The sequence below is a fragment of the Microcoleus sp. S13_B4 genome (assembly GCF_036700885.1).
Lineage (GTDB): Bacteria > Cyanobacteriota > Cyanobacteriia > Cyanobacteriales > Microcoleaceae > Microcoleus.
This window is the reverse complement of record NZ_JAUBPU010000003.1, coordinates 115,344-173,014: the sequence shown is the minus strand read 5'-3', so window position 1 is coordinate 173,014 and position 57,671 is coordinate 115,344. Positions and strand designations below refer to the sequence as shown.

The following is a 57,671-nucleotide window of genomic DNA, read 5'->3' as shown; positions in this document are numbered from 1 at the left end:
TCATCGTAATTTCGCAGCCTAGGGCCGTGTAAATATCCGAAAACTCCAAACCGATATAACCGCTGCCAATAATTGCGATCCACTTCGGCAGCGATTCCAACCTGACAGCATCATCGCTGGTAAATACAGTTTTGCCGTCAATTTCTATCCCGGGGGGGACGAAGGGAATAGAACCGGGAGCGAGAATAATATCCTTGGCGGTAATAGTTTTCTCGCCTTTATCGGTTTCGACGGTAATTTTTTGAGCACTGGCAATTTTGCCCCAACCTTGGATGACATCGACGTTCAAACGTTTGAGGCTGTTGGTCAAGTCGCCACGAAGTTTGCTAACAATAGTGTTAGCGTGATTGGCGATCGCCCCGCGATCGAAATCCACACTGCCCAATTGAATTCCCAAAGTCTTTAGGTGGTGGGCATTCCGCAAATCTCGCACCCGCCCGGAAGCCGCCAACAGCGCCTTCGAGGGAATGCAGCCGCGGTTGACGCAAGTCCCCCCCATGTCCCCTGCTTCGATAATTGCCACTTTCAGCCCGCAGCTAACCGCGTGTATGGCCGCCCCGTGTCCGCCCACGCCAGCGCCGATAATTGCTAAATCGTAATCAAATCCCTGAGTCACCTTAAAATCTCCTAATGCCTTTGAAATCTTAGGACTCAAGCAAAAAACACCGTCTCTCCGTCCTTTCGAGGTGGCGCGTTGCCATCGCAACCTTTGAACAGCGGTAATAGTTGCATAAGTCCTGTCTCCTTATTCTCGACTAGACTAGGGTTAATTAGACAACGAAAGAGCCGTAACTGAGATTTTTTCAGGGTCAATGATTTTGAGCTGGGTCTGCACCAAGTCTCAAATCACTCAGTAGGCGGGTGTACAGTTAAATATAGTTTGAAGGCTGACAATGCCCGCTGCAGGTTTTATATGGGGCAGCAAGTTCAGCCACAGGCATTCCCATCGCCCGGTTAAATTCTGTCCTTCTGCTTGTTTTAGTCGGTTTTCATCTCAAATATCTGCACGCGCCGGGGCGGACAGACTTTGTTGGCAAATTTTAGACCCTATGGAGTGGCTTATGACGGATGACGACGACCAGAAAGATTTACGCCGGGCCTCGGCTCAATCATTTTTTGAGTCCCTGGATGAATTGTTCGATTCTATAGAATCGAACAGCACTCAAGCTGCACAACCTAAATCTCCACCGCCTCCGGCTAAGTCTTCGAGTCAGTCTTCGAGTTTGCCGAAGAAGACTAGACCTGCGAAAATTAATTTGTCGGATTTTGAAGATGCGATCGCCGATTTGGAACAGTTCATCCAGAGCAAACACCAGAAACGCCCGGAATCCAATCAATAGTGCGATGACACATTTTCCAGTAATGACTGTTGACGGTTGACTGTTGACGGTTGACAAGCGAAAAACTTTACACCTAATTTCCAGCTCCCAGATTCATCTGTGGAGTCAATTTTTCAATCTAAAATCTAAAATCTAAAATCTAAAATCGACTGGCTGTTGACTGTTGAAATCGCCCAAAAACTAATACTTGCTTGAAGACAGGAGTCGCCCCGATCGCAAAATTTTAGACCCAAGTTCCGCCTCCCAGATTCATCTGTGGAGTCGATTCTAAAATCTAAAATCTAAAATCTAAAATCGACTGACTGTTACCGGTGCTTTCTGCAGAAGCTGCTTAGGTTGCAACCTACAATATATTCATATTTCGTTGAGGATTGCTTTACAGAATCAAGCCAGATAAATTATCTCAATTTACTATTAATAGCCTTATTTTTAGGCTTTGACTGCTGCGGTAATTCCCTCGATCGCACTTCGATCGCCCGATCGCCGATCGCACTCAAAGGCAACTCCAATTCATCAAGATCATTGCGGAACTTGACCGGAATGTCAGCACCGTTAATAATCGCTCCCAATAGCCGCGGCCCGGATTTATGCGACTCCTCATCCTCAGATTCCAGCAACTGATCTGCCGCCTCAGACAACATACTAGACAAAGTGTAACCAGGCCGCGCCACCAAAATCATACCGTCCGTGTACGGTTCCAGCGTCAGCGCGTCGTTGCACTCGCTCAAAGCCGGAGAATCCACCACCACAAAATCAAAGCGGTTGCGAACATCCTCAAACAACCTCCGCATTTCGCTTGATTCGAGTACGGCGGAAGCCTGCCGCAAAAAGCCGGGACTCGGCACGACGTATAGGTTCTCTACCTCTGCAACCAAAAGGACGCACTCGCTAATATTGCCGTAATAGTGCAAAGGTTCCACAGTCGCCAGAGGATCAGGAGCAATTTTCAAAGATTCAACGTTAGAAGGCGATCGCAAATCTGCTTCAATTAGCAAAGTCCGTTTACCCGATCGAGCCGACGCAATTGCCAAATTATAAGCACTAAAACTTTTCCCCTCCAAAGGCGCCGCCGAAGTCAGCAACACCACCTTCACAGGTTTGCTCCCGATCCGGCGCAAATTAGTACGCAACCGCTCATAAAATTCCAAATAGGGAGAATTTACCTCTAGGGCGAGCGGCATTTCATCGCCGTAAGAATCAAACACCGTCACTTCAGGCAAAACTGCCAGTATCGGCACCTCTTTTTCCACCAAAGCCGCCCGCACTTCTTCCCAACTGTAAAACTTGCCGTTGAGCATCCCCAACAAAAATATCAATCCGCCGCCCAGCAGCAATCCCACAAATCCCCCCACCGCCAGCATCACCGGCAAACCTCTCTTGTTTGACTCAACGTCATCAGTTTGCGGCCATTGGGCGATTCTCAAACTCCCCGTTGTCTCAGCTACCGCCGCCTCAGCATCTACCAAAGCCGACTGCATCTTGTCGTAGAGAGCTTTTTTGAACGCCACTTGCTGGGCCAAACGGGCTTGTTCTAACTGCTTGTTGGGGATTGTGGCGTGTTCCCGACGCAATTCTTTTTCAGTTTTCTCGATTCCTTGGAGTTGCTGTTGCGCCGCATCCCGCTGCGTTTGCAAAGCAATCAAAGTTTGAGCTAACTGCTGTCTGGCCGGATCTAAAGAAGAGTCTACCCGAATTCGATCGGCACTTCTGAGCGGAGCAGCCACCCCGTTACCGCCGAGCACCTCAGATTGCCGCTGCTGCAACTGCTGCTCAAAAGCTTGTTTTTGTTTGAGCAATTCTACAATTTTCGGGTGTTCCTCCTGCAAGTCGCTGCGGAGAATTTTGAGCTGAGATTCGATCGAAAACAATTGCACTCGCAGTTGGGCAATAATTGGATCGGCAGAGAGTGCTTGAGCGACGTAAGCTTGCTCCACATTCAATCCCAAGCGATCCTGCAAACTATTAATTTGAGCTTCAATTCCTCCCAACTGCACGCGGAGTTGCCGCTGCTGCTGTTGGCTGGTGGTAATCGCTTGCGGCAAAGCACCGCTCTGAGCTGCTAAAATTGAAGTTCCTTCTCGTTTTTCGTAGGATTCAAGTTTTGCTTCCGTCTCTCGGAGTTCCTCAGTTACTTTCGGCAAACGCTTGTTAATTTGGGCGATCGTGTCACGCAGTCTAGAAGTATTAAGAGTTTCGCTGCGAGCCACCATTTCGAGCATCAGCGTCTCTACTACCTTTACTGCTTTTTGGCGATCGGCATTTTTGTACAATACTTGAATCAAAGCACTGGGGTCATTATTCTTACTGGGCATCTTTACTTGCACATCTTTTGCTAACTTTTTAGCCAAAGCTTGTACTTTTTTTGCCAATTCTTCTTGGTTTAATTTTTGTTCGGGTTTGATGAGTTTTTCTGCGGCTGGTTTAATCACCCTTGTATCCAGCAGCATATCTTTAGTTATTTCTTGTCCTTCCTGTTGAATTTTAGTAGTAGTCGATGAAAAAATCACGCTCGGTCTGTCGTAAGCCAGCGTACCTATTGCAACGTAAACTGGCGCCGCCTTTGGCTGCACAGCCACTACTCCCGACACGCCCACAGTCACCGCGAGAGTAGCCAGTCCCACCCACTTGTATTGGTCGAAAGCAATTAAATAACGTTTAACAACGGATAAAGTCATAAGGATTTTAGATTTTAGATTTTAGATTGCTAATTGTTAACGATAACTAATGATTGCTGACAAATGATACCCATTTCTCAAAAAGCTGCAACTGTAGGTAAGTTGTAAACGCATATCGCATAAGTCATTCCCCATCGAAAATCACAAATCGAAAATAGTATGACTACCTATTTATTATTACGTGAGGGACCGAACAAATCTGTTACCCCATTTCTCAACTGCTCAAAGAACAGAATAAATCCCAAAGTATCGCGGAATGGTCGAGTAAAAGTATTGATTACATAACCAATGCGCTCTATCAAATTCCTACCAATCACAATCACATCATTATCTTCGAGCATCGGGTTCTGAGAAGCATTGCCCTCCAAAGCAGCTTTAGCATCTATCGAACGGTTGATTGCTCTACCTTGCTTTTCGTCGAACCGAATCAGGGCTATTTTCCGCAAGTCAGCAAGATTAACAGGCAAGTTGTTGAGAGCATCCAAAAACCTGCTGCCATTTTCTACGTAGAACGAGGTCAAACCACCACTAGCGTAACTCAAAACTCGAACGTAGATCCTGGGTTTAATCAGAGTAGACCGCGAAACCAGAGCTTTGTCGTAGTCTAGGTTTTTGGTACTAGCGTCCAATTCCGGGATGACAATCACATCTCCCGATGCCAAAGGAAAATCGAACAAATCGTTACCGTTTGCTAGGGGAGTGTAGAGGTCGATTGGTTCCTCCACCGAGGAGCCGTCTACCGTAGTCCGTCGCACTCGCACAGCCCGTAAATCGGCTTTTCCCGTGACTCCCCCCGCAACCAGCAAAGCAGCCGAAATTCGACCAGAACCCGCCGGAAGCGTGTAAAAACCCGGTTTGCTGACTTCTCCGGTGACAGTGATTTGGACGGGAACAGCAGCAGCAGCGAGGCTGTACCTGGATGCTAAATCTTGATCGGATTTGCGATCGGGCGTAACCTGTTTATACGGTACGACGATCGCATCTCCATCTTCCAAACGCAAATCCGGCGGAGCAATACCAGTTTGCAACGGTGTCAAAATATCAACAACTTGCTCCACGACAGCACCTCCCGGTAGAGTCCGCCGCACCCGCACCCCTCGCAGTTCCGCCGTAGGATTAGTCCCAGCAGCAGCCGCCAGAGCCGCAGGAAGCTGGGGGGTTTGCAGTGGATAAAAACCCGGTCTGGCCACTTCCCCCGTCACCGTCACCACTACCGGGCGCTGAATCAGCAAAGCAGCAGAGACTTGAGGATTTTTGATAAATTGGCCAAAGCGCTCCCGGAGGCGCTGCTGTGATTCTTCGACGGTAAGACCACGCACATTTACTGTTCCGATTAGCGGCAGTACAATTACCCCTTCAGGGCTGATTGCACCCGTAAAACCTAGCTCTGGGAAGCGCTGAACTTGAACAGAAATCTGGTCTCCCGGGCCCAGGCGGTAGGGCCGATTGCGAAAAGCTGGGTTAATATCCCGGTTAAAGTTGGCAGGTGGCGGTGGCGGGACCCGCAAGGGCGGTGGCGCCACGAGTTTCTCGTCTCTTGGAACAACAGATTGAGCTAAAGCCGTTTCCGAAAAATTTTTGCTATTAAAACCCCAGAATACAGCAGCAAAAGATAGAGTCCAAGCAGTTGAATACAGACCTGCCAAGGAAAAAGCGAGGCGATTTTTAATTGTGGATTTTTCCCGCATTTTGAGAGGATTTAAAAAAGTAATATTTTGAATAATGACCTGATGTGTAAGTTTCATCTAACATATAGCGAGGAGAAAAAACAATAAGATATTTGAGGGGCGAGTTGAATCCGGATATTTACTAGGAAGCAGTTGATTTTGGCAAAACCGGCCCACGCCCTAGGCTGATTTATTTGCACCTACCTGCTTACTGAAACCGAAAAGTTTCTGTAATTAATTTAGCCTGAACAATTTTGCCCAGAGATTCCATCAATGGTTGAGCTATCTTAATCTCACCCTGCGGTTGAATGGGAAGGATGATACTGACAGCAACCCAAGACGCGCGGCGGTTCGAGAGTCTAGCAATGCTGTCTTCCCAAAACCAACGGCTGGTTGCTGGAGAACCACCGTTAGGCCAAGCGTACCACTGCACGACAGCAAAAGTTTGTTGGGGAGTCCAGCTTCGGAAAAACCTCGCCTCGACAGTAGGCGGTGGCTGGCCGGGTATTGGTGTTAATTTAACTGTAAACCTCAAAGTGCGATGAGAATCGGTTTGCCATCGGTGAAATCCATCGATATCTAGCCATTCCACTTGGGGCTGGTTTTTGGGGTAATTTTGAGGCAACAGCAATAAAATGGCAATTGTGCGATCATTTTTAATTTCTTCAACTAACCATCTGTGACCGCCAATTTGGACGTTATTCTGAACGGCTATAACCTGCCACCCAGGAATTTTTATCCCGTTTTGGCGCAAACTTCTTAATTGCTTAAGGTTGGCAAGGGTTGGTGGGTTTGTCCAAGGCCACCTTCCCGTCGCGTAGCCGGGAATTGCTACTGCTCCAACTAATACCAGCAAAAACACCAGTACCATAATTTTAGATAATTGATACCGTCGCAGTAGTTTCTGTGCTGAAATCATCTGTTTTATTAATTGCCAGACTGACTTGGGAAATACTTTTCCATCCCGTTGAGGAGAAGTACCAATAACCCTAGTATACAAGCAGAATACAAATCTCCTCCCCATCCGGCGTGCAGCCAAGTAAAAAGCGCCTCTCTGTGGGTTCCGTGAAAGTAAGTTAGTACAGTGTTGCGGAAAATGTTGGAAGTGATGCTAATAATGGATGTACTAACTAAAAACAAAAGGCTTTTTTTGCGAGAGTTCCAAACTCCAGTCCAATCCAGCAGAATTAAGCTGACATAAAGACTGGTAAACAGCATTTTTAAGCCTGCACAGTGCGGAGCAACTTCTACAATGCGCTCGTTTACGTACAGATAAATTTCTTCCACTCTCACGTTGATACCAATCTTAATTAATATCCAGCCTGATGTTTCAGCAATGAATTGCTGTAAGGGCAAGGCGTAGGGTTCTATGAGGTAAGGAATGTGGTTCGGCGAGGCCAGAAATACGAATAAAAGGGGCCTCGCCTGCAATTGTAAGCCGGGAATTCCTTTTAAAGATAAGCAAATGCTTGCCAGCATTACGGGGAGGGATAAATTTACTAAATCGCTCAAGCGACTCAGATAAAAAAGCGTCGCTAGTACCAGCAAAAAGCCTCCCAAAGGATGCGGTGAGTTGGGCAAGCTGCGCCAGCACTTTCGGTTCATCCAAGCAATATAAGCTGCGTAGGGCAAACCAATTAGTCCGTGGCTGAAATATTCGTGTTCGATGCTGATGCTTTTGTTGAGCCAGCCGTCGTACCAGTGTACTAGCAGGGGGGCGTACAGCAGCACTAGCAGCACCGTGATACCTTCCCCCAGGAGGTATCGCTTGAAAACAATGCGAATTCTGCGCTGGATGTGCATGGTTTGAGAAGTTTTAAGATTGCCGCGCTGGATTCGCAACGCTTTCGGGTTTTAAACTGTGAGTTAAAGATTTGTTAATTCCCCACCAAAACGCTTGGAGAACCGCACCCTACTACTTGAAACACCTCCAGCATAAGTTTTATAAAAAATTAGCAATTCAATGATATAGCAATCCTTGCAGGAGTCGTAAATTTTTTACCCCACCCCAACCCTCCCCTTACTAAGGGGAGGGAGTAAGAAATTCAAAAATGATTTAGGATTGCTATAGTTCGATCGCCCGAACAACTTGCTCGATCTGAGTATTGCTCAATCCGGGATACATTGGCAATGATAAAATTTGTTGGCACAGGGTTTCTGCGTGGGGGAAGTCGCCCCGATTGCCTAAGTTTTGGTAGGCGGGTTGCAGGTGACAAGGTACGGGATAGTGTATACCTGTTTGAATGCCCTGTTGGGCGAGTTTTTCCTGAAGAATGTTGCGGTCGATCGAGCTTTCCTCAGTAATTTTGATAACATAGAGGTGATAAATGTGACCGCTGCTGCTGTGGTTGGCGATCGGTACAATGCCTTTGTGTTTCAATGGTGCTAGTAGAGTATTGTAGTGTTGAGCAGCGGCGGTGCGATCGCGATTCCATTTTTCTAAATAAGGCAATTTAACATTGAGCACGGCGGCTTGCAAATTGTCGAGGCGGCTGTTGCTGCCGATTTCTGTGTGCAAATATTTACTGGGTGCTCCGTAATTGCGGAGAGTTCGCATTTTTTCTGCGAGTTGTGCATCATTAGTAATTAACATCCCGCCGTCGCCAAAAGAACCGAGATTTTTGCTGGGATAAAAGCTGAATGCTGCTGCTTTACCAATGGAACCCGCGCGGTATCCTTCTCTCTCGGCTAAGTGCGCTTGGGCGGCATCTTCAAATATGATTAAATCGTGGCGGTTAGCAAAATCTAAAAGCTGCCCAGGCGATACCATTTGACCGTAAAGGTGCACGGGGATAATTGCTTTAGTTTTCGAGGTAACTGCTGTTTCGGCTGCTGTGAGGTCAATCAGGGCGGTTTCCGGGTCACAATCTACAAGAATAGGTATAGCTTTGGCTTGGAGGACGGCGATCGCGGTGGCGATAAAAGTGTTAGCGGGTATGATAATTTCGTCGCCCGGATTAATGCCGCAAGCTTGGAGCCCCAGTGCGATCGCATCAGTTCCGCAAGCCACTCCTACGCCGTATTGTACTCCAGAAGCTGCTGCAAATGCTGTTTCAAATTCCGCGACTGCTTGGCCTAAAATAAAGTCTCCTTGCTCGATAATTTTTCTAATTGCTTCTGCTATTTGGGATTGGATTGGTTGGTGTTGCAAGGAGAGATTTACAAACGGAACTTTGGGCTGGCGGTTACTCATAAACTATCAGGACGTAATTATTTATATTAACATTTAAGGGCAAATAGCTTTTCAAATATTTTAACCGCCGAGGGCGCAGAGTAGCATAGAGAAAATGGATCTTTTTTACAGAATAGCTGCGCCTCATGTCGTTTTTTTTGAGTGAGCAACTAAATTCAACTTTTTCGGTAATATAGAAGCAGAGAATTTTGCAGGAAGTAATCGCAATCATGGAATACAAAAAACTCGGCGACAGCGACTTATCAGTATCTAAAATTTGTTTGGGTACGATGACTTACGGCCAGCAGAACACCGTTGCAGAAGCGGCCCAACAGCTCGATTTGGCGATCGATAGAGGAATCAACTTTATCGATACGGCAGAAATGTATCCCGTCCCTGGAAAGGCGGAAACTCAGGGAAAAACCGAGGAATATATCGGGGAATGGTTGACGAAACAGCAGCGGGATAAAGTCATTATAGCGACTAAAGTAGCGGGCAGAAGCACTCGCTTAAAGTGGATTCGGGAAGGGAAAAATCAGATCGATCGCCAAAATGTCGAAAAAGCCCTGAATGACAGCCTGAAGCGCTTGCAAACTGACTACATCGACCTCTATCAGATCCACTGGCCCGATCGCTACGTGCCGCTATTTGGTGCCCCGGATTACGACATCGCCCAAGAGCACGAAACTGTACCGATTTTGGAACAGTTAGAGGTATTTGCTGACTTGATTAAAGCTGGAAAAATCCGCTATTTAGGTTTGAGCAACGAGACGCCTTGGGGAGTTTGCGAGTTTTGCACGTTGGCGGAAAAACACAGTTTGCCGAAAGTTGTTTCGATTCAGAATGCTTTCAGTTTGAGCAATCGGACATTTCACCTAAATTTAGCAGAAACTTGCCGTTTTAAAAATGTGGGATTGATGGCTTACAGTCCTTTGGGGTTTGGACTGTTAACGGGTAAATACTTGAATGGAATTCCCGAAAATTCTAGGTTGGCTTTATTTGCGGGATTTGGTCAGCGTTACGATAAAACTAATCTGAACGATGCGGTGAAAGCGTATGTTGAGATTGCGGGGAAACATGGGATAAGTCCAGCGCAGATGGCTTTGGCGTATGTGCGATCGCGCTGGTTTGTAACTAGCACAATTATCGGTGCAACAAGTCTCGAACAGTTGCAGGAAAATATCGGTAGTTTGGAGGTGAAGTTGGATCGGGAGATTATAGCGGAAATCGATGCGGTACACGCTAAATATCCTAATCCGACACCGTAAGTTTATTAGTAGGTTGGGTTGAGGTAACAAAACCCAACTTACCACTTTAATATGCGAAAATTACATAAACAGAACTTACGCACTCCGCCAAAAAAATCGGGTTTTTTTTAGTGAATCTGCCGGCTGTAACGAAGTTTTATCGCAAAAAACCCAGTTTCTGAGTTCCCCTGCGTAAGTTTTAGTTGAGGAAGTTTGCAACTTCTGGTTGGGAAAAGGTTTTTGAATGCGATCGCACTCAAGTATTAGATGCGCTGAGAGGTTTTCTTCAGGAAGTGATGCAGCTAGCTGTAGATAAGGGTTACATCACGCTTGAAGAGAAGGAGGAATTTATTCGTCCGGGTTTTGGTAGCAGTACGGATGCTGTGGTATTGAGCAAGTAGTTGGTTTTGTGGGTGTTTTGGGCGCTCGGCTACTATCGACTATAATCCTAATAGGATTATTATCAATTAAGCTTAAAATGAACACGAGAATCAGCAAGATCAAAATAGCCCTAGAACAGTTGAGCGAAGATTTGCTGGCTTTGTCTGATGATATTTGGCTGAGTATTGACCATAACGACTCCGAAGCACTGGATTGGGGCTACTGCTTAAAGAAGGAGTATAACGAGCAAATCGATACTTTTAGTCAAGTCGTTCAAAATATAGGTTCTACTCTTGTACAGTTTGAAAAGATCAGTCTCTTGAATGACTCTAGCACGCCGATTCACGATACTATAAATCAGGGGCGAGACAACAAAAATTTTGAGTATAACGAGAACCAAGCCCACAGTATCAATGAGGATTTTTGCTATAAGCGACCCTGCGGAATGAAACTGGAAAATCAAATATATCCAGGGGATACATGGAAGGCAATATACAGGAAAACGATCAAACATCTATCGGATAAATCTCCCGATATTTTTAACCAACTGCCCGAAAGTGGGTTTGCCAAAGGTCGCCGGAAAGATAAAGTTTATGTTGCTCTTACCCCGGATTCGATGAAATGCCCTGAAAATATTGCTGGCGGGCTCTACTTTGAAACAAATTTGTCAGCTAACTCGATTCGTGACAGTATCCACAAGTTATTGAGAGTGTTTTCTATCCCGGATAGCGAGATAGTTTTCTATCTACGCGAAGACAAAGAGGTAGAGGAACTTGGGGAGCCGATATCCGCACAAAATAAGACATGACATTAATAAATTTAACAATCTTCCCTCGCTTGCCCTTTTCCTCCCTAAAAATAGGAAAATGGTAAAAGGCGATCGCACTTGACCCTAAAATCTTTCTCAACTAAACCCATGAGTACAATTCGCTTACAACTAGCCGAATACTTGAAATGTCGAGGTTTCACCCCCGAAAACTTAGTCGAAGCTGTCGGCGAAACACTCAATCCTAAAACCGTATACCAACTGATCGAAAAAGCCGAAAACCTCAGCCACCTAGACTTATCCGTCTTAGCCGCCATTATAGATGGCTTGAGCAAACTCAATGGTTTTCCAGTTGGCATCCCAGAAGTGCTAATATTTTTTCCTGACATTTCCGAGGAAGCATTGGCAAAATCGCCTTGGCGTCAACTTTACCTCGTCGATAATGAAATTCCTCCCTATGATTGGGGAGATGTAGACCCCATGAAACTTGGTCAACCCGTGCGCTATATACCGGGAGTAGGTGCTGTTATTCTTGAAGACGAAAGGGTATAGCAATAAGCGTGGCTAATAGATTCACCATTCGCGATATTTTACTGGTTGATTTCCCTCCTCAAACGCCTACACTTCACGAACAGCAAGGAATACGCCCTGCTGTAGTAGTGGGGAGGCCAAGCAACACAGGTATGATACGTTTTGAGCTTGTGATTGTTGTGCCGATTACCAGACAATCAGGAGATTGGACTGCACAAAATCCAATTTTATACCCAAGTCTTCAGGCTGGAGTGGGAAATCTAACCGCCGACTCGATAGTATTGCTCGATCAAGTACGCGCTGTAGATATCCGGCGAGTATTGCGGTATCTTGGCAGTTTAACCGCAGAAGAGTATCAGCCGATCGCCAATGGACTAAAAGCCATGTTTGGCTTTTGAATTATCCCTTCATCAGCGTTTATCTGCGTGCATCTGCTGTTAAAAATCCCCCTCAATTCCCTGACAACAAGCTTAATGTCCCAATAGCTTATCCCGCAAATGCTTAATACGATCGCGCAATTTACCCGCCTCCTCAAACTCCAACTTCTTAGCCGCCGCCTTCATCTGCGCTTCCAACCGCCCAATTAACTGAGGAATCTCATCCAAAGATAACTCGTTTACCTGTTCGTAAACCTCCTCCAACTGTTGAGAATTCAGCTTGCGCGACACGTCCAAAAATGCCAAAATCGCATTACTCGATCGCTTTTTCGCGATCGGCTGCGGCGTAATCCCGTGCATCTTATTGTACGCTAGCTGAATCCCCCGGCGTCGATCCGTTTCGTCGATCGCCTTAACCATACTATCCGTCAAATTATCCGCGTACAAAATAGCCTGTCCCTGAACGTGCCGCGCCGCCCTTCCAATCGTTTGAATCAACGAACGTCCCGATCGCAAAAACCCCTCTTTATCCGCATCCAAAATTACCACCAGCGAAACTTCCGGCAAATCCAAACCTTCCCGCAGCAAGTTAACACCAATCAATACATCAAACTTACCATCCTGCAAATCTTGGATAATTTCGATGCGTTGAATCGACTGAATTTCCGAGTGCAAATACCGGACTTTAATAGCCCTCTCCTGCAAATATTCGGTTAAATCTTCCGCCATCCGCTTGGTTAAAGTCGTCACCAAAACTCGCTCGTCCCGACTTACTCTCTCCTTGATTTCCCCCAACAAATCATCAATTTGTCCTTCCGTCGGGCGCACGAAAATTGTCGGATCTATTACTCCTGTAGGGCGAATTACTTGCTCTGCAACTCTGCCTTCCGATATTTCCATTTCCCAATCCCCAGGCGTAGCAGAAACAAAGATGCACTGATTTTCTTTTGCCCAAAATTCCTCAGCTTTTAAAGGGCGGTTATCTGCCGCGCTGGGCAAACGAAAACCGTGTTCGATCAATACTTTCTTGCGCGCTTGGTCGCCGTTGTACATCCCCCGAATTTGCGGCACTGTGACGTGAGATTCATCTATCACCAACATCCAATCTTTCGGGAAATAATCAATCAAACATTCTGGCGGTTCCCCCGCATTTCTCCCTGCTAAATGCCGCGAATAATTCTCGACTCCGTTGCAGTAACCTACCTCGCGCAGCATTTCCAAATCGTAGCGGGTGCGCTGTTCCAACCGCTGAGCTTCTAATAGTTTACCCTGTTTTTCAAATTCTGCCAGTCGGTCTTCTAATTCGAGTTCTATTCCTTGGCAAGCTGCCTCTAATTTATCTTCTGCAGTGACAAAGTGGCGAGCTGGATAAATATTTAAAGCGGTTGAACTTTGCAGGATTTTACCTGTTACGGGGTCAACGTAGCGAATGGCATCGATTTCGTCGCCGAAGAATTCAACGCGAATAATTCTATCTTCGTAAGCGGGGCCAATTTCCAAAACATCGCCTTTGACGCGAAATTTGCCTCTGCCTAAATCTATGTCATTGCGGCTGTATTGGACGTTCACTAAATCTCGCAAAACTTGCCGCTGGTTGACTTCCATTCCTACTCGCAAAGGAATAGCAGCTTTCAGGTATTCTGCGGGCATTCCCAAACCGTAGATGCAGCTAATTGAAGCAACTACAATTACGTCACGACGTTCAAAGAGCGATCGCGTGGCTGAGTGCCGCAGCATATCGATCTCGTCGTTAATTGCTGCCGTTTTCTCAATGAAAGTATCGGTGACGGCGATGTATGCTTCAGGTTGGTAGTAGTCGTAATAACTGACAAAGTATTCGACTGCATTGTTGGGGAAAAAATTACGCAGTTCGTTGCACAGTTGAGCTGCTAGGGTTTTGTTGTGTGCTAGGACTAAGGTGGGTCTGCCGACTTTTTCAATCACCGAGGCAATGGAGAAGGTTTTGCCCGTACCTGTGGCACCGAGTAAGGTTTGAAATCGATCGCCCGCTTCGATGCCTTTGACAAGTTGCTTGATCGCTAGCGGTTGGTCGCCTGTGGGCTGGAAGGGCGCTTGCAATTGAAAAGATGCTGCCGCAGTTACCATAGGAAAATGTAGCTATTACCCATAAATCTTAACAAAAATGCAGAGATTCTGCCATTTCGTTAAAAAAATAGTTAGACTTTGTAATATTATTTTAATCATCGGCCGAAATAGAAAGCAGAAAGCCCACAAAAGCAGTTGTCCGCACCCAGGAATCAACGCCCAAAAATAAGCGAGGAAAAGAATTATGGATACGAGCAGTACAGGTACAAGCAAAAGCAAAGCGATCGCCCGCCGCGGCAAAGGCAGTTCCAAAAGCCAACCAACAGAACCCACGGATGCCAAAGCAACAGGAATCCAACTTTATCGGCCGCAACACCTGCATGACAATCGCCCCGTCGGCCCAGACGATTTTACCATCAGCGAGACCGTCTCGATGTCGGGGAATCGCCCGATCGGCGCTAGCACCCTGCACATCAGCGAAACCTACGGCATTGTAGGCAATCGCCCGGTCGAATCCAGCGAGTTGGAAGTGGTGGGGACAGTGGGGAGACGCCCCATCGGTTCCAGCGCCATGCAAGTCAGCGAGATGTTCAGTATGTCCGGTGCCCGCCCTATTGGCATCAGCACTCTGCACATTGATGAAGTTTACTCCACAATGGGAGGAAACCGCCCCATTGCCTCAAACGAAATTGACGATAGCTCGACATTAATGGGCTTTTTAGATTAATTAGTCAGTTGTTAGTTGTTAGTTGTTAGTTGTCATCTGCTACCAATAACTAATAACTAATAACTAATAACTAATAACCACTGCTAACAGTCAACTAACTACTTCTCGATACCCTGATATTTGCTCAATAAAGCAGCAAAGCGCTTGTAATCCACAGGCTTCCTCACATACTCAGCCGCTCCCAATTCCAAACCCTGATTTTGGTCGTCCAAAAAAGTTATCATAATCACTGGAATATCAACCAAATCCTGATCGGCTTTCAATGCCGACAGCACCGCCCAGCCGTCCATACTTGGCATCATCACGTCCAGAATAATCGCGTCCGGCAGCAACTCCTTAGCCAAGAGAAGCCCCCCTTGACCGCTAGCCGACGATCGCACCCGAAATCCCTGTTTCGACAAGCAGCGAGTCATCAAATCCCGCGCGTCCGGATCGTCGTCAATCACCAGCACAGTAGCAGCATCCGGCAGATCCAGCGGTTGCGATCGCACTGCTTTTTGCTTCGCTTCTGTCGCTTCTGCACTCGTGTCTAAATCCTGGGAAGGCTCGGCCTCAATTTCTGGGATTTCTAGATCGTCCTGCGCTTCTTTCGGGCTTGTAATCGCAATCGGCAACCGGATCGTAAAACTAGAACCGCAATTAAATTCGCTCTCAACGGTAATGTCTCCGCCCATCATCTGGCAAAATCTCCGGCTAATTGTCAGCCCCAAACCGGTGCCGCCGTATTTGCGGGTAGTAGAATCGTCCGCTTGAGTGAAAGCTCCGAACAGCCTCGACACCTGATCGTCAGTCATGCCGATGCCGGTATCGGTTACTTGAAAGACGATGGAAGGCTGTTGACACCGAGAAGGATCTGCCGAGAGTTCTTCGGAATTGCCGATCGGCAAAACCTCCCCTTCTTCTTTCCAAACATTAATCGTAATTTTGCCTCGATCGGTAAACTTAGCAGCATTGGTCACCAAATTCAACAGCGCTTGCCGCAGCTTTGACACATCAGAGTATATCGTGCCAATATTGCGATCGCAATTGACAATCAAAGTATTGCCATTTTTCCCTAGCTGGGGTTGAACAGTAGTGACAACCTGCTCGAGCAAATTCAACACATCAAAAGTCTCCAAGAAAAGAGTCATCTTTCCTGCTTCAATTTTAGAAATATCCAGGATGTCACTAATAATGGTGAGCAACTGCTTGCCTGCCATATTAATGCTTGCCAAATCCATCACAAACTCTTCTTCGCCGAGTTCCAGAGCCTCTTCTTGCAGCAGCTCGCTGTACCCAATAATCGCATTCAAGGGCGTCCGCAACTCGTGAGTCATATTTGCCAAAAAAGTGCTTTTCGCCCGGTTGGCAGCTTCAGCAGCATTCTTAGCAACTTCCAATTCGCCCGATCGTTCCTCTAGCTGCCGCTGTCGCACTTCCAAACCGTTGAGCAAACTGCTAATTTGCTGAGCCATTGTATTGAGAGTAGAAGATAGCACGCCGATCGCGTCATTAGAAACCACAGGCGAGCGAGCCGTCAAATCACCGCTCGCCATCTGTTCGGCAGTTTCCCGCAGCAAGCCGAGATTCCGAATAATTGCCGACACCGACACAAAAGCCACTATCCCCGCGATCGAACTCAAAACCAAAGCCCCGAGCAGCCAGTGCTGAGTGCGGCTCACCAAAGCCAGAGTTTGCTGCACCAGCACCGCCATTGCTGCCTCTGGAACCCCCGCCACCGGAGCTGAGGCAGCGTCTATTGTCAGCAAATAGTTCTTCATCTCCACAGAACCCATCCACCCGATTCCCACCGCCATCCAAGTTATCAGTACCAAGATGACAAACAGCGCGATCAAAGAAGCCCGAGTTCCAAGAGAAATCCCCCTCGTAGCAAGTGCCGCCGCCCAAGGATAGGTTTTGAGAAAAGGATCTGGCCGAACCGGTGCGCCGGAATTCCAAATCTCCTCAATTTGACCGTCCGACCGCACTTTACCAATCCGCACTGTTTTCCAGATATGCTGCGTTTGAGCATCTATTTTTACCTTGCCCGAGGGCGCTGCAAACTCAATATTTTTAGCAGCAGCCCTGACTTTAACCACATCTGTAGAACCAGCTTTTTCTACTGCTTGCTTCCACAGGTAAACGCCCAAATAAGCCGCTTCGATCGGGTCATCCGTGACTCTATTTTCCCCGTATCGGGCTTTATAAGCCTTGACAAATTTACGATTTTCCGGTGTATCCACCGTTTGAAAATAGTTCCAAACCACCAAATGTCCAGCAATATTGGACGGCCCTATCGCCCGCACTTCCTCTTCTGCTACGCTGACCGACATCACCGGCAAATCATCGGGTTTCAAGCCAGCTTCCCGCAGCTTTTGGAAAAAAGCCACATTGCTATCGCCGTTGAGAGTGTTGAGAATAGCATCCGGTTTCACTGCTACAATATGTGCGATCGCCTCGCCCACTTCCGTCGATCCCAGCGACAGATATACTTCCCCCGCCAACTCTCCCCCTAGTGCCGCCAGTTGAGCTTTCACAATCCGATTTGCCGTCCGAGGAAAGAGATAGTCCGAACCCAACAGGAAAATTTTCCGCTTCCCCTGTGCCAGCAAGTAATTCACCCCAGGCACAATCTGTTGGTTCGGGGCAGCACCAGTGTAGACAATATTCGGACACTGTTCTAGCCCTTCATACTGCACCGGATAGAACAGCAACCCTTTGCCCTGGTCGAAAGCCTGCTGTACAGCTTTGCGGCTCGCCGAAGTCCAACAGCCAAATACCACCGACACCTGCGCTTCTAGGAGCAATTGCTTAGCTTTTTGAGCAAAAGTCTGCAAATCGCTGGCTCCATCTTCTATAACCGCTTCCAAGGGGCGTCCGAGTACCCCTCCCGCCGCATTAATTTCCTCAACAGCCAATAGCGTCGCATCTTTAACAGAAATTTCGCTGATGGACATCGTGCCCGTCAGCGAATGCAACACGCCTATTTTGATCGGCTCACGAGTCCTGCCAGCTTCTGCGAGGGGGTTACTGCTCCTTGCTACCATACGGTTTTAAATACTTTTTACTAATAACAGAAATTTTAGTTCGATCCGGCACGAAGTTAGCCTTGAGGCTAAGTCTTGTTTCGCAGATTATTTAACCCAAGCGCCACACAACTTGCCAATTGCGGCACCTTGTTGATTCTAACGGTCAAACTGCTCTACATCAGACTTAAGTCTGCATTAAATCTGTCGCCTATTTCTCTCTTCATCTTTTACGGATCTCGAAACAACCTCATCAAACAAACCAGAGAATGTAGTTATGGTGCGCCCGCCGCATAAAAATTATCGCTCTCCCCCGCTCTCCCCGCTCCTCCCCTCTCCCCAACTCATTCACGGGATTACCCTTGCAGGTCATCAATAATTTCAAGCTCTCACGCAGTCTTCCCCTTCCCCTATCTCCCTTCCGGCAGATGGAAGTCTCCGTACTTTTAACTATTACCCAGCCCCTCTTTCTTCAGGCAGAGGGCAGTGTTCGTGATTTCCCTTACAATAAAATTAAGGTTAACTTCTAAGTACCCTTGTTAAAAATAAATTTTGCCAACAATAGGGGAAAAACTAATGAATACTGAAGAAAATGCGACCCACCCTGGCAGCGAAACTCAAGTAACGCTACCAAAATCAAGAGAAATATTGCTGGGTGAGGAAACAGAAAAAGCGCTCGGTGAGCAAAAACAAAAGGATTCTCAAACAATGCGCGCTGTGGAACAGTTGAAAGAAGAACTTCAGCACAAAATAGATGAAGAATGTCCTCCCAAGGTTAATTAAAACTAATAGCGATTTTTTTAGGGTGTGGGTAAGATGCGGTCTTGCCCACACTCGCTTTTTGAAGGCAGAAGGCAGAAGGCAGAATTAAATAAAAATTTATACTTTCAAAGTATTTTTTGTAAAAAAAAAAGTCTTGGACGCACGGGTGACTATCCACCAGTTTTTTCACATAAATACTTCATTGCAGCCAGCAGAAACGGTAAAAAACCCGGTAAGTATGAAAGTGGCAGTCCGTCCAAGACAGAAAAATAACTTTTCCCTATTCCATCTTGATTTGTTCTTCATTCTTTCTTCCTAGAGGTAGAGTGCAACGCCGCTCCTAGTTACCTATGATGAATTTATAAAGTAAAAAATGTCTGATTAGATACAGATAGGGAGAAACCAATGAGCACTGAAGATAGAGCAAAGGCAACTGGCAACAACATCGCAGGCGCGGCTCAAGAAGCCCTAGGCAATATTACTGGCGACCCGAAGGATAAAGCAGAAGGCAAAGCCAAGCAGGCAAAAGCTGAAGCGGGTCACGCGATCGAAGATGTAAAAGATGAGCTCAAAAAGAAACTAGACTAAGCCTAATACTAATTGAGAGGGTCGAGCAACCTTGACCCTTTCAAGTATTCCAAATGTTTTCAGAACGGAGGAAAAAAGGTGAGTTTATTGCAGCAGAGTCGCAAAATAATTGCGGGCCTAGTCTTGGTATTAATGCTGGTAGTTACTACTGCCTGCGCGCCCAGCGTTTCAGCCCAAAAACCGACTGATGTACCTGTAGCAATTGGTGGCAGTCAGGGTTATTACGCGCAGCTAGAACGCGGGAATACCGCCACAGGTCAAGATTTTGGTCAATGGGTAACAAAAACGGCTAAGGGCTTGGTTCAGGATGCTTACGTCCGCGACAATAACAAATTGGGAGTTGTAATTACCCCGGAAGTGCGGCCGACAGAAGTGAAAGATTTGGCCAAATCTTTAGCACAAGGTTTTCACCGCAATTTCCCAAATCAGGATGTAAGTGTTTTGGTTTACGCTCCTGACAAAAAACTGATTTTGACGGCTAAGTACGACCAGCAATCAAATCAAATTGAATACAAGTCTTGACCTGGTTAGAAAGCTTAAATAACAGCCGCGTGGCGGTTTAATATTCCGCAGTTTTTTGAAGGCGAAAAAATCTCAAGTAGAGATCGAACTGTTGTTTAGATTGGAAAAGATTTACCATGAGTAGCAGCGATAATTACAAGCGTCAAATCATGAACGATTTAGCGCAGGGCGATCGAGAAATGATGCCGGAGACAACTGGTGAAGATTACGAAAATTTTGACGATTTTGCTCAGAGAACTTCGCCGGCTCAGCGCAAACAATTATTCGGGCGTTCGCTGAATCACGACTCCCTACCGCCGGCTCAGTTGGAACCGGAATTGCAAAAGGCGATCGCCCAAATTAAGCCAAACGAACGTGACGATGTAGCGCGGGAATTCTTCAAGCAGTTGGGCAAGAGAGGATTGGACGAGCGCCAATTGGAAAAGCAGCTAGGACTTTCTACCCATCACGCCAGTCGCATGACTGCTGACGATGTTACCAAGTTGGCCTCGTTTACCTATCACAATCACCCGGATATTTTCCGAGAAGTGCTGGCAGAACAGCCGAGTTTGATGAAGTTTTTGGGCAATCCAGTTGTTGCAGGTATTTTGGGAATAGTTGCAGCTAAATGGCTCAACAACCGCAAATAGTCTCCGATTCATAGAAACCTAAAAGCGGATAATAAGTGCAGCAAATAAAAGGACGATCGCCCGGGCGATCGTCCTTTTATATTTTATATCTAGTTCTGTAAAATAACCCAACTCCCATTTGTAGTGAAGACTTGAGTCCTCATAAGATTCCGAGGACTTTAGTCTTCACTACAAACTATTTTAATTGCGGTCGTTCTAAGGGACATAATATTATAATAAATCCCTAGGCTCTAAATCTTAATTATGAGACTGGTAGTTGTTTGGGTGATTAACACCCCTTGCAAATTACCGACTACGAATTACCGATGGCCAATGGCTAATTATTGCTCAAAGCTAAAAATAGCTGGACAGCAGTCAACAGCGGTATACCTGACACTCCGCAAAATTAAATGTAGGATTAAGTGTTGCTGTGAATCAGAAAAAAAGATGAACTTATCCACTATTTGGCGAAAACTCCGCAGCCAGCAAGCCTTGTGCTTTGCTGCACTCCTGGCAGGTTGCCTGGTATTTATCGGTTGTTCCCCCGCCCAGTCAGCGGCTGGCAATTCAGTCGATCCCAAGTTGAAAGAGCAAGTCTTGCAGATTATCCGCGAAAACCCGCAAGCAATTTTAGAGTCGGTACAAGCGTACCAGCAACAGCAGCAGCAGTCTCTCAAAGCAGCGCAGCAGTCATTTTTGCAGGAGATGAAAACTAATCCCAAATCTTCGATCGGGGATTCTCCCAGCACGGGCTCAGCTTCGCAGCAGATTGTACTTTTAGAATTCTCTGACTTTCAATGTCCGTTTTGCGCGCGCGCTTACGATACTGTCAAGCAGTTTATGGCAAAACACCAGGACAAAGTTACTTTAGCTTACAAGCATTTTCCCTTGACTTCTATTCACCCTCAAGCGCTGCCAGCAGCTAAAGCAGCTTGGGCTGCTGGGCAGCAGGGCAAATTCTGGGAATATTACAGCGCTTTGTTTGAAGGGCAGAAAGAGTTAGGCGAACCATTGTACGGATCGATCGCCCAAAAGCTCAATCTCAAATTAGATAAATTCAACACCGATCGCAACAGCCCTGCTGCCGAAGCCGCCATTGGGAAAGACGTGCAACTCGCTCAACAATTGGGCATTGAAGGCACTCCATTTTTTATTATGAACGGCCAAACTTTCTCCGGGGCGATCGAGCTTTCTGAGATGGAAAGCATTCTCGCCTCTGTCTCCAAATAAGTAATTCATGACTCTTGGAAACTGAGTCTAAAAATTCGTTCCCAGCCTGCTTGGGCTGGGAACGAGAAAAACCAGAAAAACTCGAAAAATCTTTGATTAAACCGCAGCCAACTCAGGAGTCGGGCGCTTGCTGTGGCGGATACCCTCGATCGCCGCTGCGTAATCATTCGCCTTAAACACAGCAGAACCAGCGACGATCGCATTTGCGCCCGCTTCCAGAACCTGCCAAGTATTGTTCCCCTTCAAACCGCCATCCACCTCAATCCAAGGATCGAGGCCCTTGTCGTCGCACATTTTACGCAACTGGCGAATTTTCGGCAAAACAGCCGGGATAAAACTTTGACCACCGAAGCCGGGATTGACGCTCATAATCAGCACCAAATCGCAAAGTTCCAGCACGTACTCGATCAACTCCAGCGGCGTCGAAGGATTCAGAACCACACCAGCCATTTTGCCCAATTCCCGAATTTGGCCGAGGGTGCGGTGCAAGTGAGGCGAAGCATTGTGTTCCGCGTGAACCGAAATAATGTCCGCACCAGCCTTAGCGAAGTCCTCGACGTACTTCTCTGGCTCCACAATCATCAAGTGGACATCGATCACCTTGGTAGTAACGGGGCGAATTGCCTCAACAATCAGCGGCCCGATAGTAATATTAGGAACAAAGCGACCGTCCATCACATCTACGTGAATCCAGTCAGCCCCAGCTCGATCGACAGCCTGAATCTCTTCTCCGAGACGGCTAAAATCGGCTGATAATATGGATGGAGCAATAACAATCGGTTTTTGGGATTGGGTCATGGCTTTCGTGGGTTCTCCTGTCTCCTGTGCTGTATCCAGTTTATCAAAATACGGGTCTCCGGGCCGAAAAGTTGCCAACGCTTGATCACCAGATCGGGAGCGCCGAAAAATTTGGCCTCTGACAGACAAGTTTTGCGATCGCCCCAGCCCTGGTCTCGGAATTTTGGTTTAGGATATAAATTTTACCTCTAACAAATAACTTGTGTGCAAAATCTGACCTTCTGCAAATTTTGAGTAGCGAATTATGAAAAAAACAGATCCCTTAGAAAATCCTGAACTCGATCGTGCAAGTCTGTTTGTATTAATGATCCCAGTCATCGGCTTTTTCCCCGCCCTGTGGACTCTTTACCGCCGTCAGGGCAGCCCCGAACGCAAAGCCGTCAGCCGCTTAGCAATTGCCCTTGCTTTTAGTTGGCTCTTAGGACATATTCTTTTAGAAGCTGGAGCGATTTCTGCGGAATCTCCGACACTTCCCATGTTATTAATGAGTAGCCTGCTAACAACCAGCTATTTCATCGTTGCTCTGGGACTGATGGTTCGCCTCTGGAAGCGTCAACCGCTATGGTTGCCCGGAATTAGCCGCGTAGCCGAGCAAGTGGTGGGCAAACATTTATCATAATTTAGGGTTCTTTTAAGCCCCTACAGTATTGATTGATTGCGTCTTCAGCTTGATACTACATATTGCCATTATCTTTTTTTATTTTTGTTGTGTGTGAGGAAGCCAGTGCCAGCTCAAAAAATTCCTAATCAAGACCCTATCCAACAATCAACTGCTCAACCTTCACCCAAAAAATCTTCCCAGCCCCATCGAGGCCGCTGGCTGGGTTTTGGTTTTGGTTTGGCTGGAGTAGCCATGCTCTCAGCCACAGCCGGAGCGTTGCTAGCCGTGTCCCTTTCCACAACGCCGCTTCAGCAACAAAAGTTGAGTCCTGAAGAAGCAGCAGTATTTTCTCAAGGCGACATGGCAAAGCTCAACATGAAGATGCCGGAGCTGACTCGCCCAGTTAATATTTTAGTTTTAGGACTTAAGGTTCTGAGTTCAGACATCGACGGCCATGCCGATAAGGAGCAGGGATACGAGGTGTGGCAGAACTCTTTCAAGGGGTTAACCGATACCATGCTGTTGGTTAGATTTGACCCTCAAAATAAAAAGTTAAGCGTGCTTTCCATTCCGCGAGATACCCGCACCTATGTTGAAGGTAGGGGCGAGGTGAAAATCAACGAAGCTAATTACTACGGGGGCCCAGCTTCGTCAGCGAAGGCAGTCAGCGGACTCTTGGGCGGCGTGGGAATTGACCGCTATGTCACAGTCAATATTCAAGGCATAAAAAGCTTGGTCGATGCACTTGGTGGCATTACTATCAATGTCCCTAAAGACATGAAGTATACCGATGAAAGCCAGCATTTATATATAAATTTAAAGGCTGGCAAGCAGAAACTCACCGGCCAACAAATCGTGCAATACTTGCTTTATCGGCACGACGATTTGGGCGATATTGGGCGGGTGCAGCGCCAGCAATTGTTGATGCGGGCTTTTGTGGAACAGGAAGTTAATGTAGGTTTGCTGTCTCGCTTGCCGAAGATTTTGTCGGTGATTCAGTCTCACCTTGACACCAATTTGAGTATAGAAGAATTGGTCGCTTTAGCTGGTTTTGCTACTCACACCGATCGCGATAGCGTGCAGATGTTGATGGTTCCCGGCAAGTTCAGCGATGCCAAAGATTATAAGGCGAGTTTTTGGTTGCCAGACCAATATGGCATCGAAACTATGGTGGCGGAACATTTTGACTTCGGCCAGAATAGTTGGACAATTGAGAATGCTGATGCGACTTTTCTGAAGGTGGCGATTCAAGATAGTACCGGAGATCAAGCTGCTGTTGAAGCTTTTGTCAATAATTTGACTCAAGCGGGTTATCGGAATGTTCAGGTTTATAAAGCTTGGCCCGAACCGCTGGAGGTAACAACTCTAGTGGCTCAAGACGGCGATGTTAAAGGTGCTCAAGCAATTCGCCAGTTTTTGGGTTTTGGGGAGGTGCTGGTTGAGAGTACGGGTGCTTTGCAGTCAGATGTGACAATCAGATTGGGCAAGGATTGGTTGGAGAAAAAGGCTCAGTCCGGCGGGGCGGCTAAGTCTTTTTAAACTGGATTTTAACAGGGGTATTTGTAGGGACACAGCATTGCTGTGTCCTCTTCTTTTGTGTGGGTAGAGAAGGAGGCGATCGCTTTTTTGTCGATTTACTGATACTATATTTTTTGGTGATGATGAATCACGATCGCAATACCGATACTTCCCTCCGCAATCACAAGTGAAACAATAATCAACAAGGGAAAGCTTAAGATATTTTATAAAGGTAGGGTTGATGAACAAGGGTGCTAAAATAGACCGACAGCGCGAACATCAGGCAAATGAACGCACCTTCCTTGCATGGTTACGAACTTCACTGGCTTTAATTGGTTTTGGGTTTGCGATCGCTCGGTTTAGTTTATTTCTCCGTCAATTTCAAGCTACAGTGACTCAGCAACAAGTTTCCTCCCCTCCCTTCTTCAACTCAGAAACTTTAGGGCTGAGTCTGGTCATTTTGGGAATTGCGGTCATTGCCTTAGCAGCGTGGCGCTATAATCGAGTTTTCTGGCAAATTGAGCGAGGTGATTATCGCCCAAATCGTGTGCTAGTTTGGATTCTGACTGGAACAGTGATGATTTTAGGAACATTAAGCATTCCGTTGTTGCTATGGCGCGATCGCGGAAATATAGCTCCCACTTCAACTCCTAAAAATTCTCAATTCTAAGTTAATCCGATCGCTTAGCTAAAGTGCCTATTCCTTCGTTCAGCTACCATATAAGCGTCCCCCATTGTCTTGATTTTTTCCCAACGCTGCAAATCGGTCAGGCGATCGAATTGAGGTGGTCGATCGTGGAAGTAAACTGGCTCACATCGCAAGTTTGAGCTTTGTTGCAACTTAAAAATTTTCAAATTCCATTAATAGCGATCGCCCACAGGTAAGCTCAGTATAAACCCTGTTTGACCAAGTATGGCAGCATCTAGTTTAATATCGCCGCCGTGGGCCCGTGCGATTTCCCTTGCTAAACTTAGTCCCAATCCCGATCCTTCGATTTTTTGGATCTGAGTGGAGTCACCGCGATGGAATCTCTCGAAAATGCGATCGCGCTCGCTCAAAGAAATATCCTGAGAACTATTGACAATTTTCACAATTACTCTTTTTCCCTGACAGTTAGCCTGTAACCTGAGCCAACCCTCTGGCAAATTATATTTAATCGCATTACCAACCAGATTTTGCACAACCTGCACCAGCAAATCGCGATCGCCCTTGATATATAAATTGGGAGCAATGGTCATTTGCACATCTAAATGCGGTGCTAGCAGTTCCATATCTTCGGCAATTTCCGATAGCAAAGCCGATATATTCACCTCAACCAAATGTAAACCCATACGTCCGGCATCGGCTAGGGAAAGTAATAGAAGTTTACGGGTAATTTCACTCAAACGGCGCACTTCATCCAATAAATTGCTCAGGGTTTGCTGCACCTCAGAACCTGATTCAACTTGATGCAAAGCCCGTTCTAGTTCCCCTTGCAAAATTGCCAGCGGAGTCTTTAATTCGTGGGCAGCATCTCCACTAAAACGAGAAGCTTGTTTAAAACTTCGCTCCAGACGTTCTAACATCTGATTGAACACAAAAATTAATTCTACAAACTCTATATCCGTTGAGCCGACAGGAACGCGCCGATCTAGCCCTTGTACGGTGACATTGCGAATTGCCATCGTGAGTCGCCCAATTGGATATAGAATACTCCGCGATATGACCCACGCTCCACTGGCCACGAGTAAAAGCACTACAGGAATAGAAATTAGAAAGATATTGCGAATGGATGCCATTTCCCGATCGATCGCTTGTAAATTAACAGCGATCGCTATTTGAGTCTGAGGAGAATGAATCGCGCCCACGCGCCAAACTGCCATCCTAGTACGCTGGGTTGCTAGTTTAGCTTTGAAAACTCTAGGAAAATCAGGTCGATCGAATTGAGGAGGTCGATCGCGCGGGGGTCTTCTTTCTCTGGGTAAGAATGAATCGGGTCGATCGGGAGGTTGTCGATCGGGAGGTGGTGGATAGGGTGGAGGTGGTGGAGGGGGAGGTTCTAATTGAAAAGGTATTCTGGTAGGATCGGGAGGCGGTTGAGGCAGCGATCGCCATAGTGAATTGGCATCAATTCCATCTTGCCACTGGCTCGATCGGTACAGCAAATTACCATCTCTATCAGTCACCAGCAAAGCCACGGTTGTTTCCCCATCATTCATGCCCAAAACTGAGGGTAAAGAATCATTATAAACATCCCATTGGGCCGATTGCGGGCGGGTAGATTGGATTAACTGATTCTTGATTTCAGCATCAAGACGCTTGACCTTAGCATCGTAAATCAACCACCACGAAACAATACTAAAGCCAATTAGAGCAATACTTGCTAGAACAGCAGATGATAGAGCAATGCGAAAGCGAAAAGATTGCAATTTCACGATGGGGAATCTGGTTTGCGAAACCGATAGCCAACGCCGCGCACGCTCTCAACCCATCCTGTACCGCCGATGGGTTCAATTTTCTTGCGAATGCGTTGAATACATACATCTACTACATTGGTGTTTGGGTTGAAATCATAACCCCAGATATGTTCGAGGATTTGCGTGCGGGTGAGTACCCTACCGGGCGATCGCATCAGATATTCCAAGAGATTAAATTCTCGACTTGTAAGTTCTACCGCATGGCGATCGCAGGTAACTTCTCGGAGAATGCGATCGAGCTTAACAGGGCCAACGCTTAGAATATTTTGGCGATCGCCCGAAGCACGCCGCACCACAGCATAAATCCGAGCAACTAACTCCTCAACAAAAAACGGTTTAGCCAAATAGTCATCAGCACCGAGATGTAACCCTTCAATGCGATCGTCGAGTTCATTGCGAGCAGTTAATAAAATCACGGGTACGTTGCGTCCAGCCTTTCGCAGATGTTTGAGAATAGATAATCCGTCTTTTCCCGGCAAAACAATATCAAGCACGATCGCATCGTACTCATTATCCATCGCCCGCCCATAGCCATCGTTGCCATTATCGCAATAATCGACCACAAAACCTTGTTCTTTCAAGCCCATACAAACAAAATTGGCGATTTTTTCTTCATCTTCAACGTATAGAACATTCATAGATTTACCTATTCGGTTGTGATTATACGGCCATCAGGGATTTACTTAAATTACAAAACTGTAATCCATCCGCACTGTTGCAGGTAATGTTTTGGGAATTTGATGTAGTTATAAACATTTTTGGATTGGCGATCGTAACTATCATGAAAATTACTTCACTACTGGCATTACCTGCTACAGCCTTGCTGCTGGGATTTAGCAGCTTGACTTTTCCCCATCAAACTACAACTAATTCTAATACTGTACTAGCCCAGAGCCAGCCCGAACCGAATCAAGAGCGCAGACATCCGCCCCGTATAGATTTTGCTGCTGCTGCCAAACAATTAGGAGTCAGCGAAGCCGAGTTAATCGAAGCTTTGGGCCTACCCGCCAAACCGCCGGAACCACCAAGTGAAAATAATCGCCCGCCCAGCCCACCGCCCCCTCCTCGTTTAGATATTCCCGGTGCAGCGAAAAAGTTGGGAGTCACCGAAGCAGAGTTGATTAAAATTCTTGGCATTCCACCGCGTCCACCGGGCGATCGTAATGTACCTCAAAATTCGGAAAAACGCTAATTTATCCACATTACAAAACTGTAATCCTAGGACAGGGATAAATGTCATATTCAAGCAACTTAATGAGTGAAGAGACTAAATCAAAGGCAGATTGAGAATTCATTTCTTTAGCCTGACAACAGATTCAAACTTAGAAAACTAATCCAGGTAATTACATCATGCCAGCACTATTTCCTAATTCAATCAATGCACCCGGCAACCAACCTCCCCAAAATCAAGGCGCACCGGGCAACCAACCTCCTCAAAATCAAGGCGCACCGGGCAATCCACCTCCCCAAAATCAAGGCGCAGCGGGCAACCAACCTCCCCAAAACCAAGGCGCACCGGGCAACCAACCTCCCCAAAATCAAGGCGCACTGGGCAATCAACCTCCTCAAAACCAAGGCGCAGCGGGCAATCAACCTCCCCAAAATCAAGGCGCAGCGGGCAACCAACCTCCCCAAAATCAAGGCGCACTGGGCAATCAACCTCCTCAAAACCAAGGCGCAGCGGGCAACCAACCTCCCCAAAATCAAGGCGCACCTGCCAATCCTCCCGAAAACCAAGGCGCATCGGGCAATCCCCCTCAAAATCAAGGCGCAGCGGGCAACCAACCTCCCCAAAACCAGGGCGAAATTGGCAATACTCCTCCTCAAAACCAGGGGGGAATCGGCAATATTCCTCCTCAAAACCAGGGGGGAATCGGCAATATTCCTCCCCAAAATCAAGGCGCACCCGGTGGCAATCCTCCTCCTCAAAACCAGGGCGCACAACTTACGAATTCTGCTTTACCTCCCCAAAACCCAACTCCACCCCCTCCCCCAGCTAACAGTATTAGCACCACAGCAGGAAACGACAATATTACCGGAGATAGTTTAGATAACTTTATCCTAGGCAGTAGTGGCACAGATACGATAACTGGAGGAGCAGGCACAGATACAATTAGCTATCTTTCGCTGGGCAGCGGCATTACCATTGAGGCTAAAGGTATTGTAGATAAAGGCGCAGCAGGTACAGATACCCTGCAAAATATAGAACAAATAATTGCTCCTTTAGGACAGAGTAATACCATCGATGCTTCTACAGGTAGCGGCACAGCTTCTATTAATGTGGATTTGTCGCAGAATCGTTTGGCGGTTAACAATTTACCCGGTATTGGCACTCTGAATTTTACTGTAGAAAATTTCGTTAATGTCACAGGAACTCCGAATGTAGATGTCCTTACCGGAAATATCCAAAACAATTCTTTAGTAGGAGGAGATGGTAACGATACACTCTCTGGTTTGCGCGGCAATGATACCCTGATTGGAGTCAATCCATCAAGTGCTACACCGGGAAGCAATGAAACCGATGTGCTGATTGGTGGTCGGGGTAGAGATATTTTTGTTCTCGGTGATGCCACCAAGACATACTATAGTGGAACAGGATTTGCATCGATTCAAGATTTTCAGCAGGGAATCGATCGCATTCAGTTACGTGGGAGTCTCTCTGACTACAATATTGTTGGTAACTCCATCAATTTGGCTGGTACATCTGACCAAATTGCTGTAATTCAAGGCGGCTTTACTCCTGATAGTTTCCTATTTGTGTAATATCAATTCCGGCTGCACTCCTTATGATACCGAGGACACGGAAGTGCCGTGTCCTAATTTATTCTTCCTACTTCTTCCTTCGTGTCCTTCGCGTCTTCGCGGTTCAATACTCTAATTTTTCCAGCACCAAAGGAGCAAATGCACTAATTTTCTGCAAACGCCGATCGCTCTTTAATCCAATCGAGTAAAATAGGATTGACCAGTTCCGGCGCTTCGTCTTGCGGGCAGTGCCCCACTCCCTCCAAAGGAATAAACTTTTCAACAGCCGGAAACTTAGCCAATTCTCGTCCCAATGCGATCGGCTCCCAAGGGTCATCTGTCCCCCACAAAATCAAAGCCGGACAGCTTAAACGCGGCAACAAATCCTCCGGTAGCGGGCCTTGAGAATAACTGATAAATGCCACAAATACTTCCACTGCGCCGCTGTCTTTGGCAGGTTCCAGCAGCATATTTACCAGTTCGTCGGTGACAGCTTCAGGACGGCGATAAGCTTGCAAAAGCACTTTTTTTACTGTTTTTGGCGTTGCTAATTGTTTAAAAAATAATTGACTTATCCACTTGACATTTAAAACTTTTTGTGCGATTGGCGCTCCAAAACTGCGATACCAAGGCAATTCGGCGCGTTTGCGATCGTGCAGCAACCGCAGGGAACAATTGAGTAAAATTACGCCAGAAGCAATATCGGGAAAATCCACAGCGGCTTGCATAATTGCCACGCAGCCGATCGAATTTCCGACCAGAAAAGCCGACCCGCCCGCAACTTCCCGACAAAAATCAGCAATTAGCTGTCCCCAAGTTTCAAAAGTATAGTCAATTTCAAGTTTGGGCGCGGGTTTAGCAGAACCGCCAAAACCGATGAGGTCGATCGCATAACAGCGGCAATCAGCAGCCAGCGCCGGCAAATTCTTGCGCCAGTGGCCCCAAGACGCACCGAAACCGTGGACAAACACCACCGCAGGCCCCTGCGTTCCCGCAGTTTGGTAGCAAATCGGAAAGCCTTTCCACAGCCAAGTTTGAGGGACAACAGCAGTTGACAAAGTGGGAATAGAAGATGTCATACGATTCTAGATTTTAGATTTTAGATTTTAGATGAATGCAAGGCTGCAAAGAACTCAAGTCATCAAAAAAAATGGGTGGAAACCCCGTCCTTATAGGACGGCTTTACAAAAAGACACAAGACAAGAAAGATCAACCATATCACAGAAGACGTGTTAGAGTGTGATGATGGAAAAAGCCTACCGCTATCGCTTCTATCCCACCGCCGAGCAAGAAAATCTCTTGCGACGGACAATGGGTTGTGCGCGGCTAGTGTACAACAAGGCTTTAGCTTTTCGTACAGAATCTTGGTACGAGCGTCAAGAGAGAGTTGGCTACAGAGAAACTTCCTCAATGCTGACCAATTGGAAGAAAGAGGAGGAGCTTGATTTCCTGAACGAAGTTAGTTGCGTACCTCTTCAGCAGGGGCTCAGACACCTTCAAACAGCTTTTACCAATTTCTTTGGGGGACGAGCTAAATATCCTAATTTCAAGAAAAAGCACAACGGCGGTAGCGCTGAATTTACCAAGTCCGCTTTCCGTTGGAAAAACGGACAGGTATTTCTGGCTAAGTGTAATGAGCCGCTACCTATTCGCTGGAGCAAACAAATTCCCGTAGGCTGTATCCCGTCTACTATTACGGTAAAGTTAACACCCGCTGGGCGCTGGTATGTCTCCATAGTTGTAGACGACTACACGATTAAACCGCTTCCAAAAATAGATAAAACTATAGGTTTGGATGTGGGAATCAGCAGTCTGATTGCCACTAGCGACGGCAACAAGATTGTCAATCCCAAGCATTTCAAGAAGCTTCGCAAGAAGTTAAAAAGGAAGCAAAAAGCTTTAGCTCGTAAACAGAAAGGAAGCAATAATCGAGGAAAAGCGCGGGTGCAAGTGGCTAAAGTCCACGCACAGATAGCTGATGTGCGTAAAGATTTCCTGCACAAGCTAACGACTCAACTGGTTCGTGAAAACCAAACGATTGTAGTTGAGGATTTGGCTATTAAGAATATGGTGAAGAACCATAAATTAGCTATTGCTATCAGCGACGCTAGTTGGGGTGAGTTAATTCGCCAACTAAGTTACAAGTGTCAGTGGTACGGGCGAGATATTCTAAAAATAGACCGCTGGTTTCCTAGTTCTAAACGTTGTGGAAACTGCGGTCAAATTGTAGATAAATTGCTGTTGAATATTCGGGAATGGAAATGTCCTAAGTGCGGGACAAAGCATGACCGCGATATCAATGCAGCAAAAAATATTTTGGCGGCTGGGCTAGCCGTGTCAGTCTGTGGAGCAACCATAAGACCCCAAGAGAGTAAATCTCGGAAGGCAGGTGCTACGAAGCAGAAACCTAATCGGTGACGATTGGGAATCCCCGTACTTTTAAGTCGGGGTGGATGTCAATACTACAAACCGTATCGCAATTCGAGGCAACCGCTAGGACATAAATCCCAAACCCTCTTCCCTCCTCCCTCTGCGCCCTCTGCGCCCTCTGCAGTTAATTCCTCTTCCTTCTGACTTTGCAGTTAGAGCCGATATTATGTCAGGATTAAAGATGCTGACTTCTTTGCTTTATTGAAATTTCCCCTATGCCAACGATCGCCCCAACTTCCGTCGTGCCGTTTCTCGGTTCCGAAATTGTACCCGACTACGACACAGCCAAAGTAGTAATCTTACCAATTCCCTACGAGGCAACAACCACCTACCGCCGGGGGTGCGAAAACGGGCCCGCTAAACTTCTAGAAGCTTCTCATCAACTCGAGTGCTACGACGAAGAACTAGATTCCGAAGTTTGCTACGATGTCGGAATTTATACAAAAGAGCCGATCGCCGATACGCGCAACAGCCAACGGGTTTCATCCTCAGAAATGCTGCAAGTCACCCAAGCCGCAGTGCATCAGCTAGTTACCGAAAATAAATTTGTCATCTCCCTCGGAGGCGAACACAGCATCACTGCCGGCGTTGTTGAAGGTTATCGCCAAGCATACCCAAACGAACCTTTCACAGTTGTGCAAATCGACGCCCACGGCGACTTGCGGCACGAGTACGAAGGCTCGATTCACAACCACGCCTGCGTGATGCGACGTATTGTAGATATGGGCTTACCGACACTGCAAATCGGGATTCGCGCTATCTGCAAAGAAGAAGCAGACTTAATTAAAGCAAAACAGCTAAACGTGATTCGAGCTAGGGAAATCGCTACTCAACCGGATTGGGCCGATCGGGCAATTGGCAGCATAACAACTAAGCGAGTATTTTTGACGATCGACTTAGACGGCATCGATCCGACTTTAATTCCAGGGGTGGGAACACCCGAACCGGGCGGGTTAAATTGGTATTCCCTCACCGGATTTTTGCGCCGCATCTTCGAGTCCTACGAAGTAATCGGGTGTGACATTATGGAATTAGCACCTCTTGTAGATTCTGTAGTCTCAGAATTTACCGCCGCCAAATTAGCATACAAACTTATTGGATACCAAGCTCTGGCTCAAGGTTGGCTAAAGCCAGACGAGGAATAAATCGCGAAGTACGAATCACAATAGGCTGTTGGCAAGGCTAGAATTAAGCTAAAGCCAAACAACAGCCAATTTTATTCGTGCTGACAGTTTCATCTTTCATGCTGGCAAATACTGCTCTTCACCTCCTGAAAACATGAGTTTACTAATCGATACACCGGGTACTCCCATTAACGGCTACGCTCCCGATTTTGAATTGCCGGGAGTTGACGAAGAAGTTCACCATTTAGCTCGCTATTTAGAAAAATATCGAGCTATAGGGGTGATATTTATGTGCAATCACTGTCCTTACGTGAAGTTGTATCTAAATCGCCTGAAAGAAATTCAAGCAGAGTTTCAAGATCGAGATGTTACTTTAATCGGGATTAATGCTAATGATGCAAATCAATATCCTGAAGATAGTTTTGAGAGTATGAAAACTTTTGCGGCTGACAATCAGCTCAATTTTCCCTACATCCGAGATGTTGCTCAAGATGTGGCTGAAAGTTTTGGGGCTTCTAAAACGCCGGAGGTTTTTTTATTAGACCAAGATGGCAGATTGCGCTACAAAGGTTTAATTGACGACAACGCTGACGATCCGGGGGCGGTGGGGGTGTCTTATCTGCGGAGTGCGATCGACCAATTGCTCAACACTCAACCCGTTGAGCCTTCCACTACAGAGGCGATCGGCTGTTCTATCAAATGGCGATCGTAGTCATTAGTCATTAGTTGAAAGGTGCCTCTGTTGTGAGATTGTTGGTTTGTATCGAAAATAATAGTAGCTGACGCACCCTACTTCATTATGGTAGGGTGCGTCCGGTTTTACATTCTCAATTTACACGAAAAGTCTAGTTCTAATGCACCATTGATCGGAAGCTGCTGTAAGCTAGATTTCTCGATCGCCCTATGAAAAATTAGAACATAGCCCTATGAAAACAAAACGCATCCTTAACTTCATTGTAGTAGCCGTCGTAGCAATGACACTACTAATTACTTGGAACTTGTTTAAAAGCATTCCTCCAGTCATAGCACAGCAGCAAACCTCCTTAACAGTATCCGCCGCTATCAGCCTCTCACAAGCTTTACAAGAACTCAAAACAGTTTATCAGACCAGCAATCCCAAAGTTAAGATTACTTATAATTTCGGTGCTTCCGGCGCTCTGGCACAGCAAATTCAGCAAGGAGCGCCAGTAGATGTATTTCTCAGCGCCGCTACAAAACAAATGAACGATTTGCAGCAATCTAACCTGTTAATTAACGACACGCGCCGCAATTTGCTAACAAATCGTCTGGTTTTGATTACTCCTAAAAATGGCGTTGCTTCGAGCGATTTTAAAGAGTTGACAGATGCCAGAATAAAGAAAATTGCGATCGGCGAACCGAAAAGCGTACCTGTGGGTCAATATGCTCAGGAAATGCTAAATAAACTTGGATTGTGGCAGCAACTCCAGCCAAAGTTAGTGCTAGGAAATAACGTCCGCCAAGTGCTGACATTTGTCGAAAGCGGTAACGTTGATGCTGGTATAGTTTACACGACTGATGCCAAAGCATCGGACAAAGTAACTGTGCGACTAACGGCTGCTGAAAATTTGCACTCGCCCATTGTTTATCCGCTGGCAGTTATTAGAAACAGCCGCAATCCGGCTGTTGCGAAAGCGTTTGTTGACTTTTTGGCGGGCGATCGGGCTAAAATAGTATTTCAGAAATACGGATTTGGGATAGGTCGATAACTAACTAATGATAGATTTTTTACCGCTGATGAAAGCAGATAAGCGCTGATTAACGCGGATTTATTTATAAATGGAATTTGATATTTCTCCGCTTTGGATATCTCTAAAATCCTCCGCTATTGCGACATTTATCACCTTTTTCCTGGGAATAGCCGCCGCCCGGTGGATGCTTTCAACTCGCATCCGAGGTAAAGCTTTGATTGAAGGGATTTTCATTTCTCCCTTAGTTTTGCCGCCGACAGTAGTCGGATTTTTGCTGCTGCTGCTGTTTGGGAGAAATGGGGCGATCGGGCAATTTTTGCTACAATTCGACTTAACTATAATTTTCACTTGGCAAGCCGCCGCCATTACTGCCACAGTTGTATCATTTCCCCTCATGTACAAAACTGCTTTGGCAGCTTTTGAGCAAATTGATGCCAATCTTCTCAACGCAGCCCGCACTTTGGGAGCATCGGAGTGGCAAGTTTTTTGGCGGATTATGTTGCCGCTAGCATGGCCGGGAATTTTAGCAGGAACTATTCTCGCCTTTGCTCGCGCTTTGGGTGAATTCGGCGCGACGTTGATGTTAGCGGGGAATATTCCCGGACAAACTCAAACTATCCCGATGGCAATTTATTTTGCTGTGGAAGCAGGGGATATGAGGCAAGCTGCTATTTGGGTTTTGATTATTCTTAGTCTTTCTTTGAGCGTGCTAACTGCTGTTAATTTTTGGACTGATTTACAAAGGAAATCGCCCCAACCGAATTCGAGCCAAAGACTGCAATCAAATCTTCCTAAATTCGCGTCTAGTTTTACCACCCAATCTCAAAAACAACAACCGAAAAGCGGACTTTATTTAAGCATTTTTAAACCTCTCTCTAGTTTGGCCTTGGATGTCGGTTTCGATATTGGCCCGGAAGTGCTGGGAATTTTGGGCGCGTCGGGTTCCGGCAAAAGCATGACTCTGCGCTGTATCGCTGGTTTAGAAACTCCAAGGAGCGGTCAAATTTCAGTCAATGGCAGGATTTTATTTGACTCAGCACAGGGCATTAATGTAGCTTCTAAAGACCGCCGCATCGGTTTTTTGTTTCAAAACTATGCTTTATTTCCTCACTTGACTGTGGCTCAAAATATTGCCTTTGGCTTGCAGCATTTATCTGAAAGCGAGCAAAAACTTCGAGTAAAAGAACAACTAATTGCGGTGCAAATGTCGGGACTGGAAAACCGCTACCCGCACGAACTTTCGGGGGGCCAACAGCAGCGGGTGGCTTTGGCGAGGGCGATCGCCCCTTCTCCAGAATTGCTGCTGTTAGACGAACCGTTTTCTGCTTTAGATACTCACTTACGCAGTCAACTCGAACGGGAGTTAATGCAGACTCTGGCTAATTATCGGGGCATTACTTTGTTTGTCAGCCACAATTTAGAGGAAATTTACCGGGTGTGCAAAAATCTGTTGGTATTGGCCGAGGGAAGGCCGATCGCCTTTGATACCAAAGAGAACATTTTCGATCGCCCTGGCAACTTCACTGTCGCCCAGTTGACGGGCTGTAAGAACTTCTGTGCAGCTAAACCGATCGCAGAAACACTCGTCGAGGCGATCGACTGGGGCTGTACTCTGACTGTAGTTGAACCAATTCCCAAATCTCTAGTTTTTGTGGGAATTCGGGCTCATCAACTGACTTTTGTTAGCGGGTGCGATCGTGAAAATACTTTTGCTTGTTGGATCGCTTCGACTGTGGAAACTCCGCACCGGGTGACATTATATCTCAAATTGCACTCGCCTCCCAATGATTCCCAAGATTATCACTTGCAAGCCGAAGTTTTCAAGGAAAAGTGGAGGGCTATTAAGGACAATTCTTTTCCCTGGTATGTTCATTTGGAGCCAATTAGGTTAATATTAATGGAAGCCTGAGTTAACTAGGAATATACAGTTAACCGTCAACACTCAACAGTTAACCGTCAACACTCAACAGCTAAATACCTCTTAACTAAACATCAAATCATGACTGAAAAAATTCAAAAAACCGACGCAGAATGGCAACAGCAACTAACGCCAGAACAGTTTAAAGTCGCCCGTAAAAAGGGAACAGAAAGAGCTTTTAGCGGCGAGTATCACGACAACAAAAAGCCCGGAATTTATAATTGCATTTGCTGCGGTACGGAGCTATTTAAATCAGAAACAAAGTTCGATTCCGGTACCGGTTGGCCGAGTTTCTACGCTCCAGTTAGCGAAGAAAATGTCAAGTGCGAGTCGGATAACACCTTGTTCATGCGCCGAACAGAGGTACTGTGCGCTGTTTGCGACGCTCATCTCGGTCACGTATTTAACGACGGGCCGAAACCTACCGGTCAGCGTTACTGCATGAATTCTGCTGCTCTTAATTTCGTCCCCAAGGATTAATTCAGTCCACAGCCAACACTCAGCAATCAACGGTTCTCAGAAAAATTGTTCTGGAACAAGCTCAAAAGCCTGTTCCAGACAATTGATGTTCAAAATGCACCCGTACTGCTATCTTATGGTGGAGGCAAAAAGAGTAAAAAAATAGTGGCGGCATGGGGATGGTATATCAGCGAGTTTTGCTGAAGCTCAGCGGTGAAGCGCTGATGGGCAGCTTGGGCTACGGCATCGATCCGGTAGTCGTTCAGTCGATCGCCCAGGAAGTGGCCAAAGTCGTGTCCCAAGGCATTCAAATCGCGATAGTTGTCGGTGGTGGCAACATTTTTCGCGGGGTGAAAGCTGCTTCGGCAGGGATGGATCGGGCAACGGCTGATTATGTGGGCATGATTGCTACGGTGATGAATGCTATCACTTTGCAGGATGCCCTTGAACAAGCAGGAGTGCCAACGAGGGTGCAATCGGCGATCGCTATGCAAGAAGTAGCTGAACCCTACATCCGGCGGCGGGCGATTCGCCACCTAGAAAAAAAACGAGTAGTGATTTTTGGTGCCGGTTCTGGCAACCCTTTTTTTACTACTGATACTACAGCCGCTTTGCGGGCGGCTGAAATTGATGCAGAGGTGATTTTTAAAGCTACTAAGGTAGATGGGGTCTACGATTCCGACCCCCACCTCAACCCCAACGCGCGCAGGTATCAAACCCTCACCTATGCCCACGTCTTGAATCAAGATTTGCGGGTGATGGACAGTACCGCGATCGCCCTTTGCAAAGAAAATAATATTCCTATTATGGTATTTGACCTCTCGGTGTCGGGCAACATCTACCGAGCTGTAATGGGAGAATCTATTGGAACTCTTGTCGGAGGTTTTTGTGAAGTTAGCTGAAGCAGAAGATCATATGCAAAAGGCAGTTGAGGCTACTCAACGGTCTTTTAATACTATTAGGACGGGACGCGCCAACGCCTCCCTCCTCGATCGAGTCATGGTAGATTATTACGGAGCTCCAACTCCGATCAAATCCCTTGCCAACATCGGCACGCCGGATGCGACTACGATCAACATTCAACCGTTCGATCGCACAGCACTCACCTCGATCGAAAAAGCGATTTCCCTGTCGGATGTAGGACTCGTTCCCAACAACGACGGTTCAGTTATTCGCTTGAACATTCCGCCCCTGACGAGCGACAGACGCCAAGAATTTGTCAAAATGGCCGCGAAGTTTGCCGAAGAAGGTAAAGTTGCAATTCGCAATATCCGCCGCGATGCCGTTGACTCGATTCGCAAGCAGGAAAAAAGCAGCGATATCTCTAAAGATGAATCCCGCGACTTGCAAGATAAAATTCAAAAGCTGACGGACAAGTACGTTGCCAAAATAGAAGAAGTTCTGGCAGCGAAAGAGAAAGATATCACGACTGTTTAGGGAATGGGAAATTGGGCAGGGGGAATAGGAATAGTTTTGAAATTGCCGAGATCCGGCAGCGAACAACGAGCAGACACTTAATGATTTGTGAGTTGTGAGTTAAAAACTCAAGATTTAACACTCATTAACTTACCAATTCCTCCTGCCCCATGACCAATCACCCATTACCAGTTACCCATTACCCAAAATGTTTGATTGCATTATTGTCGGTGCGGGTCCGGCAGGCAGCACAGCAGCTTATCACCTGGCAAAGCAGGGACGTTCTGTTTTGGTAGTAGAAAAAGCATCTTTGCCCCGCAATAAACCTTGTGGCGGCGGCGTAACTCCTGCGATCGCCCAATGGCTCGATTTTGACCTGACGCCAGCTATTTCTCTGAAAGCTAACAAAATTAGCTACACCTGGAAAATGGGAGACCCGGTGGAAGTTGAGATACGTTCGCCAATGTGGATGGTACAGCGAGATGTATTTGACGATTTTTTAATTAAACAAGCTCAAAAAACTGGTGCGGAACTTAGACACTCTACACAAGTTAAAGGAATTGAGTTTAAAAATTCTGTTTGGGAAGTTAAAACAAACTCAGAACCTGTTTCTGGCCGCTATTTGATTGCTGCTGACGGTGCCGGCGGGCCGATGACTAAGTGGCTAGGATTGAAAGAACAAAAACTTTGTTTGAGCGCAAGTTTAGAAACTCGCTCAATCAAGGGCAACGCCATCAATTTCGATTTTGGTACTATAAAAAAAGGTTTTATCTGGAGCTTTCCCAAAGCTGACGGCTACTCTTTGAGTATTGCTGCGATGCGGGGTGACAAACCAAAAGATATCAAGAAAATTTTGGCCGACTACGCAACTAAGTGCGGTGCGGATGTTAGTGTCAGCAACGTGCGGGAACACGCCATGAGTCTGTGGAATGGCGATCGTAAATTGCACTCGCAAAATGCCCTACTCGCAGGAGACGCAGCCTGTCTCGCCGACCCCCTGTCCGGTGAGGGAATTCGACCTGCAATATTTAGCGGATTTAAGGCCGCTAAGGCGATCGATCGAGCTCTTGAAGGTGCCGACGACGCCCTAGAGCAGTACACTCAATCGATCGCCCAAGAATGGGGAACTGATATGGTTTGGGCCGAGCGCTTGGCTAGGGCATTCTATCAGTTTACAGGAGCTGCTTATAGAGCGGGCGTCAAATTGCCGATGACTACTCAGTTGATGAGCAAAGTTTTGTGTGGGGAACTGCGTTATGCCGATATCGCTAACCGCGCTTTTAACAAGCTGATGCCGTTTTAGAAGGAAGTCCGAGGGAATAACGCATATTGTTAAATCCCCATTGCTTCTTCTTCATTTCCAATTCTTAATCGTTAATTTAAAAATAGGAATTACCCATTATTCCTCATAAAGCCAGGTGATTCCTAGATTTTTCCTTGCCCAACCCCCTGTTTTCCAATAAACTAGGTTTAAAAGCGTAACTGCTATTTTAAATAAAGTCTATGCGAGGATTTTTTAATACAAGCCCCGCGCTGCTTATACGATAAATCTCAAATACTCCTGGAGGCAAAAAGTGGTTTGACACGTTACTAAGAGCGCGGTAAGGCGCTTCAGGGGCAGCTTAAATAATTACATTCTACCTAGATCCTGTAAAATATAAAATCTCAAATCTAATGATAATTTATTTTTATAAAGTAGAGGAGCCTTACGGCTGCTTTTCTAATTTTTCACTACACGACATTAGCCTGCACGGTCAAGATTGGTTGACTGTGGAACATTACTATCAAGCCCAGAAATTTGTCAGCGCTGATGAAAGATTAGTGGCGGCGATTCGATCTGTAGCAACTCCCCAGGAAGCCGCCAAATTAGGTCGCGATCCGAACCACCGGATTCGCGCTGATTGGGAAGCGGTGAAAATTCCCATTATGCGCGAAGCAGTTTTAACTAAGTTTCTCACTCATACAGACATTCAAGCGATTCTCATCGCCACAGGGGATCGAGTGATTGTCGAGGATTCGCCAACGGATTACTACTGGGGGTGTGGCTGCGATCGCACCGGTCAAAATCATTTGGGTAAAATTCTGATGAGCGTGCGCCAAGAAATTAGTCAACGCTTTGCGCGCTGATAGAAACTCAAATTCTTTCGTTAATTATCATTATATGAAGTTATACAACAAATGTCAAGTTATCCTAACAATAAATAATTTTCATAGTAAGAGTTTAATATTGCGAGAAATTTATAAGAGCATTAAAATAATAATTATTATTTGCTTAAGTCCCTCTGTCTGTTGAAGGCAAGGATTCAATCGGCGCGATCGCAGATTTTCCTGACCCCTGTGTCCCCGAGGCGATACACCGTCGTCTCTCAAGAGTGCGCCCCTGCTAAATTGTACAGATCGGTTGAGTCAAAAAGTCAGGCTGATACATTTGAGTTTGATTGCTCCAACAGCCAATCAAAACTTCTTATTATCATTATATAATTACCAAAGGAGATGTATGCAAGTTACTGAAAATACCCAAGCATTACATTATAAACTAGAGAGAGAAGTTTTGGTACGGCGGATAACTGAACGCATCCGTCAATCTCTAGAATTAGATGATATTTTAACCAGTACGGTAGGAGAAGTGCGGTCTTTTTTGAAAACAGATCGCATTATGATTTACAGGTTTAGTGCCGACGGAAGTGGAGAAGTTGTGGCTGAGTCAATTAATAACAACTGTCTCCCTTCCTTGAAAGGACTGCACTTTCCCGCAGACGACATTCCCGCGAGCGCCCGGGAGATGTATGTCACTTTGCGCCAGCGGACAATAATAGATGTTAACTCCGGCACGATCGTCCTAAGTCCCCTCGATGCGGCAGATACCGGTCAACCTTTAGTAAAGGAAGAGATGCACTACCGAGCGCTCGATCCTTGCCACACCGCTTACCTGATGGCAATGGGAGTGCAATCTTCCTTAGTCGTGCCGATTTTGCACCGCAGGATCGCGTCGGAAAACAGCAAAACAGATATCTGCGAGGCGGCAACGTGTCTGACTCGATACGAACCAGGAAATAATCAAAAAATTCACATCGAACTGTGGGGACTTTTAGTGTCTCACCACTGTACCCCCCTCAATATTTCACCAGCAGATTTAGAAGTAGTTCAGCTCGTATCAGATCAATTGTCTAGCGCCATAGCCCACGCACTCCTCCTGCAGCAAACCCGCTCTCAAGCCGCCCGGGAAGCCACCGTGAGCCGCATAGCAGCCCTGTTGTACGGTCACGTCAACATTCAACTGCAAGAGGGCTTAGAAGCCACCGTCACCGCTTTGGGTGGCAGCGGCGGCAGACTCTATCTCAACCCGCCGAAAATCAACGGTGAGAAGTTATCTGCTCCCAAGATTGAAGGAGGATTGTCAATCGCCCCGGCTCACAGTGATGCTACCTTTGAACTGTTCACCACAGGAGAACAACCGACACTTCCGAACTGGGAAAAAATTAAGGCGATCGAAGCTCATCCCCTCTGGCAGGAATGGCTAACCAAAGGATTCAAAAATACCAAAGAAATTCCCACATTCCCAATTCTTAATAATTCTCAATTCCCAGTTTGGATAATTACAGACTTATACAAAGAACCTCTATTTAGAGTTTTAGTTCCTGGTTTCCAAGCTACTAAAATTAGGGGTTTGCTCGTAATTCCCCTCCACTACCAACAACAAGTAGTCGGCTGTTTGACCATTTTCCGCAATGAAATTGATACCGAAAAAATGTGGGCTGGGCGCTTTGACAGCAGCGCTGCACAAACCCTTCCCAGACAATCTTTTGAAATCTGGCGAGAAATAAAAAAAGGTCAGTCGCCAGAGTGGAAGTGGGAGGAGATCGAGCAAGCTTTAGCTATAGGCAGCCAATTTTGTTCGGCAATTGGGCAGTACGTTCTTCATAAAGAAGTGCAAACCCTGAATGCCAACTTGGAGCGCCAAGTTCAAGAACGCACGGCCCAATTGCAACAATCCTTGGAGTTTGCCAAAGTATTGACGCGAGTTAGAGACCAGATTTGCAGCACCTTAGATTTAAAAATCATACTGCAAACTATTGTGCGAGAAGTGAGAGTTTTGTTGGATACCGATCGCACGGTAATCTACCAATTTGCAGCAGACAAACAGGGCGAGGTAGTTGTCGAAGCTGTTTGCGGCCAGTGGCCGTCCATTTTAGGTATCACAGCTCCAGAAGGATGCTTTCCCGAAGGCTCAGACTGCTTTTATCGAGCCGGACGGGTGCGAGCAATTAATGATATTTATACTGAGGAATTAACACCCTGTCACCGCGATTTTTTGGAAGAGTTGCAGGTGAGAGGAAGTTTAATTGTGCCCATGAGAGGCAAAGATTCCCAATTGTGGGGGTTGCTGATTGCCCATGAGTGTTCGGGGCCAAGAGTTTGGCAAACAGCAGAACAGGAATTGGTGCAACATTTAGCGGCTCAAGCTGCGATCGCCATTCACCAAGCAGAACTTTATCAAGAAAGTCTCAATGCAGCAACTGCCGATCGATTAAAAGCCGAACAGCTAGCTAAAACCGTCACAGAACTGCACAATACCCAAGCCCAACTGATTCAAACCGAAAAAATGTCCAGTCTCGGACAACTGCTGGCCGGAGTCGCCCACGAAATCAATAACCCCGTTAACTTTATCTACGGCAATCTGTCCCACGCCAGCGAATACACCAAAGATTTGCTCTGCTTGGTGGAACTCTACCGCCAGCACTACCCCAATCCCAACCCACAAATTAACGAGTGTTCCGAAGCAATCGACATCGAATTTCTTGCCGAAGATTTGCCAAAAATTTTGGGTTCCATGACAGTCGGAGTTGAGCGCATCCGCCAGTTAGTTGTATCTTTGCGTAATTTTTCCAGAAGCGATCAAGCCGAGAAAAAAGCCGTTAACATTCACGAGGGCATCGACAGTACCCTGTTGATTTTGCAGCACCGGATCAAAGCCAATTCTGATCACAACACCGTAGAAATCATTAAAGAATATGGCAATTTGCCCTTAGTAGAATGCTATGCCAGCTCGCTCAATCAGGTATTTATGAATCTGATCGGTAATGCCCTTGACGCTCTAGAAATGGGAAAAAAAGACGGAGTTATGAATCTTCCCTTTAAGGCGGCAAGTGCAGAGGCGACACATTTAACCTCCCAAAAACTGGCTATCGAGTCAGGAGATATAAAGGCCACCACCGAGTGTTTGATTCCTGATTTCCCATCCCCTTGCATTCGGATTCGCACCCAATTAATCGATGAAAAAACGGTAGGAATTTGCATTGCAGACAATGGTCACGGCATCCCCAAAGAGTTAATTTCTCACATCTTTAATCCGTTTTTTACTACTAAACCCGTCGGTCGGGGCACGGGTTTAGGACTGTCTATCAGTTACCAAATTGTAGTTGAGAAACACCAAGGCGTACTTAAGTGTGTTTCTGTACCCGGTCATGGTACAGAGTTCTGGATCGAGATTCCCCTGAATTAGGCAACCGTCAAGGCAAGATTAGCTTCACCAGCACAGAACCGATCGATCCCAGAAGACTCATAAAGTCGCCGCGGCTGGAAGTGCGGGGCTCCGTAGGCTTTTGACGTGCAACAATGGCTTCGGCTAACTGCTTTGACAACTCCTGACCTTGGGGATTTCCTTGAGCGACAAATAGTTGGTTTGCTCTGGCCGCGTCTTGAGCCGCACCGCTGAAGTCTCCCAAGTCAGCGCGAGACATACTGCGGGCAAAATAAACGGCTGCTAAATCCGATTTCAGATTCAGCGCTTGATTGTAATAATCAATGGCGTTTCTGTAGTTTCCTGCTTGAGCTTCCAGCACTCCCAACCGGTAGAAGTCTTCAGCGGTGCCGATATTGGTTGGCATTCCTCTAACTCCGAGCAGTTGCGCGTTAGTTAAATTGGCGTTGAGCAAATTGGCGTCGCTGAGATAGGCACTTCTCAAGTCAGCACCGCTGAGGTTGGCACCCGTGAGGTTGGCCCCTGTCAGGTTGACGCCAAACAGGCTAGTGCCGCTGAGGTTGGCACCGCTGAGGTCAGCCCCGGTGAGGTTGGCTCGACTGAGGTTAGCCAACCTCAAGTCAGCACCTTTGAGATTGGCTCCGGTTAAGTTGGCTAAAACCAAGCCCGCACTGCTGAGGTCGCAGTTGGGACACTCTCGGGTGGCTAGTAATTGTTGCGTGTGTTGGATGTTCTCGGCAGATGCAGGAGCGATCGGGGCGATCGCGCTCAGCAGCGTTACAGCAGCGAGGATTCTGAGTTTCATTTTAACCGTCCAAAATCCAAAATATTAAATCTAAAATAGCTTTTATCCAAGCAATTGAAAATCACCATAACACAAGTTCACCCAACAAATCTTTTGACTTGCTGTATGTAGGAGTTCTGGGCGCCATCAGCACCCTAAATTGAAGTTATCCGCCTTACCTGAGTGTCAAATAAACACTTCGCTGCCAATAAATTAGGGTAATGAAAACCTCATTACCCTTTAGCCGCTGTTCTCGGCAACCATAAAAATTAACAAATAAATTAGTCGTGAATCGTGCCGTCGGGCATCGTTGTACCCTTAAGATATACTCCGCTCAGGTTAACTTTTGTAAGGTTTGCTCCCAACAGGTTTGCTCCGCTTAAGTCTGACGCACTTAAAATCGCGTCAGTCAAGTCTGCCCTAATTAGACTCGCCCCCATTAAGTCTGCTCCGCTAAGGTCTACTTTGCTCAAGTTTGCGCCAATTAAATCGCATTCTGTGAGCACCGCCCTACGCAAGTTTACTCCGTAAAGATTTACTCCGTGCAAGTCTGCACGGCTGAGTGTTGCCCGAGATAAGTTGGCTCCAATTAAAGTTGCTTGGATCAGAGAAGCTCCGCTCAAGTCTGCTTTGCTGAGGTTCGCTCCCATCAACTCAGCTCGATGCAGGTTAGCTTCAACTAAAAGTGCTGCTGTAAGGTCGGCTCCACCTAAATCTGCTTTGCTCAAATTAATCTTGCACAAATTGGCTTTGCCAAAGTTGACTCTGTTGAGTTTCGCTTTGCTGAGATTGGCTCCAATCAGGTCGGCTTCATACAGATTGGCTCCAATCAATTCTGCTTCGTAGAGGTAGACCTCGTGCAGGTAGACCCCGCTAAAATTTCTTTCTCCTATTGCGTATAGCTTGAGCAGTTCGTCAACGTTCATTGTGGCTTCTCTACACCTTTTAAATGAAGAATACTGTCAGCACGCTGGTTGCACCGGATGTTCTGCAATTTTAGATTCTGAAATATTCACACCCAGCCTCAAACTTCCCTCAATCGGCAAGGTTTGAGTAGAAATTAGATGGTTTGGTGAGGGTGAAGGACAAAGCTGCATTCTATTTTCACTTTGGTGAAAAATTAATATTTTAAAATTTTAACAACAAGTTGGATCGCACTTCCTAACTAAATCCCAAAGATTCTACGTGGAAACTCCGATCAATCGAACCCATAACTTTTTGTGGCTAGTTGAGCTTACTGAGTACATATGTGATTTAGATCACTAAGAAGTGTTAGTATTATCACATAGAAACAACCTTTTCGATCACAGCAGGCGGGGCAAGATAGCCGATAGTGTTACTGTAATGCTGAGAAATTGACAATCCCACCCTCGCCGTGTTTTACTCAACTGGCGATCGAGTACGTAGTTTCACAGATACTTGCCCGCTTGCTGTGAAAGTCGGTTGCAACATCACTCGGCGCTACCCGCTCTGACCCATGAGAGTGCTGATATCTAAGGATTTCTCGCATAGCGAAAGCCAAAAATGCACTCCTGGGACTAGGGGAATGTCTGTATAAAAATGCGATCGCTGGTGTACAGACATTAGCCTGTTGGCTAGCTCCTAATGACTAAAAATCGCCCATAGGTTCGCAAAAAATACCAATAAATACCAGGAAAACCATGAGAGATGTTTAACAATAAGAGAATAAATGGTATTCCTTAAGAGTAACCTATTGCTGCTAATGTTACAGTCGCTCGGTTAACGGCTATCAGTATTAGCAATGAGGCTTGTCTAGCAAATACAAAACAGGTCTAGAAACCGGGTTTTTTACAAAAAAAAATCGTTGCAACCTTTGCTCCAGGTTAAAATAATCCGGTTTCTAAGCATCAGAGCGCGTCCAGGCATGAAAAAGTTTAATGAGAGCCTTTTTGTATTGCTTCATGGCAAACAAAAGGCGAGTATTTAGGATACGAGCAGATTTTGCTCCCTTGTCAAACAAAGCTATTGTAGAACGTGAATCGTGAGGTAATTGATATGGCTGGAGTATGTAAACTTAGCATCACAGAGACAATTGAAGAACTAAAAAACCTGTTAACTGAACAAAAAACAGCAAGCGGCTTTCAAAAAATTCAAGCACTTTACCTGTTCAAAATTTGTCACGTTAAGACAGTTAAAGAATTGGCAATGACGATCGGGGTAAATCGAATTACAGTGCAGCGGTGGCTCAGAAAGTACCGCTCTGACGGACTCGAAGGACTCCTCGAAACAAAGCACAGCGGCGGCCGTAAGCCGGCCATTCCTCCTCTGGCCCGCGCTAGTTTGGCAATGCGCCTCAGTGACCCCCAGGAAGGCTTTAAAAGCTATGGAGAAATTCAAGAGTGGTTGCAGCAGGAATACAGCATTGAAGCTTCCTATAAAGCGGTTTACGCCACAGTCAGATACCACCTAAAAGCCAAGTTGACGAAAGTCTAGACAGTTCATACTACGTCGGATTAATCACTTGTCATCTAATTGTTTGCAGTCAGCCTTTGAAGATTTTTAGGACTTGCGTCGTCACGACAAACCTGACTAATTCTTTTTTAACAAAACTCGCTCTCATAAACTGCGGAGCATATAAATTATGTGTTGTGGCGATGGGGGTGAGGGGGAGAAGATTTGATGCTTTTCCGGCGTTTTTGAAAGCTGCTTAAAAAATTGGCCATAAATCATAGCTTGCAAGTTTTGTCTAATTTGCAGGTTTTGTTATATGGAGGTAAAAATTGGCAGTGGCTAAGGCAAAAACCGATCCAAAGCCGCTTTCAACTCTTCGATTTCCGTATCGATATTACCTTCTTTAGCGGCTCGGGCAATGCACTCCGTTAAGTGTTCGTCAAGAATGATTCTCGCTACGCGATCGAGCGCCCCTCGAACCGCAGCAACTTGCACGAGAACTTCGGGACATGGACGGTTTTCTTGCACCATTGTTTTAATGCCGCGGACGTGTCCCTCAATCCGAGACAAGCGATTGACCAGCCGCCGCATCGATTCTTCATCGTGATGGTGAGGGTGGGCTGATTTATCGTCGTGATGGTGGTGGGAATTTGAGGGCAAGGATTTGTCAGTAGAAGTATCAGATAGAATCATTGGGGTTACGAGAGAAAATTTAAAAGTTAGAATTCAGAATATGTTGAGTTTGTGCGGGCTCGTGACTCATGTATTGTAACTGTCAAAATATATTTAGGATCTTCATAGTGCCAGATTATTGAGTCCGCACGATCGCACACGTTTACCAGACTAACCCAGACTAACAAAGATTGACGCTATGCGACTATTTAAGTTTTTTCGCCCCGCACCTCGAACGGGTGCTCGTTGGTTCGCCCTAATTTTAGGAATGACGATCGCCCTGAGTGCGTTAACAATCAATGCTGCACCCGCTGCTGCCGCTGATGGCATCAATCCGCCCAACTTACAGTTCCAGAGTTTCCCAGGCACTCCCCCGAATCCGCAAATGTTAGCGCTGCGGAGTCCTGAACTCCCGGGGGATACTGGCAGTTTTGTGACGGCGGCTGTCGATCGAGTCGGGCCGGCAGTTGTCCGCATTGATACCGAGCGCACAGTCAGTCGTAACCTCGACCCCTTAATGGAAGACCCCTTCTTCCGTAGATTTTTGGGAGAAGATTTACGCAGCATGACCCCCAGACAAGAACGCTTACGCGGTCAAGGTTCCGGCTTCATCATTGACAAAAGCGGCATTGTTTTAACCAACGCTCACGTAGTTGACAAAGCCGATCGAGTGACTGTCACCTTAAACGACGGCAGGACATTTCCAGGAGAAGTGCAAGGTACTGACGAAGTAACAGATTTGGCTGTTGTCAAAATTAATACCAAGCAATTAAACCTGCCGACGGCCACCTTGGGAGATTCCGACGCGGTGAAAGTGGGAGATTGGGCGATCGCCGTGGGCAACCCCCTCGGATTTGACAACACCGTCACCTTGGGCATTATCAGCACCCTCAAACGATCCAGCGCAGCCGTCGGCATTCCCGACAAGCGGCTTGATTTCATTCAAACTGACGCCGCCATCAATCCCGGCAATTCCGGCGGCCCCCTGTTAAACAGCAGAGGAGAAGTAATTGGCATCAACACGGCGATTCGAGCTGATGCAATGGGTATTGGCTTTGCGATTCCGATCGACAAAGCCAAGGCTATCTACGCGCAGTTAGCCAAGGGAGAACAAGTCAGCCATCCGTTTTTGGGGATTCAGATGATTGCTTTGACTCCTGAAATGGCCAGAGAGAATAATTCTGACCCCAATGCTCCTTTAATTGTGCCGGAAGTCAAAGGGGTTTTAGTGATGCGAGTTGTGCCAAATACGCCTGCTGAGGCAGCAGGGGTTCGCAAGGGGGATGTCATCGTTCAAATTGATGGTGAGGGAGTGACTGAACCCGAACAGTTGCAAAATTTGGTGGAAAACAGCAAAATCGGTCAAATTCTGCAACTGAAGGTGCGCCGCGGTGCCCAGATTAAAGAAGTTCCGGTTCAAACTGCTCAACTGAGAGATTTTTAACTAGAAGAGGAAGGGGGGAAATTTGTTAAAAACCCCTCTTCAACTCGATCGCGTGCTGGGCAGAAAAATTGTTCACAAATGAAATAGGATTGCTATCATAGATGATTTAAATTCACTCAACTATGACCGAATATTGCGTCTACTTTTAACTTCAATCCTGATGCAAAAGGATCTCGCCCTTGAGTCTATGCGCTCGTACTCTAACTGCTTCAGCTCAAATCCGCTCAAATCCGCGCTTCATCGGAATTACAAAGTTGAGTCAAGTGGCCACCGTATCTATCTTCGAGATATTAGGGCAGTTTTCTGTTTATCAACTCACTTTAAGCTGTCAAATGTCAAGAGCCACAACTCTTGCTTCACTTAAATCCTGATGGCTTTCTAACTATTTAGTTTACCAACAAAAACGCCCAATCATTGCGATAACGCTGGCAACTATGCTGAGTTATAGTATCATTTGTAACAGTTGCGTAATTCATCCGCAATTAAAGTAAGTGGATTAAAGTAAAAAATACATGGTAGACCTGGTGTTGCACAAATGACATCTCTCTTAGTATAGACTATAGGCTAAACCAGCCCCTACAAAAGCTTACAAAATATTATTGTTTTTTGGCGCTTACCTAGTTATATTGGCCATAATTAATAGACATAAAATAAAAAAATTAGGGAGAATTTAGTATGACCTCTGTGGAATTTGAAAAAACAGTCATGACTGAAGAAGAGGTGGCAAAGTTATGGGAAGTGTTCAAAGTATTGGACGCGGACGGGAGCGATGCTATTTCATCAGAAGAACTCGGTCAAGTGATGCGATCGCTAGGACAGAGTGCTAACGAAACTGAGCTGCGCGAAATGATCGAGGAAGTGGACTTAGACTTGTCGGGCAGTATCGATTTTGAGGAATTCAAAATCCTGATGGTGTCCCAGCAAGGCGATCGCCAGAGTCGTCTCAAAATGTCATTTAGTGTATTTGATGAAAACGGTAGCGGTCAAATCACTAAAAACGAGATGCAGGATGTGATGAGCGAATTTGGGCTGACAGAGCCAGAGCTCGATGAGATCATCAAAGAGGCAGACCATGACGGCAATGCCTTAATTGACTTTGAGGAATTCTGCACACTAATACCCGATGAGCCAGAGATCGCAACAGCAGATCAAGACTCGCCGATTCCGGTTGTCAGTACACAAACAACCGAGATTTCAGATAGTACAGTGGCTGCGCTCGAAAGTATAGCCACTGCTGTCAACGAGGCAGCTTCTCCCACTATTGAACCTAATCAAGAAGATCTACAAGAACCACCCACCGGTTGCAATCGAGAAATAGCGCGGCTAAAAGAACTACTCGCCCAACACCCACAAGCTGAGAAGAAGCGCGGTACGTCCCGCTTGGAGATGCAGATTGGTTTGTTTCGTCTGATCCAGGGAGCAGCCTACCGCAGCTTCCGCGAGAGTTTCTGCGCCAACCACGAGACTCACCTGTGCGTGAGAGACTTGCCATACAAAATTGCTGATTTTGTGCGATTTGTCAGGAGTACGATCGCGCTTTATAAAGGATTGGGTGTAGTAGAGTCGGCGTGCAACCCTCTACTGGATGCTGTAGTTAAATCGCTTGAAGATGAATATGCCCGACTAGAGCATCGCATCAAGAACTGGAAAACCATAGAAAAAACTCCTGAAATGTTGGCCCAAGAACAAGCCATGTTGCAGGCGCGGGATAAGTCTGCCACGGCCAAGGAGAAGTTTGGGGCGGCAGTCGAGTTGGCAATGACCATCAAAAATGATAGTCTCAACTTGCGTGACATTGCCGAGGGTGTGCTTGCCATCAACGAACTCAACCGACTGCGAAACCTGGAGCTGAGTGAGAGCATGGCAGCGCCACCAGCCAAATCCGAGGGAGATCCCACAGAGTACCTGAAGAAGTGGAACCGCGTCATCCTCTCGGAGGCATCCGAGGAAATAGATGGTGCGATGATGCCAGTAGCATATTGGTATGAAGACTTTATGCCGAAGTTGCTGGCTGCCTTCAGCGTCATTACCGCAGCAGACATTCCCTTCAACACGGTGCCTGACGAAGCAGCTTTAAACGATTGGTACGAAGCGACTAAAACGTCTGGGGAATTTGGGCGCTATGGGGCGGATGTTGCAGAAAACTTTCCCAAATGCGCTCCAAAACAGAAGCTGATGCTTCAACAGGCATGGCGCTTGACGCACCACTACCTCAATGGGATACAGAAACGGCGCGAACGCTTAGAGTCTGGGCGGGAGTCTGGCGAACTCTCGCAATATGTGGCGTTCATCGATGTGTATATCGATCGCACGCAAGTAAAGAATTCACAAATGCGGGTCAGTTTCCCTTACTATATTGGCCCTGCGGTGTGGCGTTTCTTGCACACTACGGCTGAGATAGTCTCTACCAAGACCCCCCAACAGCAAAAAACTCTGGTGACCATCTTCAAGCACTTCTTCAACCTGTTTGCCAGTATGTATCCCTGCCCCTACTGCCGCCACCACCTCAACGCCTACGTCGTGCAGAATAAGGAGGTGGAAATTTACCCTGTGGAGTACCTCGTGCTGGGGCGCGACCCGCGTCTGAATAGCTTTGAGGTATCAATGGAGGCAAAGCTGTCCACCGTAGTAGATGGCCCTTCTCTGCGCTTATTCTTCTGGAAGTTGCACAACACTGTCTCTTCATCAATTGCGCGATCGGAAGAGTGGTATCAAAAGGATGAGGAAGCATTGTACACCACCCGTTATTGGCCCAGCATTGAGTCTGAGCTAGCACGAGCCAAAGCCCTCAAACAAATCAGCATTGCCACCGATCGGATGTACCGCCTCTACGGTATCCTGAAGCCCGCAGCACGACTGACAGGGGTGAGAGCAATATTGCATAAGCTGTTGGATAAGAGGGATGAGGAAGGAATCAAGGAGGTATGCTTAGTTGCTGAAGATTACATCCAGGAGTTGGACGAGGCGATCGTCACGGGACAATTCCTACAAGAGACATACTACTTTGACCCTGACCTTGTGGATGAAGCTCCAGTCTTCACTCCTGAAGAAGAGGAGTTTGCTCGCAGCGGTGTGTTCGTCGAGGCTACTTGAATATCAGCAAGTAAAAACTTAAGTTTTTCAGCTTAACTTTTCAAGCTGCCAAGAAATAACTCGCGCAATTTTCATTTTTTTGAGTCACAGTCAACAGTCAACAGTCAACAAGCACGCACGGTGCAACCGCAATCGATATCATGCTTCTTGCCTATCCCAAAATTCCAGATAGTAAAAATTGCCCTAACGAACAATGTGTAGCTTTTGAGAAGTACGATGGCACTAATTTGCATTGGGTTTGGGAAATTGAACTTGGTTGGTATGCTTTTGGTACGCGCCGCAGTAGGTTTGATTTGGATGAGATGGGAATTGCAGAATTTAATGCTGCACATCCAGGTTTAGAAGAAGCACCGGAAATTTTTAAAAGAGACTTTGCTAGTCCCTTAGAGTCTATATTTCGAGAGAACGAACAGTATCACTGCCCTGAAATTACTGTGTTTACAGAGTTTTTTGGTGCTAACTCGTTTGCGGGAAAGCACAAAAAGGACGATCACAAACAACTGGTGCTTTTTGATGTGGAAACTGAGGGCGGTATGGTTGTTCCCGATCGGTTTATTCAGGATTTTGGTAAGTTAAATATTGCGCGAGTAATTTATCGCGGCAAACTGACGGGCAAGTTTATGGACGATCTTCGCAAGGGGAAATACGGTGTGGATGAAGGTGTTGTGTGCAAGGGAGGCCGCAATTCTAATAATCTGTGGATGGTGAAGATTAAGACTGATGCGTATATGCAGAGATTGCAGCAAGCTTTTAAGGATGATTGGGAAAATTACTGGGAGTAATATCAAATCTGAAGGCTAACTTTTCCATGAATCGATCGAGTAGTGCGATCGCTGAAACAACCTCTTTTGCTCCCCCTTTACCAGAAGTGTTGACAAAGAACCTATCTTGTGCTGAGATGGTAGTGCTGAAGGTGCAGAGCGATCGCGTGAATCTCCGGGTGGCGGCTGAGGCGGCGGATTATTTGTATCGGATGGCTGCGGGGAGCCTTAAACGGTTTGCTACTTATTTTGATTTGGAGAGTGGGACGGCAAGGTCGATTTATATTACGCAGCAGTCTGTGTACGCAGCATTGAAATCTATAGCCAATGAAACCATAACGCCACGCTAGTCTGGTATTTAGCTCAAAACTTATGCGACAAGCTGATACTGTTATGAGTCATAATTAACTATTAACTAAAGACAAGCCGCTAACCTCCTCTACCACCGATGAATAAAAAGCTGATTGCCTTCTTGTATATCCTGGCGACCCAAACACTAACTGCTGTGATGTCTTGGGCAATTAACCAACTACCTGGACAATCTGCCCTGGGCATTCCACCACAAATAATTATTTTAATAACAGTCGTAGCTTTATTGGCAAGTGTTTTTTTGAGCACCCAGTCTAGTGGATCGCAGACAAGTTTAGCAACGACCAACCTTATTTGGGTATTTAGTCTGCCTGCTATTGGCAGTATTATCCTTTACTTATTGCTCAAGACGGGTAATTTGCCGAGTGAGTTAGCTCAGCCTGCCGCTTACGTTTCTTTGTTATTGTTTTTGATCGGCACACTGCTGCCAGCAATAATAATAGCTTATGGGGAAATTCAGCACAGTCACATAGCCCAATCTACTGCCACAGAAACTAATGTTGTAACCCCACCTGTCGATATCGAGCTGTCTCCCATCTCTTCCACTAGATACCGATTAGCAGTCATACTTAACGCTGAAACTTTTAGCCAAGTTTACGAAGCAAACGTCCAATCTATTATTACTCATTTACGCAACCTTTCTGGTGATTCCTCTCTGAGAATAGTAGGTATTGAAAAAGGAAGTATAATCATTACGCTAGAGGCTTCCCAGAAAGGGATTGAGAAAATTGAATCTTTACATCAGTCTGGAAGCATCTCGGAGATATTGGGAATTCGTGTCAAAGATTTATTGCGTGTAGATTTGAATAATAAAACTCTTCAAGAAGAGGCGGGAATTAATGTCGAGTTTTATATAAAAAGTCAAATTCAGATTGAGAAAATATTACAAGAAAAGCTTAACATTGCGCCGGAGGAAAAACTCTTTGGTATAGAAGAAAATCTAGCAATATTAAGACAGTATCTACAAGATAAAGAAGGTAGTTGGTTTATTAGTATTGCTGGTGAGGGAGGGATTGGCAAAACATCAATTGCCGAGAAATTAGTCAGAAAATATACAGCAATATCGGGATTTGAAAAGCTAGCTTGGATTACAGCTAAAAGAACCTATTTGAATCCTACAGGGGAAACTCAAAATACCAGAGAAACCTTGAACATTGATTCAATGATTTATGAAATAGCAAGGCAATTGGGAATAACATTACCGCCAACACTTAATGAGCAGTTTCCTTATTTGCAAGAAAAACTCCAATCATCTCCTTATCTGATACTTATAGATAGTCTAGAAACTTTTGAAGAGTATCAAACTTTATTTTCAAAATTTGACATTCATAGTTCGAGGAACAACTTTAAGCCAAGTAAGGTTATTTTTACATCCAGAGTAAAAATTCAAAAAACAGATATTAGAGAGTTGAGAATTAAAGGATTAAGTGAAAAGGCATCTTTAGAGTTAATTAGGTATCAAGGAAATGATCTTGAGCGAATTAAAAATGCGAGTGATGGTCAACTGTTACCCATTTATTCAAAAACTGAAGGAAACCCACTTTTAATCAAGCTGGTGGTAAGTCTAATTAAAAGATATGATTCACCCTTAAATGAAATTATTGACTTCATTAAAATGGAAGATCAACTTTTAAATTACTTATATGTAGAAGCTCTACACTCAATTTCAGATAACGCTCGAATAGTTATAAATGCCATGACTAGCTATGTTCAGAGTAGCGCTGTTTCTTACCAAATGCTGAAAGATACCACTGGACTGGAAGATACCAAACTCAGGGAAGCTATACAAGAGTGTGTTCGACATAGTTCTTTGCTTTCATCTCTTCCTCATCAGCTTGATGAAGAACCACGTTATTCGATTCACAACCTACTATATGAGTATCTAACTATACGAGGATCTAATCTAAATGGCTCTTCCACCTAAATTTGACGTAAAGGCTACTCAGCAAGACGATCAAGAAAAAAACAAACAGCAAAAAGACTCGGGAGGTTCTAAGAATACACTCATAAGCAAGCTGAAATATTCGGAGGTTCATCCTGATGCTGATATCCCTAATATCCTTAGGGCGTTGGAAGATAATAAAGATGATTTAAAACAAACATTAAATTGTTGTCGCGCTGTAATTAAGTTTGCTAATAAGGCTGTCAATGTTGGTCTATCAGAGGACTGGCTTAAAGCAACTGAACAAGTCCTCCTAAATATTGATAAATATATATCGTCATCAGACTTGCCGAAAGAAGAAAAAATACCCTTTACTAATTTGTATATCGCTAAGTTTTCGTGTCTCCAAGTACGCAATAATCGTAACGAAGAGGCAAAAAAGTGTTTAGAAAAAGCAATTTCTTTGTCTAGCAATCTTGATGAGGAAATTGAGGCCTACCTTACGCTTGCCAAATATTATGAAAATGTAAGTGAGTATAAGGAAATGAAAAATTACCTTGACAAATGTGAGAAGATTTGTCAAACAAAACCCATCCTTGAAAATTACTTAGCTCATGTCTGGCTTCTGCTAGGACACTATTATTTTTTTCAATTTAACTTTCGTCATTCCAGACAAAATTTAATAAAAGCCAGAACCAAACTCAAATCAATTTTAAATAAAGCTCAAAATGAAACTAAAGAAAGTGCATTGACTCATAGAAGACTTTCTGACTGTTTACATTATATGGGAAGAATTTATCATGAGCAGTATGAACTGGTTAAAACTGCTGAGTATTATATTGAAGCTCAAAGGATATTAGAAGAAAATCAAAAAAAGAATCTTTTAGCAACAGAACCAGGAGCAACTGCATTCTATCATCTGAGATTAGGACAAATTCTGGAGACTTGTAAAATTAGAGATAGTGCTAACGAGCATTACTCTAAGAGTTTAGGAATTTTCAACGAGTTTAGTAAATCCGGTTTAGCACAAGTGAGTCTGGCTCTAGCTAATATGATAAAGGACGCTCCTACTTCGCAATCTAAAAGTTATGAACCAACTTTAAAGAAACAAGAAGCGCAAATTAAAAAAGCTGAGGAGGATTCATTAAAAACAGGTTACTATCGAGGATACTTGTTGGCACTACTACAGCTATTTTGGCTGTATGTAAGAAATTTGAAATTTCATTTAGCATTGCCCTTGGTTTGGAAAGCTCTGACTTCAGATGAGTTCAAGAAATCAGGTGGTGTTTTACTTTTATACCGTTATGCGAAAAAATTTCTTTTCGGTATCTTTTACAAAATCAGGTTTCTGGTATGGCTAAAATTACATTCTGATAAAGTTCTCTACAGATGCCCTTGTCCAATTCACCAAAATAAACAAGATGAAAAGTAATATAAATTTAATTTTCCAAATACTAGCTTTATTTACATTTACATTTTATGCTTATTCTACTTTCCTTGCAATTTATTTTACTCTCAGGATTCTATTTTGGGATAGGCTAGCTCTAGTAGGGTTTATTGGCAACTTCATTCCTTGGATTTTTTTGCCAATCTTTACTTTTCCCATTATCTCATTTTTTTTAAAAAATAAATTTTTTTTTGTAATTTCATGCTGTGCTGTACTTATTATTTTAGGTTGGTTTCATGTCAAGTATTACTCTCCTAAAGTTTTTGATAAAGTAGATGCTTCTCCTAGTATCACCGTTTTGTCGATAAATGTTGGGCAGCATCTCGTTGAATCGGAATTTTTAAACAATTTCATTTTAGAGAAAAAAGCAGATATTGTATTCTTGCAAGAAGTTACCCATAAACATATTAAGAATGGCTGGCGTAATTTAATAGAAACGTATCCCTATCAGGTTCATGGCCCACTGCTTAGTGACAAACAGGTAGGTATGGGAATATTAAGTCGATATC

General features: G+C 45.7%; 52 protein-coding genes (2 of these 52 cut by a window edge). 36 read left to right on the top strand and 16 right to left on the bottom strand.

The window, feature by feature from the left end:
- Window positions 1-616, bottom strand: the start of a protein-coding gene (gene lpdA / locus QT994_RS03485; protein ID WP_333171807.1) for a dihydrolipoyl dehydrogenase. Its footprint begins 821 nt before the window's first position; the window shows 616 of its 1,437 coding nt (coding positions 1-616); it begins with the start codon at window positions 614-616; the stop codon falls past the left edge of the window.
- A gap of 445 nt (window positions 617-1,061) precedes the next feature.
- Between lpdA and QT994_RS03480 the strand changes: the two genes are divergently transcribed.
- Window positions 1,062-1,340, top strand: a complete 279-nt coding sequence (locus tag QT994_RS03480) for a hypothetical protein (protein ID WP_333171805.1) — start codon at window positions 1,062-1,064, stop codon at window positions 1,338-1,340.
- Window positions 1,341-1,738: 398 nt separating this feature from the next.
- Here the strand turns inward: QT994_RS03480 and QT994_RS03475 are convergent, their stop codons facing one another.
- The 5 genes from QT994_RS03475 to QT994_RS03455 form a co-directional block, all read right to left on the bottom strand.
- Complete coding sequence (locus QT994_RS03475; protein WP_333171803.1) at window positions 1,739-4,015, bottom strand: lipopolysaccharide biosynthesis; 2,277 nt, start codon at window positions 4,013-4,015, stop codon at window positions 1,739-1,741.
- Between the two features lie 167 nt (window positions 4,016-4,182).
- Window positions 4,183-5,760, bottom strand: coding sequence for a polysaccharide biosynthesis/export family protein (locus QT994_RS03470; protein WP_333171801.1), 1,578 nt, complete (start codon window positions 5,758-5,760; stop codon window positions 4,183-4,185).
- Between the two features lie 130 nt (window positions 5,761-5,890).
- A complete protein-coding gene (locus QT994_RS03465) occupies window positions 5,891-6,601 on the bottom strand; it encodes a cyanoexosortase B system-associated protein (protein ID WP_333171799.1) in 711 nt (236 codons plus the stop codon).
- Window positions 6,602-6,609: 8 nt separating this feature from the next.
- On the bottom strand, window positions 6,610-7,485 hold the full coding sequence (gene crtB, locus QT994_RS03460) for a cyanoexosortase B (RefSeq protein ID WP_333171934.1): 876 nt from the start codon (window positions 7,483-7,485) through the stop codon (window positions 6,610-6,612).
- Between the two features lie 262 nt (window positions 7,486-7,747).
- A complete protein-coding gene (locus tag QT994_RS03455; protein ID WP_333171797.1) occupies window positions 7,748-8,875 on the bottom strand; it encodes a DegT/DnrJ/EryC1/StrS family aminotransferase in 1,128 nt (375 codons plus the stop codon).
- Window positions 8,876-9,084: 209 nt separating this feature from the next.
- Here QT994_RS03455 and QT994_RS03450 point away from each other — a divergent pair, with 209 nt between their 5' ends.
- The 5 genes from QT994_RS03450 (at window position 9,085) to QT994_RS03430 (ending at window position 12,177) form a co-directional block, all read left to right on the top strand.
- Window positions 9,085-10,122 (top strand): NADP(H)-dependent aldo-keto reductase, encoded by a 1,038-nt coding sequence (locus QT994_RS03450; protein ID WP_333171795.1) that lies wholly within the window; start codon window positions 9,085-9,087, stop codon window positions 10,120-10,122.
- 182 nt (window positions 10,123-10,304) lie between these two features.
- On the top strand, window positions 10,305-10,502 hold the full coding sequence (locus tag QT994_RS03445) for a hypothetical protein (protein ID WP_333171793.1): 198 nt from the start codon (window positions 10,305-10,307) through the stop codon (window positions 10,500-10,502).
- Between the two features lie 119 nt (window positions 10,503-10,621).
- Entirely contained in the window at window positions 10,622-11,290 is a 669-nt protein-coding gene (locus QT994_RS03440) for a hypothetical protein (RefSeq protein ID WP_333171791.1), read from the top strand.
- Between the two features lie 108 nt (window positions 11,291-11,398).
- Entirely contained in the window at window positions 11,399-11,800 is a 402-nt protein-coding gene (locus tag QT994_RS03435) for a hypothetical protein (protein WP_333171789.1), read from the top strand.
- 8 nt (window positions 11,801-11,808) lie between these two features.
- Window positions 11,809-12,177, top strand: a complete 369-nt coding sequence (locus QT994_RS03430) for a type II toxin-antitoxin system PemK/MazF family toxin (protein WP_333171787.1) — start codon at window positions 11,809-11,811, stop codon at window positions 12,175-12,177.
- Window positions 12,178-12,249: 72 nt separating this feature from the next.
- On the opposite strand, the gene uvrB is transcribed toward QT994_RS03430, so the two are convergent.
- Entirely contained in the window at window positions 12,250-14,262 is a 2,013-nt protein-coding gene (gene uvrB / locus QT994_RS03425) for an excinuclease ABC subunit UvrB (RefSeq protein WP_333049420.1), read from the bottom strand.
- Between the two features lie 184 nt (window positions 14,263-14,446).
- Here uvrB and QT994_RS03420 point away from each other — a divergent pair, with 184 nt between their 5' ends.
- A complete protein-coding gene (locus QT994_RS03420; protein ID WP_333171785.1) occupies window positions 14,447-14,929 on the top strand; it encodes a hypothetical protein in 483 nt (160 codons plus the stop codon).
- Between the two features lie 98 nt (window positions 14,930-15,027).
- On the opposite strand, the gene urtA is transcribed toward QT994_RS03420, so the two are convergent.
- A complete protein-coding gene (gene urtA, locus QT994_RS03415; RefSeq protein WP_333171783.1) occupies window positions 15,028-17,955 on the bottom strand; it encodes an urea ABC transporter substrate-binding protein in 2,928 nt (975 codons plus the stop codon).
- Between the two features lie 555 nt (window positions 17,956-18,510).
- Here urtA and QT994_RS03410 point away from each other — a divergent pair.
- From QT994_RS03410 to QT994_RS03390, 5 genes are all read left to right on the top strand, one after another.
- A complete protein-coding gene (locus QT994_RS03410; RefSeq protein ID WP_333049415.1) occupies window positions 18,511-18,717 on the top strand; it encodes a hypothetical protein in 207 nt (68 codons plus the stop codon).
- 384 nt (window positions 18,718-19,101) lie between these two features.
- Window positions 19,102-19,284 (top strand): CsbD family protein, encoded by a 183-nt coding sequence (locus tag QT994_RS03405; protein WP_333049413.1) that lies wholly within the window; start codon window positions 19,102-19,104, stop codon window positions 19,282-19,284.
- A 78-nt stretch (window positions 19,285-19,362) separates the two neighbouring features.
- The gene (locus QT994_RS03400) at window positions 19,363-19,806 is read left to right on the top strand and encodes a hypothetical protein (protein WP_333049411.1); all 444 of its coding nucleotides are present in this window, start codon (window positions 19,363-19,365) and stop codon (window positions 19,804-19,806) included.
- Window positions 19,807-19,922: 116 nt separating this feature from the next.
- Window positions 19,923-20,435, top strand: coding sequence for a hypothetical protein (locus QT994_RS03395; RefSeq protein ID WP_333171781.1), 513 nt, complete (start codon window positions 19,923-19,925; stop codon window positions 20,433-20,435).
- Between the two features lie 426 nt (window positions 20,436-20,861).
- Window positions 20,862-21,644, top strand: a complete 783-nt coding sequence (locus QT994_RS03390; protein WP_333049406.1) for a thioredoxin domain-containing protein — start codon at window positions 20,862-20,864, stop codon at window positions 21,642-21,644.
- 96 nt (window positions 21,645-21,740) lie between these two features.
- On the opposite strand, the gene rpe is transcribed toward QT994_RS03390, so the two are convergent.
- Window positions 21,741-22,442 carry a ribulose-phosphate 3-epimerase gene (gene rpe / locus QT994_RS03385; protein WP_006632078.1) on the bottom strand — a complete coding sequence of 234 codons (702 nt, stop codon included), beginning with the start codon at window positions 22,440-22,442 and terminating at the stop codon, window positions 21,741-21,743.
- Window positions 22,443-22,686: 244 nt separating this feature from the next.
- Here rpe and QT994_RS03380 point away from each other — a divergent pair, with 244 nt between their 5' ends.
- The 3 genes from QT994_RS03380 (at window position 22,687) to QT994_RS03370 (ending at window position 25,231) form a co-directional block, all read left to right on the top strand.
- Window positions 22,687-23,061 (top strand): hypothetical protein, encoded by a 375-nt coding sequence (locus tag QT994_RS03380; protein WP_015179569.1) that lies wholly within the window; start codon window positions 22,687-22,689, stop codon window positions 23,059-23,061.
- Window positions 23,062-23,166: 105 nt separating this feature from the next.
- A complete protein-coding gene (locus QT994_RS03375) occupies window positions 23,167-24,582 on the top strand; it encodes an LCP family protein (RefSeq protein WP_333171779.1) in 1,416 nt (471 codons plus the stop codon).
- Between the two features lie 220 nt (window positions 24,583-24,802).
- On the top strand, window positions 24,803-25,231 hold the full coding sequence (locus QT994_RS03370; RefSeq protein WP_333171778.1) for a DUF202 domain-containing protein: 429 nt from the start codon (window positions 24,803-24,805) through the stop codon (window positions 25,229-25,231).
- A 14-nt stretch (window positions 25,232-25,245) separates the two neighbouring features.
- Here the strand turns inward: QT994_RS03370 and QT994_RS27740 are convergent, their stop codons facing one another.
- From QT994_RS27740 to QT994_RS03360, 3 genes are read right to left on the bottom strand one after another with little or no spacing between them, the layout of a single operon-like run.
- Entirely contained in the window at window positions 25,246-25,383 is a 138-nt protein-coding gene (locus tag QT994_RS27740; RefSeq protein ID WP_445243866.1) for an adenylate/guanylate cyclase domain-containing protein, read from the bottom strand.
- Window positions 25,384-25,422: 39 nt separating this feature from the next.
- Window positions 25,423-26,976 (bottom strand): ATP-binding protein, encoded by a 1,554-nt coding sequence (locus QT994_RS03365; protein ID WP_333171776.1) that lies wholly within the window; start codon window positions 26,974-26,976, stop codon window positions 25,423-25,425.
- Window positions 26,973-27,656: a response regulator transcription factor gene (locus tag QT994_RS03360; protein ID WP_333129530.1), complete on the bottom strand. Its 684-nt coding sequence runs from the start codon at window positions 27,654-27,656 to the stop codon at window positions 26,973-26,975. Before QT994_RS03360 ends, QT994_RS03365 begins: the two co-directional genes overlap by 4 nt.
- A 143-nt stretch (window positions 27,657-27,799) precedes the next feature.
- On the opposite strand from QT994_RS03360, the gene QT994_RS03355 reads away from it, so the two are divergent.
- Together QT994_RS03355 and QT994_RS03350 are read left to right on the top strand one after the other, a co-directional pair.
- A complete protein-coding gene (locus tag QT994_RS03355) occupies window positions 27,800-28,210 on the top strand; it encodes a hypothetical protein (RefSeq protein WP_333047899.1) in 411 nt (136 codons plus the stop codon).
- A gap of 158 nt (window positions 28,211-28,368) precedes the next feature.
- A complete protein-coding gene (locus QT994_RS03350; RefSeq protein ID WP_333171774.1) occupies window positions 28,369-29,781 on the top strand; it encodes a M10 family metallopeptidase C-terminal domain-containing protein in 1,413 nt (470 codons plus the stop codon).
- Window positions 29,782-29,924: 143 nt separating this feature from the next.
- On the opposite strand, the gene QT994_RS03345 is transcribed toward QT994_RS03350, so the two are convergent.
- On the bottom strand, window positions 29,925-30,839 hold the full coding sequence (locus tag QT994_RS03345; protein WP_333171772.1) for an alpha/beta fold hydrolase: 915 nt from the start codon (window positions 30,837-30,839) through the stop codon (window positions 29,925-29,927).
- 166 nt (window positions 30,840-31,005) lie between these two features.
- On the opposite strand from QT994_RS03345, the gene QT994_RS03340 reads away from it, so the two are divergent.
- The 11 genes from QT994_RS03340 (at window position 31,006) to QT994_RS03290 (ending at window position 44,319) form a co-directional block, all read left to right on the top strand.
- The gene (locus QT994_RS03340) at window positions 31,006-32,178 is read left to right on the top strand and encodes an RNA-guided endonuclease TnpB family protein (RefSeq protein ID WP_333171932.1); all 1,173 of its coding nucleotides are present in this window, start codon (window positions 31,006-31,008) and stop codon (window positions 32,176-32,178) included.
- 227 nt (window positions 32,179-32,405) lie between these two features.
- Window positions 32,406-33,335 (top strand): agmatinase, encoded by a 930-nt coding sequence (speB, locus tag QT994_RS03335; protein ID WP_333171770.1) that lies wholly within the window; start codon window positions 32,406-32,408, stop codon window positions 33,333-33,335.
- A gap of 133 nt (window positions 33,336-33,468) precedes the next feature.
- Window positions 33,469-34,026 (top strand): thioredoxin family protein, encoded by a 558-nt coding sequence (locus tag QT994_RS03330; RefSeq protein WP_333047895.1) that lies wholly within the window; start codon window positions 33,469-33,471, stop codon window positions 34,024-34,026.
- A gap of 214 nt (window positions 34,027-34,240) precedes the next feature.
- Complete coding sequence (gene modA, locus QT994_RS03325; RefSeq protein ID WP_333171768.1) at window positions 34,241-35,041, top strand: molybdate ABC transporter substrate-binding protein; 801 nt, start codon at window positions 34,241-34,243, stop codon at window positions 35,039-35,041.
- 70 nt (window positions 35,042-35,111) lie between these two features.
- The gene (modB, locus tag QT994_RS03320) at window positions 35,112-36,932 is read left to right on the top strand and encodes a molybdate ABC transporter permease subunit (RefSeq protein ID WP_333171766.1); all 1,821 of its coding nucleotides are present in this window, start codon (window positions 35,112-35,114) and stop codon (window positions 36,930-36,932) included.
- Window positions 36,933-37,022: 90 nt separating this feature from the next.
- Entirely contained in the window at window positions 37,023-37,421 is a 399-nt protein-coding gene (gene msrB / locus QT994_RS03315; RefSeq protein WP_333171764.1) for a peptide-methionine (R)-S-oxide reductase MsrB, read from the top strand.
- Between the two features lie 152 nt (window positions 37,422-37,573).
- Window positions 37,574-38,302 (top strand): UMP kinase, encoded by a 729-nt coding sequence (gene pyrH, locus QT994_RS03310; RefSeq protein ID WP_071884014.1) that lies wholly within the window; start codon window positions 37,574-37,576, stop codon window positions 38,300-38,302.
- The gene (frr, locus tag QT994_RS03305; protein ID WP_333047890.1) at window positions 38,289-38,837 is read left to right on the top strand and encodes a ribosome recycling factor; all 549 of its coding nucleotides are present in this window, start codon (window positions 38,289-38,291) and stop codon (window positions 38,835-38,837) included. Before pyrH ends, frr begins: the two co-directional genes overlap by 14 nt.
- Before the next feature lie 187 nt (window positions 38,838-39,024).
- On the top strand, window positions 39,025-40,119 hold the full coding sequence (locus QT994_RS03300; RefSeq protein WP_333171762.1) for a geranylgeranyl reductase family protein: 1,095 nt from the start codon (window positions 39,025-39,027) through the stop codon (window positions 40,117-40,119).
- A 371-nt stretch (window positions 40,120-40,490) separates the two neighbouring features.
- Window positions 40,491-40,943: an NADAR family protein gene (locus QT994_RS03295; protein WP_333171760.1), complete on the top strand. Its 453-nt coding sequence runs from the start codon at window positions 40,491-40,493 to the stop codon at window positions 40,941-40,943.
- A 370-nt stretch (window positions 40,944-41,313) separates the two neighbouring features.
- Window positions 41,314-44,319, top strand: a complete 3,006-nt coding sequence (locus QT994_RS03290) for a GAF domain-containing protein (protein WP_333171758.1) — start codon at window positions 41,314-41,316, stop codon at window positions 44,317-44,319.
- Between the two features lie 7 nt (window positions 44,320-44,326).
- Here QT994_RS03290 and QT994_RS03285 read toward each other — a convergent pair whose 3' ends face one another.
- Window positions 44,327-45,103, bottom strand: coding sequence for a pentapeptide repeat-containing protein (locus tag QT994_RS03285; RefSeq protein ID WP_333171756.1), 777 nt, complete (start codon window positions 45,101-45,103; stop codon window positions 44,327-44,329).
- A 260-nt stretch (window positions 45,104-45,363) separates the two neighbouring features.
- The gene (locus QT994_RS03280; RefSeq protein ID WP_333047885.1) at window positions 45,364-46,008 is read right to left on the bottom strand and encodes a pentapeptide repeat-containing protein; all 645 of its coding nucleotides are present in this window, start codon (window positions 46,006-46,008) and stop codon (window positions 45,364-45,366) included.
- Between the two features lie 1,090 nt (window positions 46,009-47,098).
- On the opposite strand from QT994_RS03280, the gene QT994_RS03275 reads away from it, so the two are divergent.
- On the top strand, window positions 47,099-47,536 hold the full coding sequence (locus QT994_RS03275; protein ID WP_006632106.1) for a helix-turn-helix domain-containing protein: 438 nt from the start codon (window positions 47,099-47,101) through the stop codon (window positions 47,534-47,536).
- A gap of 297 nt (window positions 47,537-47,833) precedes the next feature.
- On the opposite strand, the gene QT994_RS03270 is transcribed toward QT994_RS03275, so the two are convergent.
- Window positions 47,834-48,187, bottom strand: coding sequence for a metal-sensing transcriptional repressor (locus QT994_RS03270; RefSeq protein WP_242723064.1), 354 nt, complete (start codon window positions 48,185-48,187; stop codon window positions 47,834-47,836).
- 178 nt (window positions 48,188-48,365) lie between these two features.
- Between QT994_RS03270 and QT994_RS03265 the strand changes: the two genes are divergently transcribed.
- The 7 genes from QT994_RS03265 to QT994_RS03235 form a co-directional block, all read left to right on the top strand.
- On the top strand, window positions 48,366-49,610 hold the full coding sequence (locus tag QT994_RS03265) for an HhoA/HhoB/HtrA family serine endopeptidase (protein WP_333171754.1): 1,245 nt from the start codon (window positions 48,366-48,368) through the stop codon (window positions 49,608-49,610).
- Window positions 49,611-50,285: 675 nt separating this feature from the next.
- Complete coding sequence (locus QT994_RS03260; RefSeq protein WP_333171752.1) at window positions 50,286-52,703, top strand: EF-hand domain-containing protein; 2,418 nt, start codon at window positions 50,286-50,288, stop codon at window positions 52,701-52,703.
- A 140-nt stretch (window positions 52,704-52,843) separates the two neighbouring features.
- Entirely contained in the window at window positions 52,844-53,485 is a 642-nt protein-coding gene (locus tag QT994_RS03255) for an RNA ligase family protein (protein ID WP_333171750.1), read from the top strand.
- Window positions 53,486-53,511: 26 nt separating this feature from the next.
- Complete coding sequence (locus QT994_RS03250; RefSeq protein WP_333171748.1) at window positions 53,512-53,814, top strand: hypothetical protein; 303 nt, start codon at window positions 53,512-53,514, stop codon at window positions 53,812-53,814.
- A 98-nt stretch (window positions 53,815-53,912) separates the two neighbouring features.
- Window positions 53,913-55,757: an NB-ARC domain-containing protein gene (locus QT994_RS03245; RefSeq protein ID WP_333171746.1), complete on the top strand. Its 1,845-nt coding sequence runs from the start codon at window positions 53,913-53,915 to the stop codon at window positions 55,755-55,757.
- Window positions 55,741-57,147, top strand: coding sequence for a hypothetical protein (locus QT994_RS03240; protein WP_333171744.1), 1,407 nt, complete (start codon window positions 55,741-55,743; stop codon window positions 57,145-57,147). The genes QT994_RS03245 and QT994_RS03240 overlap by 17 nt, the downstream gene beginning before the upstream one ends.
- On the top strand, window positions 57,137-57,671 hold the beginning of the coding sequence (locus QT994_RS03235) for an endonuclease/exonuclease/phosphatase family protein (RefSeq protein ID WP_333171742.1). 548 nt of this gene lie beyond the right edge of the window; only the first 535 of its 1,083 coding nucleotides appear in the window; the start codon lies at window positions 57,137-57,139; its stop codon lies beyond the right edge, outside the window. The genes QT994_RS03240 and QT994_RS03235 overlap by 11 nt, the downstream gene beginning before the upstream one ends.

Excerpts from the sequence above, each read along its gene's own strand:
- QT994_RS03480 (WP_333171805.1), top strand. The coding sequence starts at position 1,062 with ATGACGGATGACGACGACCAGAAAGATTTACGCCGGGCCTCGGCTCAA.
- QT994_RS03475 (WP_333171803.1), bottom strand. The coding sequence starts at position 4,015 with ATGACTTTATCCGTTGTTAAACGTTATTTAATTGCTTTCGACCAATAC.
- QT994_RS03470 (WP_333171801.1), bottom strand. The coding sequence starts at position 5,760 with ATGAAACTTACACATCAGGTCATTATTCAAAATATTACTTTTTTAAAT.
- QT994_RS03465 (WP_333171799.1), bottom strand. The coding sequence starts at position 6,601 with ATGATTTCAGCACAGAAACTACTGCGACGGTATCAATTATCTAAAATT.
- crtB (WP_333171934.1), bottom strand. The coding sequence starts at position 7,485 with ATGCACATCCAGCGCAGAATTCGCATTGTTTTCAAGCGATACCTCCTG.
- QT994_RS03455 (WP_333171797.1), bottom strand. The coding sequence starts at position 8,875 with ATGAGTAACCGCCAGCCCAAAGTTCCGTTTGTAAATCTCTCCTTGCAA.
- QT994_RS03450 (WP_333171795.1), top strand. The coding sequence starts at position 9,085 with ATGGAATACAAAAAACTCGGCGACAGCGACTTATCAGTATCTAAAATT.
- QT994_RS03435 (WP_333171789.1), top strand. The coding sequence starts at position 11,399 with ATGAGTACAATTCGCTTACAACTAGCCGAATACTTGAAATGTCGAGGT.
- uvrB (WP_333049420.1), bottom strand. The coding sequence starts at position 14,262 with ATGGTAACTGCGGCAGCATCTTTTCAATTGCAAGCGCCCTTCCAGCCC.
- QT994_RS03420 (WP_333171785.1), top strand. The coding sequence starts at position 14,447 with ATGGATACGAGCAGTACAGGTACAAGCAAAAGCAAAGCGATCGCCCGC.
- urtA (WP_333171783.1), bottom strand. The coding sequence starts at position 17,955 with ATGGTAGCAAGGAGCAGTAACCCCCTCGCAGAAGCTGGCAGGACTCGT.
- QT994_RS03410 (WP_333049415.1), top strand. The coding sequence starts at position 18,511 with ATGAATACTGAAGAAAATGCGACCCACCCTGGCAGCGAAACTCAAGTA.
- QT994_RS03405 (WP_333049413.1), top strand. The coding sequence starts at position 19,102 with ATGAGCACTGAAGATAGAGCAAAGGCAACTGGCAACAACATCGCAGGC.
- QT994_RS03395 (WP_333171781.1), top strand. The coding sequence starts at position 19,923 with ATGAGTAGCAGCGATAATTACAAGCGTCAAATCATGAACGATTTAGCG.
- QT994_RS03390 (WP_333049406.1), top strand. The coding sequence starts at position 20,862 with ATGAACTTATCCACTATTTGGCGAAAACTCCGCAGCCAGCAAGCCTTG.
- rpe (WP_006632078.1), bottom strand. The coding sequence starts at position 22,442 with ATGACCCAATCCCAAAAACCGATTGTTATTGCTCCATCCATATTATCA.
- QT994_RS03380 (WP_015179569.1), top strand. The coding sequence starts at position 22,687 with ATGAAAAAAACAGATCCCTTAGAAAATCCTGAACTCGATCGTGCAAGT.
- QT994_RS03370 (WP_333171778.1), top strand. The coding sequence starts at position 24,803 with ATGAACAAGGGTGCTAAAATAGACCGACAGCGCGAACATCAGGCAAAT.
- QT994_RS03360 (WP_333129530.1), bottom strand. The coding sequence starts at position 27,656 with ATGAATGTTCTATACGTTGAAGATGAAGAAAAAATCGCCAATTTTGTT.
- QT994_RS03355 (WP_333047899.1), top strand. The coding sequence starts at position 27,800 with ATGAAAATTACTTCACTACTGGCATTACCTGCTACAGCCTTGCTGCTG.
- QT994_RS03350 (WP_333171774.1), top strand. The coding sequence starts at position 28,369 with ATGCCAGCACTATTTCCTAATTCAATCAATGCACCCGGCAACCAACCT.
- QT994_RS03345 (WP_333171772.1), bottom strand. The coding sequence starts at position 30,839 with ATGACATCTTCTATTCCCACTTTGTCAACTGCTGTTGTCCCTCAAACT.
- QT994_RS03340 (WP_333171932.1), top strand. The coding sequence starts at position 31,006 with ATGGAAAAAGCCTACCGCTATCGCTTCTATCCCACCGCCGAGCAAGAA.
- speB (WP_333171770.1), top strand. The coding sequence starts at position 32,406 with ATGCCAACGATCGCCCCAACTTCCGTCGTGCCGTTTCTCGGTTCCGAA.
- QT994_RS03330 (WP_333047895.1), top strand. The coding sequence starts at position 33,469 with ATGAGTTTACTAATCGATACACCGGGTACTCCCATTAACGGCTACGCT.
- modA (WP_333171768.1), top strand. The coding sequence starts at position 34,241 with ATGAAAACAAAACGCATCCTTAACTTCATTGTAGTAGCCGTCGTAGCA.
- modB (WP_333171766.1), top strand. The coding sequence starts at position 35,112 with ATGGAATTTGATATTTCTCCGCTTTGGATATCTCTAAAATCCTCCGCT.
- msrB (WP_333171764.1), top strand. The coding sequence starts at position 37,023 with ATGACTGAAAAAATTCAAAAAACCGACGCAGAATGGCAACAGCAACTA.
- pyrH (WP_071884014.1), top strand. The coding sequence starts at position 37,574 with ATGGGGATGGTATATCAGCGAGTTTTGCTGAAGCTCAGCGGTGAAGCG.
- QT994_RS03300 (WP_333171762.1), top strand. The coding sequence starts at position 39,025 with ATGTTTGATTGCATTATTGTCGGTGCGGGTCCGGCAGGCAGCACAGCA.
- QT994_RS03295 (WP_333171760.1), top strand. The coding sequence starts at position 40,491 with ATGATAATTTATTTTTATAAAGTAGAGGAGCCTTACGGCTGCTTTTCT.
- QT994_RS03290 (WP_333171758.1), top strand. The coding sequence starts at position 41,314 with ATGCAAGTTACTGAAAATACCCAAGCATTACATTATAAACTAGAGAGA.
- QT994_RS03285 (WP_333171756.1), bottom strand. The coding sequence starts at position 45,103 with ATGAAACTCAGAATCCTCGCTGCTGTAACGCTGCTGAGCGCGATCGCC.
- QT994_RS03280 (WP_333047885.1), bottom strand. The coding sequence starts at position 46,008 with ATGAACGTTGACGAACTGCTCAAGCTATACGCAATAGGAGAAAGAAAT.
- QT994_RS03275 (WP_006632106.1), top strand. The coding sequence starts at position 47,099 with ATGGCTGGAGTATGTAAACTTAGCATCACAGAGACAATTGAAGAACTA.
- QT994_RS03270 (WP_242723064.1), bottom strand. The coding sequence starts at position 48,187 with ATGATTCTATCTGATACTTCTACTGACAAATCCTTGCCCTCAAATTCC.
- QT994_RS03265 (WP_333171754.1), top strand. The coding sequence starts at position 48,366 with ATGCGACTATTTAAGTTTTTTCGCCCCGCACCTCGAACGGGTGCTCGT.
- QT994_RS03260 (WP_333171752.1), top strand. The coding sequence starts at position 50,286 with ATGACCTCTGTGGAATTTGAAAAAACAGTCATGACTGAAGAAGAGGTG.
- QT994_RS03255 (WP_333171750.1), top strand. The coding sequence starts at position 52,844 with ATGCTTCTTGCCTATCCCAAAATTCCAGATAGTAAAAATTGCCCTAAC.
- QT994_RS03250 (WP_333171748.1), top strand. The coding sequence starts at position 53,512 with ATGAATCGATCGAGTAGTGCGATCGCTGAAACAACCTCTTTTGCTCCC.
- QT994_RS03245 (WP_333171746.1), top strand. The coding sequence starts at position 53,913 with ATGAATAAAAAGCTGATTGCCTTCTTGTATATCCTGGCGACCCAAACA.
- QT994_RS03240 (WP_333171744.1), top strand. The coding sequence starts at position 55,741 with ATGGCTCTTCCACCTAAATTTGACGTAAAGGCTACTCAGCAAGACGAT.